This window comes from Kitasatospora sp. NPDC093550 (genome assembly GCF_044764985.1).
Lineage (GTDB): Bacteria > Actinomycetota > Actinomycetes > Streptomycetales > Streptomycetaceae > Kitasatospora.
Genome location: NZ_JBIWJF010000001.1, coordinates 173,015 through 229,282 on the forward strand (window position 1 = coordinate 173,015; position 56,268 = coordinate 229,282).

Genomic DNA, 56,268 nt, shown 5'->3' on the forward strand with positions numbered 1-56,268 from the left:
GGACTCCAGGGCGGTGATCTCCGGGACGGCGCCCAACCGCTGTGTCACGTACCGGTGGAGGTCCGCCGGGTCGGAGCACAGGGCGAGGGCCGCGAGGTTGCTGGGGCCGGTGGTGGCGGCGACGAAGGCGAGTTCGCGGTGGGTGGCGAGGGCGCGGCCGACCCGGTCGAGGTGGGCGGGGGCGACGCTCAGCCAGAGCAGCGCCTGCATGTCCGCGCCCAGCAGCCGGGCGTCGAGTTCGACGTCGAGGAACACCGTTCCGTCCGACCGGAGTTCGGCGAGTCGGCGGCCGATGGTGGCCGGGGTTCGGCCGGTGGCGGCGGCGAGGTCTCCGAGGGGTGTGCGGCCGTCGCGGTGCAGCGCGCCGAGCAGGGTGTGGTCGGCCTCGTCCAGGTCGGCCCGGGGGCGGCTCGTGGCGGGGGCGCTCACGGAGGAGGGGCTCATGGTGGGGAGGTCGGTGGCGGGGAGGTCGGTGGCAGGGAGGTCTGGAGCGGTCGGGCGGAGCCGGGCCTGCTGGTCCTCCGTCAGCGCCTCGGTGCTGACCGGCCAGGCGGACGGGCCGCCCCGGTAGGTGTGCAGCAGGCAGTGGGCGGCGACGTCGGTGACGGCGGCGCTGCGGGGGATGTCGCGCAGCAGCAGGCTGTGACCGTCGGGGCCGGGGCCGGTGTCCACGATGGCGGTGATCTCGGTGCCGCCGGAGGAGAGTTTCACCCAGGCGGTGTCGGAGCGTCGGACCAGGGCCTGGGCGAGGTTCTGGGCGGCCTGCGGTCCGGCGGTCAGCCGCAGCAGCCACTGGGTCCGTCCGACCTGCTGCGGGTCGGCGAGCCCGACCACCCGCAGTCCGGCCTCGGCCCGCAGCCGCCGGTAGCGGCGCGCGACGGTCTGCGGGGAGACGTCGAGGACGGCGGCGATCCGGCTGAACGGGGCGCGCCCGTCGACGCGCAGGGCGTGGACGAGCGCGCGGTCGAGGTCATCGAGCATGCGTGGCTTCCCGGTGGTCGGACACACCGCCTGATTCTGCCGCGTCCGGTTCCGTGCCGGTCGCTTCGCTGCTGTTCGCTTCCGTCGGGTTCGGCTCCGCCGGGCCGCGGTCCGGTCGGTGGGTGGCGGCGGGGGAGGGGTCATGAGCGCCGCTCATGACCCGGCCGGCCACGGCGACGGCCGCCAGCACCCCGGCCGCCGCCCAGCAGGCGTGCTGCGCCCCGGCGGCGCTCGGGGCGGCGAGGTAGATCCGTCCGAGCACGGCGATGCCGAGGGTGGAGCCGAGCTGTTGCACGGCGTTGAGCAGGCCCGCCGCCGAGCCGATCTCCTGGGGTCGCAGCGGCTTCAGGGCGGTGGCGAAGAAGGCGGGCGTGAACAGCCCCTGCCCGAGGCCGACCGCGGCGAGCGCGTACGGCAGCGCCTCCGGCCGCTCGCCCGTCCGGTAGGCGCCGACGGCGGCGACCACCCCGACGGCCATGATGCCTACTCCGGCGGGCATCACCCGCGCCCCGTACCGCCGGACCAGCGAGGATCCCGCCCATAGGGAGCCGGCCGCGAGCCCGGCGGACATCGGCAGCAGGGTCAGGCCGGAGGTCAGGGCGTCGGCGCCGCCGGCGAGTTGGAGCTGCAGCACGACGACCAGGCCGAGCCCCGTGGTCGCCGCGAAGGCGAGGGCCAGTGCGAGCAGCGCGGCGGGGAACCGTACGGAGGTGAACAGGCTCGGCTCGACCAGGGTGTCGGCGCCGCGCCGGGCCCCGCGCCGCTGGTGGACTACGAAGGCCACCGCGACGAGGACTCCGGCGGCCGTCCACACCGGGGGCGTACGTCCGGCGGCCAGCAGCGGCAGCACGACCAGTGCCGTGGCGAGCGCCGCGAGCGCGCTGCCGGCCGGGTCGAGGCCGGGGCGGCGCGGGGCGCGGTCCTCGGGGAGCAGCGGGGCGAGGGCCAGCACGGCGAGCGAGAGCGGGACGTTGACCAGGAAGACCGCGCGCCAGGAGGAGCCGAACAGGTCGGCGTGGGTGAGAACCCCGCCGAGCACCGGCCCGGCGACCGCCGCGAGCCCCATCACCGGTCCGATCGTGCCCAGTGCGCGGGCCGTCTCCGAGCCCCGGAACATGGCCTTGATCAGGCCGATGGTCTGCGGCACGATCACGGCCGCGGCCGTGCCCTGGACGGCCCGGAAGGCCAGCAGGGCGCCGAGCGTGGGCGCGCAGGCGCAGGCGAGCGAGGCCAGCAGGAAGCCGGTGACCCCGATCCGGAACACCCGTCGGCGCCCGGCCCGGTCGCCGAGCCGTCCGCCGGTGAGCAGCAGGACGGCGAACGGCAGGGTGTACGCGCTGGTCAGCCAGGGCACGGCGGCGGCCGGTCCGCCGAGGTCGGCGCGCATGCGCGGCGCGGCGACCTGCACGATCGTCGCGTCCAGCAGGTTTATCGCCTCGGCGGTGAGCAGCGCGGCGAGCGCCCACCAGCGGCGCGGCTGTCCGGGCGGCTGGTGCCCGGGCGCCGGGTGTGCGGTCGGCGGCTGCGCGGACGGCGGTTGCCCGGGCGGTGGGGGCAGCGGCTGTGCGGACATCGGGTCCTCCCTCGGGTGTACGGCGGGAATGCCGTCACCCTCCGGCCGTGCGCCCGCGCCGACCAGCCACTGCCGTCCGGATCGGCGGAAAGTTCCACCGGCCCCGCCCCCGGCACCGAAATGCTCCAGTCAGACCGGTGCCAGAGCCGCCACCGCCTTGCCCTTCGCCGTGCCCGCCACTCCCGCCAGCAGCCCGCTGACCGCCGGGGACCACGGTCGGCCCGCCGGCCCGGTGAGCGTGAGCGTGCGGTGGACGGAGGGCCGGATCGGGATCAGCACGCAGCCGGCCGGGAGCATGGTCACCGCCAGCGCGGGGATCACCGAGACCCCGACGCCGGCGTTCACCATGCCGATCAGGGTGTTGAGGTCCCGGATCCGGTGCCGGGGTGCGAAGCGGGCGCCGGCCCGCCGGTACGCCTCCCGGATGTGGCGCTCGCAGCCGCCTTCGGAGAGCAGGAAGTCGTCGTCCGCCAACTCGGCGACGTGGACGGTCTCCTGCCCGGCGAGCGGGTGGTCGCGGCGCAGCAGCGCGTGCATCGAGTCCGCGCCGAGGATGACCGCCCCGGGCTGCGGCGGCCCGGCGTCGACCAGGACGGCGGCGTCGACCGTCCCGGCCTCCAGCCAGGTGGCCAGCTCGATGTCCTCGCCCTCGAAGACCCGGACGGTGACCTCGGGGTAGGCGGCCTTCCAGTCCCTCAGCAACCCGGGCAGCAGTCCCTGGCAGACGGTGGTCGGCGCGGCCAGCCGGACCGTGCCGGTCAGCCCGCCGGTGTGCCGGGTGGCGACGGTGCGCACGGCGGCGACGGAGGTGACGGCCGTCCGGGCGTGCGGCAGGACCTCCCGGCCGAGCGGGGTCGGCCGGCACGGGGTGCCGCGCATCAGGACGGGAGCGCCCAGGGCCCGCTCCAGCGCGCCGACGGCGTGCGAGACGGCGGACTGGCTGATGCCCAGTTCGTCGGCGGCCGCGCCGAAGCTGCCGGTGTCCGCGACCGCGACCAGGGCCCGGAGCTGTGCCAGGTTGACCTCCGTGGTCATCGGACGGCCTGGGGCGTGTGACCTGGGGTCATGAGACTTCCTCATCCACGTAGGACTGCCACTTGTTGGACTCATGCTCGGGCGGCGGCACATCCTCTGTCCAGCAGGGAACACCGGAGGAATGCGGGGGTGGTTGCGGTGCGACGCTGGCTGCCGGGTTTTGCGGCACTGTCGGCGATCTGGGGTGCGAGCTTCGCCCTGATCAAGGTGGCGGTCGACGCGGGCGTGCCCCCGGTCTGGGTGGCGCTGTGGCGGTGTCTGTTCGGCGCGCTCACGCTGGCCGCCGTCCTGGTGCTGCGCGGTGAGCGGATGCCGCGCGACCGCGCGCTGTGGGGGCACTCGGCGGTGGTCGCGGTGCTGCTCAACACCGTGCCGTTCATCCTGTTCCCGTACGGCGAGACCAGGATCAGCTCGGTGCTCGCCGGGGTGATGAACGCGACCACCCCGCTGTTCACCCTCGTCTTCTCGGTGCTCACCGTCCCCGAGGAGCGCCGCCCGGGCGCCCGCCGGCTCACCGGCCTCGCCCTGGGGTTCCTCGGGGTGCTCACCGTGCTCGGGGTCTGGCGCGGCATCGGCTCGGGCGAAGCGGCCGGGGGCCTCGCCTGTCTGGCCGCCGCCTGCTGCTACGGCGCGGGCTTCGCCTACCTGCGGCGCTTCCTGTCCGGTCGGCCGGAGTCGGTGACCACCCTCTCCACGCTGCAGATCGGCTGCGCCACGGCCGAGTTGGCCGTCATCGCCCCGCTCGCCGCGGGCGCCCCGCAGTGGCCCGGGGCCGGCCCGGCCGTCGCCCTGGTGGCGTTCGGCGTGCTCGGCACCGGCCTGGCGTACCTGCTCAACCTCGGCCTGGTCCGGACCGCGGGCACCACGGTGACCTCGGCCGTCACCTACGTGATGCCGCTGTGGTCCACCGCGATCGGCGCGCTGTTCCTCGCGGAGCCGGTCGGCTGGAACGCCCTCGTGGGCGGGGCCCTGGTGATCGCGGCCGTGGCGCTGGCCCGCCCCCGCCCCCGGCCCGTGACCGGCGCGGCGGACCAGGGCCCGAAGCAGCGCCAGCCCGTCCGATAGGGCGCGCGCCGCCCCGGCGACGGCACGGACGAAGAGTTCACGCATGGGGATCTCCCTCCCGAACGGCCCCTCCGGGACAAGCCGGTGGGAACCGGGCTGATCGGACAGGGGGATTCGTACCCGATCTGACGTTCGGTGTCCACTGAATTACGGAATGTCCGCGGGTCCCGCTAGGGTGGCGGCGTGGTGAGGTCGTGGGATGCGGCGGTGGAGCGGGCGCAGGACCGGCTGGCGGTCGGTCCGCGGCTGCGCGCGGCCGCCGAGGAGGACGAACGGCGGTTCGCGCTGTGGGACTTGGCGTCCCTGGTGGAGGGCGAGCTCGGGGAGCTGGTGGACCCGGACGGCCTGGCGCCGCCGGTCGAGCGCGGCTGGCGCGAGCGGCTGGGCGAGAGCGGGCGGGAGTGGCCGGGCGGGGAGCTGTACCGCCGCCGGTACTGGATCCAGGACGACGACGGCACCGTCGCGGGCACTGTCGCGGTGGACAACTGGACCAAGGGCCCGGGCCAACTCGCCGTCTCCTCCCTCTACCTCGGCCCGGCCGCGCGCGGCCGCGGGCTGGCCGCCGCCGCGCTGGACGAGGTGTACGCGGCGGCCACCGCCGAGGGCCTGCCCGGGTTCCGGCTGGAGGCGCACTGGACGTGGCAGTCGGCCGTCCGCTACCACCTGCGCCGGGGGTTGTGGGTGGTCGGCTGGAAGCGCTCGCTCTCGCTCGCGCGGATGCCCCAACTCCCCTCCTACCGGGTGCGCGAGGAGGACGGGCGCCTGCTCCTGCTGGTCGCCGACCGGCTGCGCGGCTGGGTGCCGATACTGACGGCCGGCCGGGAGGGGCGCTGGCTGCGGCTGGACGAGACGGCGGACTACCGGGGCACCGACGGCTGGGTGCACGAGTACGCCCGCTCGACGCTGGCCCTACACCTGGCGCTCGCGGGCTTCCCGATGGTGCGCGGCCCGCAGTGGTGGGCGGAGGCGTGGCGCTGGGCCGACGCCGGGGAGCCGGAAGGACTGGCCTACCGGATCGAGGAGTTCGAACGGGCCGCCCGTCGGCCGGTGTCCTCCCCCTACCGTCCGGCGCCGGTCCCCGCCCCGCAGGTCCCGGAACGGAGGGCGGAACACGGCCCGGAACACGGCCCGGAGCAAGGTCCTGGGCGGAGTCCGGCGCAGGGGTCGCCGCAGGAGGGGCGGGAGCGGGGTCCGGCGCGGGCCGGGCTACCCGGCCCCGTGCGGGCCGCGGCGCCGTCGCCGCAGCTGGCAGACTCGGGGGATGGCTGAGATCGAGATCGACGGCGCCCCCGCCGACCCGGCGCGGCTGGCCGCGTTGGGGCTGCTCAACTACGGGCACTTCACCACGTTGCGCGCCGAGGCGGGCCGGGTCCGCGGTCTGACGCTGCACCTGGACCGGCTGGTCCGGGACTGCCGCGTGCTGTTCGCCGCCGAGCTGGACCGGGCGGTGGTGCGCGAGCGGATCCGCGCGGTGCTGCCCGTCGACGGCGCCCCGGTGATCGTCCGGGTCACGGTGTACGACCCGGCGCTCGGTCTGGAGCGCCCCGCCGCTCCCGCCGCGCCCACCCTGCTGGTCACCACCCGGCCGGCCGCCGCGGCCGAGCCCGCCCCGCTGCGGGCACGGACCGCCGTGTACCGGCGGGAGCTGCCGGAGGTGAAGCACGTCGGCCTGTTCGGTCTGGTCCACCACCGCAGGCAGGCGCAACTCGCGGGCTACGACGACGTGTTGCTGGTCGACCCGGACGGCCGGGTGACCGAGGGCGCGACCTGGAACGTCGGCTTCCTGGACGACGACAAGCTGGTCTGGCCGCAGGGCCCGAGCCTGCCCGGTGTCACCCAGGCCCTGCTGTCCGGGGCCTACCGGGGCCCGCAGACCCGCGAGCCGCTGCCCGTCGCCGACTTGGGGCGCTTCCGCGCCGCCTTCGCGGTGAACGCGGGGGTCGGGGTCCGTCCGTTGGCCGCCGTCGACGGCACCGTCCTCGACCCCGCCCACCCGGCGCTCGCCGGGCTGCGCGCGGCCTACCTCGGGATCGCCGCCGATCCGGTGTAGGGATAACCCCACCCCCGGTCCGCCGGTGACCTCCATGGCCGGGTCCGTCCGTAGTTCCTAGCGTTGAGCGCGTTGACGACGAGCGACGCAGAACCGAAGGAAGGCCCCTCCATGGCACGCCGCCACCTCCGCCGCAGCACCGACGAGCGCGGGACCGACGAGCGCGGGACCGAGCCGTACGCCGCCGACGCGTACGGAGGCGCCCTACCCGCCGCCGAGCCGAACGGCGGTGCCCCGTACGGTGCGCCGCAGGGGGCCCCGGCGATCGAACTGCGCGGGGTGCGCCGCAGCTACGGGCGCGGCGAGGCGGCGGTGCAGGCGCTGCGCGGGATCGACCTGGCGCTCGCCCGCGGCACCTTCACCGCCGTCATGGGCCCCTCCGGCTCCGGCAAGTCGACCTTCCTGCAGTGCGCGGCGGGCCTGGACCGCCCGGACGCGGGGGAGATCCGGCTCGGCGGCCAGGAGATCACCGCGCTCAGCGAGAACCGGCTCACCGAACTGCGCCGCAGCCGGATCGGCTTCGTCTTCCAGTCCTTCAACCTGCTGCCCTCGCTGAGCGTCGAGCAGAACGTCCTGCTCCCTCAGCGGCTCGCCGGGCAGCGCCAGGACCGCGGCCGCGCCCGGGACCTGCTGGAGCGCGTCGGCCTCGGGCAGCACGCCCGGCGCCGGCCCGGCCAGCTCTCGGGCGGCCAGCAGCAGCGGGTCGCGATCGCCCGCGCACTGATCACCCGCCCGGACGTGGTGTTCGCCGACGAGCCGACCGGCGCCCTGGACACCCGCACCGCGCACGAGGTGCTGGGCCTGCTGCGGCAGTCCGTCGACTCCCTGGGCGCGACCGTCGTGATGGTGACCCACGACCCGGTGGCCGCCTCCTTCGCCGACCGGGTGCTGTTCCTGGCCGGCGGCGCGCTCGTGGACGACCTGCCGCACCCCAGCCCGCAGGCCGTCGCCGACCGCATGGTCACGCTCACCGCCCGCCCGGTGGGAGCCGCGGCATGAGCAACGGACTCGCCCGCGCCTCGGTGCGCTTCCGCCCCGCCTCCTTCGTGGGCACCCTCGTCGCCCTCCTGCTCGGCGCCGCCGTGGTGACGGCCTGCGGTGTGCTGCTGCAGACCGGCCTGACCGCGCGCCTCGAACCCGTCCGGTACGCCTCCGCGCCCGTGGTGGTCGCGGCCGAGCAGACGGTGAAGATCCAGCGGAAGGTCGGCGAGGACACCGAGACCCAGGAGCAGACCACCCCGGAGCGGGCCCGGACCGACGCCGCGCTGGTCGGCCGGCTGGCCGCCCTGCCCGGCGTCGCGGCCGCCCGGCCGGACACCGCCTTCCCGCTCACCGCCGTCCCGCCCGCCGCCGGGAACGGGACGGCGGCCCTGACCGGGCGGGGCTACGCCGCGCTCGGCATCGCCGGCCCGGACGACCGGCTGTCCGAAGGCCGAGCACCGGGTGCGAACGAGGTGGTGCTGGACGTCGACACCGCGCGCGCCGCCCATCTCGCGCCCGGCGCGAACCTCACGCTGACGGCGCCCGGCGGTACCGTGAGCTACCGGGTCTCCGGCCTCGCCGCCGCCCAGGCGGCCGGCCCCACCGCCTGGTTCGCCGACGCCACCGCCGATCGGCTCTCCGGCCACCCCGGACGGATCGACGCCGTCGCCGTCCAGCCCCGCGAGGGCGTGACCGCTGCGGCGCTCGCCACCCAGGTCCGCCAGGCGGTCGGCGGCGAAGCGAAGGTCTTCACCGGAGACGGCCGGGGCGCGGTCGAACACCCCGCCCTCGGCGAGGCCCGGACGATCCTGATGGCCCTCGGCGGCAGCTTCGGCGGCTACGCCACCATGACCGCGGTCTTCGTGGTGATGAGCACCGTCGCCCTCGCCACCGGCCAGCGCGCCCGCGAGTTCGCCCTGCTCCGTGCCATCGGCGCCACCCCGCGCCAGATCCGCCGCACCATCGCCACCGAGGCCGTGCTGGTCGCCCCCGTCGCCGCGGCGCTCGGCATCCTGCCCGGCCTCGCCCTCGCCCGCTGGTGGTTCGGTCAACTGGCCGAACGCGGCGCCGTCCCCGCGGGTGTGCGCCTCGACGTCGGCCCGCTGCCGATGGTCGCCGCCGTTCTCACCTGCACCCTCGCCGCGCTGACCGCCGGCTTCCTGGCCGCCCGGCGGCCGTCCAAGCTGCGCGCCGGACAGGCGCTCGGCGAGGCCGCCGTCGAGGCGCCCCGACCGGGGAAGGTGCGCACCGTCCTCGGGCTGGTCTTCGCCGCCGGCGGCAGCGCGGTCGCCGCCGTCGCCGCCTCCCTGGACGGCGCCAAGGCCGCGCAGACCGCGCTCGGCGTCGTCATGTGCTTCATGCTGGCCGTCGCCCTGCTCGGTCCCTGGGTGGCCCGGGGTGCCGCGGCCGTGCTCGGAGTCCCGCTGCGGGCCGGCGGTGCGCCCGGCTCGCTGGCTGCCGACAACACCCGCGCCAACGCCCGCCGGCTGGCCTCCGCGATCACCCCGATCGTCCTGGTCACCGCCTTCTGCGGCACCCTGCTGATCCTGCAGAGCACCCTGCGCCACACCAGCGGCGAGAACGTCCGGGCCGGCGTCACCGCCGACCACGTGCTCGGGGCCACCGGCCCTGGCCTGCCCGCCGGGACCGCCGAACGGGCGGCGAAGGTGCCCGGCGTGCGGACCGCCGTCGGCGTGCTGCGGACCGGACTGGTCCTGGAGAGCGGCGGACAGCTGAGCACCGCCCCCGCGCTCGGCGTCGACGGCGACCCGGCGCGGCTGCCCGAGGTGCTCGACCTGGGCGTGCGCAGCGGCTCGCTCGCCGACCTCGGCCGGGCCGCCGACACCGTGGCCCTGAGCACCACCCTCGCCGACGCCCTGGACGCCGGGGTCGGCGACCGCGTCCCGCTGCGGCTCGGCGACGGCACCGTCGTCCGACCGCAGGTGGTCGCCGTGTACGAGCGCGGGCTCGGCGTCGGCCAGGCGGTGCTGCCCCGGGCGGCCGTCGCCGCGCACGTCACCAGCGGGTACGACAGCCAGGTGCTGGTCGCCGACGCGCCGGGTGCCGACCGTACGGCGGTGGCCGCCGGGCTGGGCGCCCTGGCCGGGACGAGCGTGGCCGACCGGGCCGGGTTCGTCGCCCAGGCCGACAAGGAGATGGAGCTCAGCGGCTGGGCCAACACGGTGATGGCCGGCGTGCTCGGCGGGTTCGCGGCCGTCAGCGCCGCCAACACCCTGGTGATGACGGTGCTGGACCGGCGTCGCGAGGTCGCCCTGCTGCGGCTGGCGGGCACCACCCGGCGCCAGGTGCGCGGCATGATGCGCTGGGAGGCGCTGCTGGTGGCCGCGACCGGGCTGACGGTCGGCGCGGCGATCGCGTGGATCACGCTGGTGCCGGTCACCCGGGGCGTCGCCAACGCCGCCCCGTACGTGCCGCCGACGCTCGCCCTGCCGCTGGCCGCCGGAGCCGTTCTGCTCTGCCTCGGTGCGACCGGGCTGCCGGTCCGCGCCCTGCTGCGGACCCGGCCGGCGGCCCTGGGGGCGGCTCGACAGTAGGCGGGAGATGGGAGGCGGGACGGTGTGAGGTGAGCGGGGCTCATGGGGGTGGCGACGATGAGGGGAGCTCATGGCGGGGAGCATGAGAGGACCTCATGACCGACGGCCATGAAAGGAGCTCATGGCGCGCCCCATGAGAGGAGCTCATCGCCCCGCCCCATGAGAGAAGCTCATCGCGTCGGCCCCGACGTGCAGCACACGAGGGACCCCCTTGAGGACCGCTCAAGGGGGTCCCTCGTTCGGGTGACAAAGGCGGTCCGAGCAGGCGCAATGGGGTAACCGGGAGATCCAAAAGCCTTTATCGGAACTGATCGTGATGTCGGATCAGCTACGCTCTCGCCCGCCCCGCCCGACCGCCGAAGCAGAGAGAGTAGCCCGACATGAGCAGTCCACCTGTCGCCCCTGCGCCCCGCTGGCCGCTGATCCTGCTGCGCACCACCGCCACCGCGCTGGCCCTGCTGGCCCTGCTCCAGGTCATGCTGGCCGGCAGCTTCCTCAACGGCACCTACGACTCCCTGAAGGACCACGAGGGCAACGCGATGACCCTGGCCACCGTGGTGGTGCTCCAACTGGGGGCGGCCGTCGCCGTGTGGCGGCCCGGCCGGGGGCCGCTCTGGCCGCTGTGGACCACGGCCGTGCTCACCGTCGCGGTCATCGGCCAGATCGCCGCCGGCTACGCCCGGTCGATCGGCGTCCACGTCACCCTCGGCGTGCTGCTGGTCAGCGGCACCCTGTTCGGCTTGGTCGGCGCCTGGCGGCTGCCGCTGCCCGCCCGGGCCGCGCTGCCCGAGGCGGGACCGGACGGCAGCGGCCGGCTGCCGCGCCCCGGCGGGCCGCTGGAGGTGTCCAAGTGAACCGGCGCCGGTTCCTGGGCATCGGCGCCTCCGTCCTCGGCGCGGGCGCCCTGGCCGCCGTCGCCGTCCCCTCCGCCGCCAAGCTGTTCGCCGAGGGCCGCCCCGGGCGGCTGCTGAGCAGCGACCTGGACCTGCCCGAGGCGTTCCGGGTCCCGCTGCCGGTACCGGCCGTGCTGAACCCGGTGCGCACCGAAGGGGCCACCGACTACTACGAGATCACCCAGCAGGTCGCCAAGCTGGAGATCGTCCCCGGCGTGAGGACCGAGGCCTGGACGTACGGCGGCGGCTTCCCCGGCCCGACGCTGGTCACCCGTTCCGGGCGGACCGCGGTGGTCAAGCACCGCAACGAACTGCCGGTGCCCTCCGTCACCCACCTGCACGGCGGGCACACCCCGGCGGACAGCGACGGCTACCCGGTGGACCTGCTGATGCCCGTCGGATCCCCGGCGGACGCCGCCCAGGGCATGCAGGGCATGCCCGGCATGGCGGGGATGCACCACGTGGCGGGCCGCACCGTCGCCGGCGAGCGCAGCTACACCTATCCGGGCAAGCAGCGCGCCGCCACCCTCTGGTACCACGACCACCGGATGGGCTTCACCGGCCCCGGCGTCTGGCGCGGGCTGGCCGGCTTCCACCTCGTCCAGGACGACGAGGAGGGCGCCCTGCCGCTGCCGCGCGGCGAGCGCGACCTCCCGCTGATGATCGCCGACCGCTCCTTCGCCGCCGACGGCTCCTTCAAGTACCCCTCCAGCGACCCCGCGCTCGGCGAGCCCGGCGTCTCCGCCGCCTACGCCAACGGCGTGCTCGGCGACGTCATCCTGGTCAACGGCGCCCCCTGGCCCCGGCTGGACGTCGACCGCCTCCGCTACCGGCTGCGCCTGCTCAACGCCTCCAACGCCCGCCCCTACCGGCTCGAACTCGACCCGCAGCCGCCCGGCGGCGACGCGCTGGTCCAGATCGGCTCCGACGGCGGACTGCTCGCCGCCCCGGTCGCCCACGACCGGATCGAGATGGCCCCGGGCGAACGCTTCGACGTCGTGGTCGACTTCTCCCGCTACCAGCCCGGCACCCAGGTGCGCCTGGTCAACCGTTTCGGCAGCGGCCGCACGGCCGAGGTGATGCGCTTCGACGTCTCCGCGAAGCAGGTGCAGGACGACACGGCGGTACCGGACAGGCTCTCCGCCGTCGAGGCCCTGGACGCCTCCGCCGCCGTCACCACCCGCGAGTTCGCCTTCCGACGAAGCCGCGGCGACGGCTGGACCATCAACGGCGAGCCCTACCAGCCGGGCCAGAACATCGCCACCCCCGCCCTCGGGGCCGTCGAGCGCTGGCGCTTCTCGTCCGATCTGCACCACCCCGTGCACGTCCACCTCGACCACTTCCAGGTGATCGGCCGCGACGGCGGGGATCCGGGCCCGTACGACGCGGGCTGGAAGGACACCGTGGACCTCCGTCCGGCCGAGGCGGTGGAGGTGCTGGTGCGCTTCACCGACTACGCGGGGGCGTACATGCTGCACTGCCACAACCTGGAGCACGAGGACATGGCGATGATGGCGGACTTCACGGTGCAGTGACCCGCCCGAGGGCACTGTCCGAGGGCGCCGCCCGAAGGCGCCGCCCGAAGTGGCCCGTCCGGGTGAGCCGCGCGGAACGGACCCGCGGGGTCTCACTCGGACGGCCGACTGCCGGAGGGCGTGCGCTGCGCCCTCCGGCACTCGTGTCCTAGCGTCGCGGGGAGGGGCACCCGCGGTCTCCCGCGTCGCGCGGAGGCCGGGACCCGCCGACGGACGGAGCCGCCGCATGACCACCCCCGCCGAACGCCGCCGCCGCGGTCGGGCCGCGCGCGACCGCGTGTCCCGCTCCGAGCACGGCCGCTGGATCCCCGCCGCCGACCGGCCCGACCCGCTGACCGTCCTGGAACGCCAGGCGCGGGACCGGGTGGCCGCGCTGCTGCCGATCCGCTACGGGCGGATGGCCGACAGCCCCTTCACCTACCTGCGCGGTGCCGCCGCCGTGATGGCCGCCGACCTCGGCGCCGTCCCGGACACCGGTCTCACCGTCCAACTCTGCGGTGACGCACACCTGTTGAACTTCGGGGTGTACGCCTCACCGGAGCGCGCCCTGCTCTTCGACGTCAATGACTTCGACGAGACCCACCCCGGTCCCTTCGAGTGGGACGTCAAGCGCCTCGCCGCCAGCGTCGCCGTCGCCGCCCGCGACAACGGACAGGACGAGGAACGCGTGCGGCGCGCCGCCCGTACCGCCGTCGAGGGCTACGCGGCGGCGATGCGGCGACTGGCGGGCCTGGGCGAACTCGACGTCTGGTACGCCCGGGTGGACACCGAGCAGGTGCTGCCGCTGCTGCGCAAGCGCCGGCAGCGGGAGCGTGCCGCGGCCGAATTCGCGCACGCCCGGCGTCGCACCAACCTGCAGGCCTTCGGCAAGCTGACCGAGGAGCGGGACGGGCAGCGCCGGATCATCAGCGCGCCGCCGCTGATCGAGCCGCTGAAGCGGTCCGAACTACGCGACGTCGGAAAGGTGTTCAGCGACTACCGGGCCACCCTCGCCGAGGACCGCCGGGTGCTGCTGGACCGCTTCCGGTTCGTGGACGCGGCCAGCAAGGTGGTCGGCGTCGGCAGCGTCGGCACCCGGTGCTTCATCGTCCTGCTGGAGGGCCGGGACGCCGGCGATCCGCTGTTCCTGCAGCTCAAGGAGGCCGGCCGCTCGGTGCTGGAGGACCACCTGCCGCCCACCCGGGTGGGCGCCGAGGTCGCCGCCCACCACGGCGGCCGCCGGGTGGTCACCGGCCAGCACCTGATGCAGGCCGCCAGCGACATCTTCCTCGGCTGGACCACCGGCCCCGCCGGTCGCCACTTCTACGGCCGCCAACTGCGGGACATGAAGGGCTCGTTCGAGGTCGGCGAGATGCGGCCGTCCGGTCTGCGCGCCTACGCCGACCTCTGCGGCCGCACCCTCGCCCGCGCCCACGCCCGCACCGGCGACCGCCTCGCCATCGCCGGCTACCTCGGCGGCTCGGACACCTTCGCGGAGGCCCTGGCCGAGTTCGCGGTGCGCTACGCGGACCGGACGGAGGAGGACCACCGGGAGCTGACGGCGGCGATCGCGGACGGACGGATCACCGCGACCCGGGGCGTGTGAGGGCCGCCAGCTTCTCCAGCTGGTCCGACTGGTCGGACAGGTCCAGCGCTCCGAGGCGGGCCACGACGTGCCGGGCGCCGGCCGCCGCGTACCGGGCGAGGGTGGCGGCGACCTCGTCCGGGGTGCCGAGGGCGAAGGCCTGGATCTGCTCCGTCCCGGTCAGCGGCAGCCCGTAGTTGGCCCGGGTGTAGGCGTCCATGGTCCGGCGGGCGGCCCCCGTGCTGCGGTCGATCCGGACGTTGACGAAGAGGGCGGGGGTGACGGCCTCCGGCTCGCGCCCGGCATTCCGGGCCGCCTGCCGGACGGCTTCGAGCCCGGTCGTGTAGTCGGCCGGGTCCGGCGGGTACGGCAACCAGCCGTCGTACCGCCGTCCGGTGCGCTCCAAGGCCGCCGGGGTGGCGCCGCCGAGCCAGACCGGCGGGCCTTCGGGGCGGAACGGCGCGGTGGCGGGAGGGAGTTCGGCGAAGGAGTGGAACTCGCCGTGGAACTCCTTCGCACCGGCCCAGAGTGCCCGCCACAGGGCGACCGTCTCGTCCAGCCGGGCGAAGCGGCGCTCCCACGGCACCTGCGACAGCTCGTGCAGCGGGCGGCCGAAGTGTCCGGGGAAGGCGGCGCCGACGGCGACGGTCAGCCGGCCGCCGGAGAGCTGGTCCACCGAGGCCAGCGTCTGCGCGGTCTGCACCGGGCGGCGCAGGACCGGCAGCAGCGCGCCGGTGCCCAGCCGGATCCGCTCCGTCACCGGGGCGGCGGCCGCCAGCATGGTGAGCGGCTCGATCCGCGGGCTGAGCAGGGAGTCGTTGACGAACAGCGAGGAGAAGCCGAACTCCTCGCCGCGGCGGGCGAATCCGATCAGATCGCGGGCGTTGTGGGCGGCCCACTGGTCCTGGCCGGTGGGGAGGAAAACTCCGATGTCCATGACCCCGATGCTGGCCGAGGCGCGGCATGGTCTCAATTCCCCCGGGGGAATGGCGCGATGCGCGCCGGGCGGGTTGGCTGGTGCCGTGGACTTCCCCCAAGCGCTCCGCGAGCGCCGAACCAGCCGCCGCATCAGCCAGCTCGACCTCGCCACCCTGGCGGGCACCACCCAGCGGCACCTGAGCTTCATCGAATCCGGCCGCTCCGCGCCGGGCCGGGGCATGGTCGTCCGGCTCGCCGAGTCGCTGGACCTGCCGCTGCGGGAGCGCAACGAACTGCTGCTGGCGGCCGGCTACGCGCCCGTCTACCCGGAGACCCCGCTGGACGGGCCGGCGCTGGCGCCGGTGCGGGAGGCGATCGGCCACATCCTGGCCGGCCACCTCCCGTACCCGGCCCTGGTGGTGGACCGCCGGGGCGACGTGGTGGCCGCCAACGCCGCCCTGGACGTCATCACCGAGGGCGCCGACCCCCGGCTGGTCGGCCCCGGCACCAACGCCTACCGGCTCGCCCTGCACCCCGACGGCCTCGCCCCGCGCATCCTCAACTTCGCCGACTGGGCGCGCCACATCGTCGAGCGCACCCGGCACCTCGGGGATCTGCACCGGGAGTTGAGCTCCTACGTGCCCGAAGCGCCGGTGGAGGAGCAGCACTTGGGGTTCGCCGTCCCGTTGGAGCTGCGCACCTCGATCGGCGAGCTGCGCCTGATGACGACGGTCACCACCTTCGCCACCGCCGTGGACGTCACGCTCGCCGAGCTCAAGCTGGAGGCCTTCCTCCCGGCGGACGCGGCGACCGCCGGGGCCCTGCGCGAGGCGGCCGCTCAGAGCGGGAACTGGTAGTCGGCGGTGATCCGCCCGTCGGCGTCCAGGACGACGAACTCCTCGCCGTGGCCGACCGGTTCGCCGTCGGCCACGGTCACCATCTCCCAGCTGAAGCGGACGACGTCGCGCAGCCGTACGGCGTCCGGGCGGGCGCGGAAGGTGAACTCGCCGGGCGCCACGAACTCCTCGTGGGCGCGGGCGACCCGGAACTCCAACTCCTCGTAGCCGCGCGCTTCGAGGACGGGCTCCGCGAAGCCGACCCGCACGGCCGCCTCCCGGGCCTCGACGGGCGGGTGCAGCAGGTGCACCCCGCCCTCGGCCCACAGCCGCTCGATCGCCTTCCGGCGCGCCCCGGCGTCCGACTCGGTCCACAACGCGGCGTAACGGTCGGCGAGTTGCTGCGCGCTGGTGGGGGTGGTGGTGGCGGTGGTGGTCACGACGGGCTCCCTCGGGTGTTCGGCGGTCTCGGTGCGACCCATCCTCCGAGCGCCCCGGGGCCCGGACAATTCCCGCCGGGGAATGGCCGGGGCCCCTCCCGCGGTGCGCGGAACCACGCCCGGCCGCACGGCTATCCGGCTGTCCGACTGCGTCGGAACGACCGTCCGGCCTAGGGTGACGCGCAGGAGGCGGACGGGACCGGGGGGGCGATGAAGCGTCGTGAGAGGTTCGGCGGGATCCTGGCGGGCAGCGCCCTGCTGCCCCTCGTCCTGTGCGTCGTGGGGCGCCGGGAGTCGCGCAGCGGCGGGCGGTTCGCGGTGGCCGACGCCCTGGACCATCCGGTCCCGCTGCTCGGCGCGGCCGCGGTCCTGCTGCTGGTGGCGGCGCTCGTGCGCGGGCGGCGGGACCTGGTCGGCGGGGCGACGGCGGCGGTCGGGAGCGCCGGGTTGCTGTGCGCGCTGGGCGTCCTGGCGCTCCACTCGTTCTCCCGGGAGCCCTCCCAGCAGACCCGGACGAGCTCGCCGGGGCGGGCCGACCACGTCCTGGTGGTGATCCACCGTGGTCTCCCCGGGGACGAGACGGAGTCACAGAGCCGGCAGGTCCGGCTGGAGACCGGCACCGGCTGGTCGGCCCGCCGCTGGAGCGTCCTCACCATGCCCGAACGGTTCCCGGGAGAGGGGGCCTTCCGGTCGGCCGCGTGGACCGCCCCCGACCGGATCACCGTCACCACCGACACCGGCTCACGGGTCTTCACCGTGGCCCCCGACAGCGGCGAACCCACGCTCACCGAGAGCGCTGGCACCGTCCGGGGCGACTAGCCGAGGACGCCGCGGCGCTCGCCGGCCCCGGGCGGTGCGGGCGCCGCCCGCGATGTCAGTGGGGTGTGCAAGGGTGGACCCATGCTGGCGATCACGGTGATGACGAACGAGGGGGAGCCGCTCTCCCGCCCGAGCGCGGACGAGTTGGCGGGGCTGGTCCGGCGGATCGGCGCGGAGGACGACGGCTTCGTCGTCGTGGAACGGATACCGGACCTGCCGGACGTCTACATCCAGGTGTGCCACACCGACGGCGAGGACTACACGCTGGAGCACCGCGACGGTTCCGCCGACCGGCACTTCGAGGTGCGGCTGGACGGGCCCGAACCGGCGGTCGAGGCGATGACGGCGTGGGCGCGCGGCGAGGCGGGCTGGGGCGACGGCCTGGACTGGCACCCGGTCGACCTGGGCCCCGAACCGGAGCCCGTGCCGGAGCCGGAGCTGGACGCGGAGGAGCGCCAGGAGTTGGAGGAGCGGCTGCGGCTGACGCTGGCCTGCGGCTACACCGATCGCGCCCGCCTGGCGGAGGAGGCCGAGGAGTACCTGGTGTCGGACGACGGCCGTCCGCTCTCGCCCGCCCAGGCCGAGCGGCTCGCGGACCGGCTCTGGCTGGAGCGCGTCGGCGAGCAGACCGGCTGGCTCGGCGAGACCGACCCGGAGCGCCTCACCCGGGCCTTCGCCGCGCTGGAGGCGGACGGCATCACCGCCCGGGAGGACTTCACCTGCTGCCGCTCCTGCGGCCAGGCCGAGATCGGCGGGGCCGGCGCCCCCGGGGCCCGCGGTTTCGTCTACTTCCACTCCCAGTGCACCGAGTCCGCCGCCACCGGCCACGGCCTGACCCTCCTCTACGGCGGTTTCGACGGCTCGACGGCGACCACCACCGCCGTCGGCCACGAGGTGGTCGCCGCCCTCACGGCCGTCGGCCTGCCCACCGTCTGGAACGGCGACCCGTCGCACGCGATCGAAGTCCGCCCGCTGCTCTGGCGCCGCCGCCTGGGTAGCTGACCGGCCGGACTGCCGTACGCTGCCGGGTCGGTGGCGCCGCTCGACGGCGTCCGACGGCGTTCGACCGCGGTGCGTCCTCCGGGGCGTCCCGGTACGGCGGGGCGGAACGGGAGAACGTCATGCTGCAGCGGGGGTCGGTGCCGCGGAGCGACGCGCGGGAGCTGTGGCGGGCGGTGCCGAGGGTGGTGCGGCGGCGGGTGATCGCGGCCGCCCGACGGGGGCGGGCCTGGGCGTCCTCGACGGCTCCCCGGAGCACGACGCCGATCCGCTGGTCCGCCACTGGGCCCGCCGGGTGGAGGCGGCCGACCCGGTACGCGGCGGCTGAGGGAGCGGGCCCGCGGTGAGCGACGCCGTTCGCCGGGGTCGTGCGGTCCGGGGCCGCGTCGTCCGTGATCGCGTGGTCCGGGCTCGTGTTCGCCGCGGTCCGGGCGGCCGGGTGGGCAGCCGCTCGGACCGCGGCGTCGGCCTCGGCGCCGGTGTCGGCGGTTCAGGGCACCAGCAGGTGCAGGGCGTTGCGTTGCACCTCGACCTCCACCGGGAGTGGCGCGATGAACTCGCCGTCGGCGTAGGCGGTGATACCCGGGGACTCGATGCGCAGGGAGGCGGTGCGCAGGGTGGTGACCTCGGGGCGAGTGGTGTGGGTGCCCTTGAAGAGGGTGGGGAAGAAGCGGGCGATGCGCAGGCGGGGCATGGCGTCGACGAGGGTGACGTCGAGCAGGCCGTCGTCGGGCAGGGCGTCCGGGCACATGAGCATGCCGCCGCCGTAGCTGCGGGTGTTGCCGACGGCGGCCAGGGTGAGGTCGCGTTCGATGACGGTGCCGTCGGCGAGGGTGATCCGGAACGGCAGCGGGCGCAGGTTGGCGAACTCGATGAGGATGGCGAGGTTGTAGCGCATCCGTCCGCGCGGCCAGCGCAGCCGGTTGGTGCGGTCGCTGACCAGGGAGTCGAAGCCGGTGGCGAGGATGGAGCCGAACCAGCGGGCGGCGCCGTCGGGGCCGGTGACCCGGCCGAGGTCGACGGTGCGGACCCGGCCGGCGGCGATGACCTCGGCGGCGGCCTCCGGGTCCCCGAGCGGCAGGCCGTACGCACGGGCGTGGTCGTTGCCGGTGCCGGCCGGTATGACGCCGAGCGGGACGCTGCCGCCGGCGAGGGTCTGCAGGGCGAGGTTGATCATCCCGTCGCCGCCGACCACGGCGACCGCGTCCACGCCGTCCGCCGCCGCCTCGCGGGCGAGGCGGACGGCGTCCTCGGCGGAGCGTCCGGCGTGCGGTTCGACGTCGACGCCGAGGGCCCGCAGCCGGGTGACGGCCCGCTCGGCGGCGGGGCCGGAGTGGCCGGCGCCCGCCGCCGGGTTGGTGAGGACGGCGACCCTGCGGACGGTTCTCGGACCGGCCTCCCCATGAGGCGCGCTCATGGGATCAGCTTGCCGGGGTTGAGGATGCCCGCCGGGTCGAGCTCGGCCTTGACGGCGCGCAGGATGCGCACGCCGAGGTCGCCGACCTCCTCGGTCATCCAGGGGCGGTGGTCGGAGCCGACGGCGTGGTGGTGGGTGATGGTGCCGCCCGCGCCGAGGATGGCGTCCCCGGCGGCGCGCTTGGCGGCGCTCCAGCGGGTGAGCGGGTCCTCGCCGAGCGCGGCCACGACGGTGAAGTAGAGCGAGGCGCCGGTCGGGTAGACGTGCGAGATGTGGCAGAGCACGAGCGCGCCGGGCAGGGCGGCGGTCAGCGCCTCGGTGACGGCGGTGCGCAGGGCCGGCAGCCCGCTCCAGTTGGCGGCCGTCTCCAGGGTCTCGCACAGCGCGCCGGCGCCGAGCAGCGAGTCGCGCAGGTAGGGCGCGTTGAACCGGCCGTGCTCCCAGGCCCGGGCGGGGGCCTCGCCGAGCGAGGTGGCGCCGGCGGCGAGCAGCACCTCGCGGGTGGCGCGGTGCCGGGCGGCGACCTGTTCGGCGCTGCCCTCGAAGACGGTGACGGCGAGGCAGCCGGTGACCGCCGGGGCGCCGCCGATCTGCTCGGTCATGGCCAGGTTGACCATGGTCTCGGCTTCGTCGGAGAGCCGGATCACGGTCGGGCCGGTGCCCTGCTGCTCGACGGCGCGCAGCGCCGCCGTCCCGGTGGCGAAGTCGGGGAAGCTCCACGCCTCGTACGCCTTGACTGCGGGCAGCGGGTGGACGCGCAGCCGGACGGCGGTGATCACGCCGAGGGTGCCCTCGGAGCCGAGGAAGAGCTGGCGCAGGTCGGGGCCCGCGGCGGAGGCCGGGGCGCGGCCGAGGTCGAGCACGCCGGCCGGGGTGACGACCCGCAGGCCGCGCACCATCTCGTCGAAGCGCCCGTACCCGGCGGAGTCCTGGCCGGAGGAGCGGGTGGCCGCGAAGCCGCCGATGGTGGCGTAGCGGAAGCTCTGCGGGTAGTGGCCGAGCTCCCAGCCGCGCTCGGCGAGCAGCGCCTCGGCGGCCGGGCCGGTGAGGCCGGCGCCGAGGACGGCCTCGCCGGAGGTCTCGTCCAGGTCGAGCAGTGCGTCGAAGCGGCGCAGGTCGAGTGAGACGACGGCCTCGAACTCGCCGCGCTCGGGGTCGAGGCCGCCGACGACGCTGGTGCCGCCGCCGAACGGGACGACGGCGATGCGGCGTTCGGCGCAGACCGCGAGGACGGCGGCGATCTCCTGCTCGCTGCCGGGCAGCACCACGGCGTCGGGCGCGTCCTGGGCCTCGCGGCTGCGGCGGCGCAGCAGGTCCGGGGTGGACTTGCCGCCGGCGCGCGGCAGGCGGTCGGCGTCGGCGGCGCTGACGTGGGCCTCGCCGACGGCGTCGGCGAGCGCCTTGAGGCCGTCGGCCGTGATCCGGGAGGGACGCAGCACGACGTCCTCGGCGCTCGGCCCGGGGGCGGCGTCGCCGGTGACGCCGAGGGCGGCGGCGAGCAGTCCCTTGATGTCCGCGGACAGCTCCTTGGCCAGGGCCGGGTCGCCCCAGGCGTCCCACTTCATCGGGGGGAGCGGAAGAGCGGCGCCCGCCGGTCCCGCTTGCGTCTCAGGTGCCATGCGTTACAGTTTCACACATCATGTCAAGTAGTAACGCCGCCGAGTCGGCGACCCCAGCCGAGCGGCCCGGCAGCACCGGAGCCGAGCAGCCGCGCAGCACCGACGACGCGATCCTGGACGCCGCCGCCGACCTGGTCGTCCACCTCGGCGTGCGCCGCACCCAACTGGCCGAGATCGCGCGCCGCGCCGGGGTCAGCCGGCCGACCGTCTACCGCCGCTGGCCGGACGTGCGGGCGGTGATCGGCGCCCTGCTCACCCGGGAGATCCTGGCCACCCTGGAGGGCGCCTCGCTCGACGTCCAGGACCGGGAGACCTTCGTGGAGCGGGTCGTCGAGGTCTCCGTACTCCTGCGGGACCACCCGGTGCTCGGCGCACTGCTCCGCTCCGATGACTCCGACCTGCTGCTGGAGTACGTGGTCGAGCGGCTCGGCGCCAGCCAGCGCGGCCTGCTGGAAGCCCTGCGCGCCGGCATCGAGCGCGGCCAGGCCCAGGGCTCGATCCGGGCCGGGGAGCCGCTCGAACTGGCCGCCATGGTCCTGCTGATCGCCCAGTCCACCGTCCAGTCGCACCGCATGGTCGCCTCCCTGCTGCCCGAGGCGGCCTGGCGGCGCGAGCTGGCCAGAGCACTGAACGGATACCTGGCGCCATGACGACGCCCGCCGTCGGCCCCTTCGCGGGGACGAGCCGACTCAACGCCGCCCGCCGCACGCTGGAGTTCGAGGCGCTCGGCGACGACCCGCACATCGACCTGCTGGTGATCGGCGGCGGCGTCACCGGCGCCGGGGTGGCCCTGGACGCCGCCTCGCGCGGCCTGCGCACGGTGCTGGTCGAGTCCCGCGACCTGGCCTTCGGCACCAGCCGCTGGAGCTCCAAGCTGGTGCACGGCGGGCTGCGCTACCTGGCCTCCGGCCGGATCAAGGTGGCTCGGGAGAGCGCCGTCGAGCGCGGTGTGCTGATGACCCGCACCGCCCCGCACCTGATTCGCGCGCTGCCCCAACTGGTGCCGCTGCTGCCGGACTTGCTGCGCCCGGGGCAGGGGGCGCTGATCCGTGCGGGCTTCCACGCCGGGGACGCGCTGCGGATCAGCGCCGGGACGCCGGGCGAACTGCTGCCCCGGATGCGCCGGATCGACGCCGCTCGCACCCGGCGGCTGGTGCCGGCCGTGAGGACCGCCGGCCTGCGCGGCGCGCTGGTCGCGCACGACGGCCAACTCGTGGACGACGCAAGGCTGGTGGTCGCCCTGGCCCGGACCGCCGCGCAGTACGGCGCGAGCGTGCTGACCAGGGTGCGGGCCGAGGCCGTGACCGGCACCTCCGCCCGGCTGGTGGACACGCTGACCGGTCAGGGGCTGACCGTCCGGGCCGCCGCGGTGGTCAACGCCACCGGCGTCTGGGCGGGCGAGGTGGACACCTCGATCACGCTGCGGCCGAGCCGCGGCACCCATGTCCTGGTGGACGCCGGGGCGTTGGGGAATCCGAGCGCCGCCCTCACGGTGCCGGTGCCCGGCTCGACCAGCCGCTTCGTCTTCGCCCTGCCGCAGCAGCTCGGCCGGGTCGCGATCGGGCTGACCGACGAGGACGCCCCGGGCCCGATCCCGGACCAGCCGCAGCCCACCGAAGCCGAGCTGACCTTCCTCCTCGACACCGTCAACGCGGCCCTCGCCACCCCGCTGACCAGGGCGGACGTCCGTGGGGCCTACGCCGGCCTGCGCCCGCTGATCGACACCGGGGGCGGCAGCACCGCCGACATCTCGCGGGAGCACGCGGTGCTGGAGTCCCCGTCCGGGGTGGTCACCGTGGTCGGCGGCAAGCTGACCACCTACCGCCGGATGGCCGAGGACGCGGTGGACACCGCCGTCCGGCTGCGTGGGCTGCCGGCCCGGACCTGCTGGACGGCCCGGCTGCCGCTGGTCGGCGCGCCGGGGCACCGGGACAGCCGCCCCCTGCCCGCGCGGCGCGTGCCCGCCTCGCTGCTCGCCCGGCACGGCGGCGCGGCCCACGAGGTGCTGGCCGCGGGCGAGTTGACGCCGGTGGCGGAGGGCCTGGACGTGACCCGCGCCGAGATCGGGTACGCCGTCACGCACGAGGGCGCGCTGGACGCGGCCGACGTGCTCGACCGCCGCACCCGGATCGGGCTGGTCGCGCAGGACGCGGAGCGGGCGCGGAAGGCGGTCGAGGAGATCCTGGCGGAGCGTCGGGGCGCCTGAGCGCGGGCCGACCAGGGGGAGGGGGCGAGGCCCGGTTCGGCCCAGCCGGTCCGGGCCCGCTCGTCCGCGAGCGGGCCGGGACGGTGCTGGCGGGCGAGCAGCTCCTCGCCGAGCGGCTCGGGGTGCCGGGCCGCGAACGCCTCGACGTCATCGGGCTGGTCGGAGTTCCGGGGCTCCTCGGAGCTTCCGGGCTCGCCGGACATCGGAGAGCTGCGGACGGGAAATCGTGAGGTTCCCTGGCATTCCCGGGCAAACCACCGCGGGGCGGTGTCAGCGGGCCGTCTTCTCCGGCATGGGGAGCTCGGCGCCGGCGAGCTCCAGGACGCAGGAGAGCGGGTGCTCGGCCGTGCCGGTGCGGTCCAGGGTGACGGCGACCGGCCGGGGCGGTTCCTCGGCGAGCTGGGCGGCGAGGGTCAGCGGGTAGCTGCCGTGCCCGTGGACGCGGTGGAAGGCGCACTCCTTGCCGTCCACCAGCAGTTCGGTCTCGGTGATCCAGCCGGAGCGGACGTTGACGGTCACGGAGTGCCCGTCCTGGTCGACGTGGAAGCTGTACCGCTGGCGCATGGGAACCTCCCACGGGGGCGCCGAGGCCGGGGGCCGGGAAGAGGCGGCCGGGAAACCGGGAAGCCCGGAAGCCCGGAAGCCGGGAGTCGGGGAGAGGGGGCGGGGGAAAGGGGAACCGGGGAACGGGGATCCACCGTCAGTCTAGGTCGGCGGCCCCGGGTCGGCGCCCGGTCGGACCCGGGCCCGGCCGGTTCCCGTCGCAGTCCCTGAGAAGGCCCGGATGAATTCCGGGGTGGAGCCCGCCCGTGGACGGATTCTCGTGATCTCTACAGTGTTGTAGATTCGTCCTAGGGAGAGATCAGAGGAGGGCATTGTGGGAGTTTCGCTGGCCAAGGGCGGCAACGTCTCGCTGAGCAAGGAGGCGCCCGGTCTGAGCGCCGTGATCGTGGGTCTCGGTTGGGACGTGCGGACCACCACCGGGGCCGACTACGACCTGGACGCCAGCGCGCTGCTGTGCAACGCGCTCGGCAAGGTGATCTCGGACCAGCACTTCGTGTTCTTCAACAACCTTCGCAGCCCCGAGGGTTCGGTCGAGCACAGCGGTGACAACCTGACCGGTGGCGGCGACGGCGACGACGAGCAGATCAAGGTCGACCTGGACCGGGTGCCGGCCGACGTGGCCAAGGTGGTCTTCCCGGTGTCGATCTACGACGCCGACGCCCGGCTGCAGAACTTCGGCCAGGTCCGCAACGCGTTCATCCGGATCGTCAACCAGGCCAACGGCCAGGAGGTCGCGCGCTACGACCTGACCGAGGACGCCTCGACCGAGACCGCGATGGTCTTCGGCGAGCTGTACCGCAACGGGGCGGAGTGGAAGTTCCGTGCCATCGGCCAGGGTTATGCCTCCGGCCTGCGCGGCATCGCGACCGACTACGGCGTCAACGTCTGACATCCGGCGTCCGAGCCCTGGCGTCTGGCATCGGCGTCTCAGCTCTGGCGTCCGGTGTCCGACGCCTGACGTCCGACCCCGGCGCCCGGGCCGGGGGTTCGCCTGTCCGGGCGCCGCGGGATCCGGCGGTCACGCGCTCACGAGGACGGTTCCGGCCGTCCGAGCGCGTGGCCGCCGAAGCCCCCGCTGCCGGTGAGCTGGTGCTGCCACCAGGCCGCCATCGTCGGCTCGTCCATGCGGGACCAGTCCGGCGCCTCGGTGACCTGCGCCCGTCCGAGCGTGCGGCCCAGATCCACCAACTCCCGCCCCGCCGCGCTCCGTTCGCGGTCGTACGCGGCGAGCAGGGACGACCAGGAGCCGCCGTCCGCCCCCGCCTGCTCGAAGGCGTGGGCGTCCTGCAGGGCCTTCACGGCGCCGCTGGTGTTGTGCGGGCGCACGACGGTGGCCGCGTCCCCGCCGATGAGCAGCCGGCCGGCGGTGCGGCGTGGGGCCGCCAGGTCGTAGACGGGCTGCAGGAAGGTCCGCTCGCGCGGGGTGAGGGTGACCACCCCGGCCCAGTAGGGCGGCAGTTGCCGTTCCGCGAGCTGCCGCAGCTCGTCCAGCCGTCCGTCGGTGAGGGTGCCCGCCGGGATGCTGGTCGGGCCGTCCAGGCGCAGCCAGGCGGGGGTGGGGGCGTAGAAGACCCAGTTCACCTGGGTGTGGCCGGGGTGGAGCCCGGGGATGCGGTAGATCACGACCTGTCCGCCGGGGTAGCAGGCGGTGATGCACTCCTCCTCCGGCCAGGCCGCGGCCCCGCCGGGCAGGTCCTCCAGGAGTGCGGCGTCGTAGCTGCCGCGCCAGCACACGTACCCGGCGAACTCGGGTGCGGCCTGCGGGCAGACGGCGGCGCGGACCACGGAGCGGTAGCCGTCCGCGCCGATCACCAGGTCGTAGGGGTGGCGGACGCCGTCGGCCTGCGCGGCCCAGGCGCCCCCGTCGTCCCCGCCGACCGCGGTGACGGTGGTGCCCAGCCGGTACTCGACGCGTTCGGGGGTCCGCTCGCGCAGCGCCTGCCAGAGGACGGCCCAGTGGTGGGAGTGGAACGGGAACGGCTGGTCCCAGAGGAGGCGCCCGCGCCCGTGCGGGCCGTCGCCCTCGCCGGCCGGCCCGCGGGTGACCCAGCGGCGGACGGTGAGGCGGTGGCGGCGGGTGTCCGCGGCGAGGTGCCCGGCGCGGACGAGTTCGTCGAAGCGGTCGTTGTGGGTGCACAGGCCCACTCCGCGGTCCTCCAGCCGGCCGGGGCTGCGTTCCAGCACCACGACCCGGTCCGCGCCCAGGCGGGCGGCGGCCCCGGCGAACGCGCTCCCGGCGATGCTGCCCCCGACCACGGCCACCGAGCCACCCCGCACGGCCGCCCCCTCTCCCGACTATCCCGACTCTCCCGAGCCTCGCGATGTCCGGGACACGACGATACGCGGGCGGTCCGCCGCCCGCCCGGTGTTCGGAGGCTTCCGGTGGCGGGCGGTGGCGGGCGGTGGCGGTCCGGGGGTTTATGCAACTCGTTGCACAAAGCTTGGACCGTCCCCTACCCTGCGGTAACCACCGCAGCCAGCCCGCGCCCCAGGAGACGTCGATGAGCGCCACCCCCGGCAGCAGCCGCTACCCGCACCTGCTCAGCCCGCTCGACCTCGGCTTCACCACCCTGCCCAACCGCGTGATCATGGGCTCGATGCACGTCGGTCTGGAGGAGGCACCGGGCGGGTACGCGCGGATGGCCGCCTTCTACGCCGAGCGCGCCCGCGGCGGCGTGGGCCTGATCGTCACCGGCGGCATCGCCCCCAACGAGGCCGGACGCCCCTGGGAGGGCGGTGCGATGCTGACCACCGAGGCGGAGGCCGACGAGCACCGCGTGATCACCGACGCCGTGCACGCCGCCGGCGGGAAGATCGCCCTGCAGATCCTGCACTTCGGCCGGTACGCCTACCACCGCGACCTGGTCGCCCCCAGCGCCCTCCAGGCCCCGATCAGCCCCTTCGTGCCCAACGAGCTCACCGCCGAACAGGTCGAGCAGACCGTCGAGGACTTCGCCCGCTGCGCGGAGCTCGCCCGCCGCGCCGGGTACGACGGCGTCGAGATCATGGGTTCCGAGGGCTACCTGATCAACGAGTTCGTCGTCGCCGCGACCAACCACCGCGAGGACGAGTGGGGCGGGACGTACGAGCGGCGGATGCGCTTCCCGGTGGAGATCGTCCGCCGGGTCCGCGAGCGGGTCGGCGAGGACTTCATCATCGTCTACCGCCTCTCCATGCTGGACCTGGTGCCCGGCGGCTCCACCCTCGACGAGGTGGTGGAGCTCGCCCAGGCCGTCGAGGCCGCCGGGGCCACCATCATCAACAGCGGCATCGGCTGGCACGAGGCCCGCATCCCGACCATCGCGACCTCGGTGCCGCGCGGCGCCTTCGCCTGGGTGACGAAGAAGGTCATGGGCAAGGTCGGCATCCCGCTGGTCACCACCAACCGCATCAACACCCCCGAGATCGCCGAGCGGCTGCTCGCGGAGGGCAGCGCCGACCTGGTCTCGATGGCCCGCCCGCTGCTCGCCGACGCCGACTTCGTCGCCAAGGCCCGCGAGGACCGCGCCGACGCCATCAACACCTGCATCGGCTGCAACCAGGCCTGCCTCGACCACACCTTCAACCTCCAGATCACCTCCTGCCTGGTCAACCCGCGGGCCTGCCACGAGACCGAACTCGTCCTCGCGCCCACCAGGCTGCGCAAGCGGGTCGGCGTCGTCGGAGCCGGCCCGGCCGGCCTCGCCTTCGCCGTCTCCGCCGCCGAGCGCGGCCACGAGGTCACCCTGCACGACGCCGCCGAGGCGATCGGCGGACAGCTCAACGTGGCCCGGCGTATCCCGGGCAAGGAGGAGTTCGACGAGACGCTGCGCTACTACCGCACCCGGCTCGCCGAGTTGGGTGTCACGCAGCGCCTCGGGGCCACCGTCACCGCCGACGAGCTGTCCGGGGCGGGGTACGACGAGATCGTCCTCGCCACCGGCGTCAGCCCGCGGATCCCGGCCGACATCCCGGGGATCGACCACCCCAGCGTGGTCGGCTACCTCGACGTGCTGCGCGACGGCGCGCCCGTCGGCGAGCGGGTCGCCATCCTCGGCGCGGGCGGCATCGGCTTCGACGTGGCCGAGTTCCTCACCGACCAGGGCGACCAGGCGAGCCTCAACCCGCCGGTGTTCCAGGCGAAGTGGGGCATCGACCCGGAGTACCGCGAGCGCGGCGGCCTGCGCGCCCCGGAGCGCCCGAAGCCCCCGCGCAGCGTCCACCTGCTGCAGCGCAAGACCGGCAAGGTCGGCGCCGGGCTCGGCAAGACCACCGGCTGGATCCACCGCACCGAGCTCAAGCACCGGGGCGTGGTGATGGTCCCCGGCGTGACCTACGACCTGATCGACGACGCCGGCCTGCACATCACCGTGGACGGCGAGCGCCAGCTGCTGCCCGTCGACACCGTGGTGCTCTGCACCGGCCAGGAGCCGCGCCGCGACCTGTACGACGCGCTGCGCGAGCGCGGACTGGCCGTGCACCTGATCGGTGGCGCGGACGTGGCCGCCGAGCTGGACGCCAAGCGGGCCATCAAGCAGGGGACGGAGCTGGCCGCGGCCATCTGAGTCGCTCATGTGAGTCGCTCATGTGAGGTGCGGTCGGGGTGCGCGGCGGGGTACTCGCCGGGTGCTCATGGGCGTGGGTGGGTGCGTGCCGCTGGCGCATGAGACCTGCTCATGGGCGGGGCGTCATGAGACCTGCTCATGCTCCGGTGGCCATGAGACCTCCTCATGGCCACGCTCCGGCCCGTCCATGAGACCCGCTCATACGCCCCTAGGATCGTCCGCATGTCGCTGCCGCACGCCATCCTCACCGCCCTGCTGGAGAAGCCGTCCTCGGGGCTGGAGCTGACCAGGCGGTTCGACAAGTCGATCGGCTTCTTCTGGCCCGCCACCCACCAGCAGATCTACCGCGAGCTCGGCCGGCTGGAGGCGTCCGGACACATCCGGGCCCTCCAGCCGGACGGGCCGGTGCGCGGGCAGAAGAAGGAGTACGAGGTCCTCCCGGAGGGCCGCGCCGAACTGGCCCGCTGGACGGCCGAGGGCGCGGGACCGCGCGCCGTCCGGGAGCCGCTGCTGCTGCGGTTGCGGGCGGCGGCGGTGGTCGGCACGGACGGTCTGGCGGCCGAACTGGAGCGCCACCTGGAGATTCACCGCACCCAGCTGGCCGACTACCTCGAGATCGAGCGGCGGGACTTCCCGGCCGAGAAGGCCGACGGTGAGAACCGGCTCCAGCACGCCGTGCTGCGGGCCGGGATCGGGCTGGAGACCTTCTGGGTGGAGTGGCTCGCCGAAACCCTGGAAACGCTGCCGTCCGAGGGATGAGCCCCGCTCATCGGGGTGCCCATGAGAGGTGCTCATCAACGCGGTGCATGAGCCGGGCTCATGGCGCCCCAACCATGGGACCCGCTCATCACGCGGCGTCATGAGAGCTCCTCATGGTGATCCCCATGAGACCTGCTCATGCGCTGCCTCGTGCCCCCTGACCTGCGGTGATGACCGCCCCGCGCGCCCGGATCGGCGCCTGGTGGGAGACTGGAATCCTGTCCCTGCCCGAACTCTCGACCGGGGGCCCGCATGTCTCTTCCGAGGCCTCTCCACGCCGTCACCGCCGCAGCCGTCGTCCTGGCGGTGGCCCTCGGCCCGGCGCAGTCGGCATCGGCCGCGCCCGCCCAGGACCTCCCCTCCGCCGACCAGCTGAAGTCGGCGCTGCTCACCGTGGCCGACGTCGGCCCCGGCTTCACCGAGGTGCCCGCCACCCAGAGCCCGGGGCCGGAGGAGAACCCGACCCCGGTCAGCGGCTGCGACGCGCTCAGCGCCCTGATCAACATGCACGCCACCCAGCCGAGCCCGGCGAACCCGCGGGCCGAGACCGAGTTCGACGGTCCGGACGGCAACCCGATGGTGACCGAGGCCCTCGCCGCCGAGGCCCCCGACCAGCTCGCCGCCGACTTCAACACCGCCGCGGACGCCTTCCGGACCTGTCACACCATCACCTTCAACGCCGGCATCGAGGACACGGTGACCTTCACCGTCACCCCGGTCACCCTCGGCGACCGCCAGGACGCACCCGCCGTCCGGCTGGACGGCACCCTGGACGGGGTCCCGCTCAACGCCTTCCTCGGCGTCGAGCGCTTCGGTACCGTCGCCATGGCCTTCGGTTACTTCCAGCGCGAGGGTTCCGACCCGCAGGCCGCCTCGATGCAGTACCGCACCGCCGTCGCCAAGGTCGAACGCACCCTCGGCACCACGGCCGGCAGCACCACTCCGCCCACCGCCGTCGCCACCCCGGGCACGCGGGTCTGACGCGTCGCCGGTGCCGAGGAGGCGCTCGACGCCGCGTACCGGCCTGTCCGTTCCGGCCCCGCCGTGCAGCCCGACCGTCTCCGACCCGCTCAAGGCCGCGCGGTGCCGAAGGGGTTGTCGATCACGTAGTGCCAGTGGCCGGTCGGGTCGCGTCGGGCGACGTCGGTGGCGGTGCCGGTGAGGTGCACGTCGGTGCCGTCCGCGGTGGTGCCGCTGATCTCCCAGTCGACGATCAGCAGGGCGATGTCGTCGGCGACGTAGGTGTGCCGGGGCCGGACCGAGATGGGCAGCCCGAGGGCGAGGAACTCGGCGTTGGCGCGGTGGAGTTCGGCGCCGGTGGCGGTGGTGCCGGGGGAGGGGACGAAGACGGCGCCGGGTTCGTAGACCCCGGCGAGCAGGGTGGCGTCACCGGAGTTGAAGGCGGCGGCGAAGGCGGCCGGGTGTTGTGCGGGGTCGGTGCTCGCGGGGAGGCTGGTGGGGTGAGTCATGCGAGCAGTGAAGACGGCCGCGTCGTAGGTCACCAAACGGGAAGCGACGTGCGCGCCGAGGAGCGGCGCGGGGGCGGTGGGGGCGGGAACGGACGCCGGTGGGACGCCGAGCTGGTGCCGGACGACCGGGGCCGAACGGCGCGTCCGGAGGCGGATTGCCCGGTGGAAGTGGCGCTGGCGGCGGTGGCCGGCCGGTGGACGACGCTGGTCCTGCGGGAGCTGATGCACGGCCCCGCCTCGTACGGGGAACTGCGCGAACGGTTGCCCGCGATCAGCTCGAAGGTGCTCGCTGAGCGCCTGCAGGCCCTGGGGGAGCGGGAGTTGGTGGTGCGCGAGCGGCTCACCGGTTTCCCGGTACGGACGCTGTACCGGCTGTCGCCGGCCGGTGAGGCGTTGCGCCCGCTGCTGGTGGAGCTGTACCGGACGGGAGTGGCGCTGTCCTCGCTGTCGTGACCCGGGGTCAGAGACCGGCGCCGACGCGCTGCCCGTCGCGTACGGTCCCGGCGACACCGGCGGCCATCGTAGTACCGGCACCCGCAGCACCGGCCTCCGCGGCCCCCGCGCCCTCGGGGCGTCGCCCGGCGAGGCGGCAGCCGAGGCAGTCGGGGTGGCCCCGGCGTCCGGCGGGGTCGGGGGTGCGCCAGTGGCGGAGGTGGGGCGGGCGCGGGCCGGTGGGTTTGCCCAGGCCGGCGAGGTGGAGCAGCCAGGCGGCGACGGCGCCGAGGGCGGTGAGGGCCGCGCCGGCCGAGATCCCGGCGGCCGAGCCGAGGACCAGGCCGGCGCCCGCGACGGCGAAGCCGAGGACGGCGATGGTGGAGCCGGTCCAGCCGGCGACGGTGTGCCCCATGTCGTGATCACCGTGTGTGCGCATGTCTCCTCCGGTGGTGTGAGATGGGTGGGTGTGCTCGTGGGCGACCCAGGTCTTTTATCTCACGAGGTAAGTAACTTAGATGCTAAGGAGAATCTGGGTGAAGGGCAAGCCGCGCCCCCAGGCGACGCCCGAGCAGGCGCAGTACTCGATGGACCGGATGATCGCGTTGGCCCAGTTCGGCCAGCAGGACATCGCCGCCCGGCTCGGGCTCAACGTCACCGACCTGACCTGCCTCGGCTTCGTCATCGAGGCCGCGATGGCCGGCGAGTCGCTGGCCGCCGGCGACCTCGCCGAGCGGGCCCAGCTGACCACCGGGGCCGTGACCGGGGTGCTCAATCGCCTGGAGAAGGCCGGGTACGCCCGCCGGGAGGCCGATCCGGGCGACCGGCGGCGGGTGCGGGTGGTCATGTCGGAGGACGCCCAGGAGCGCATCCTCCAGGTCTACGGCCCCTTCTACCAGCGGATCGGTGCGCTGTTCGCCGACTACACGCCGGACGAGATCGCGGTGATCACCGACTGGTTCACCCGGGCCAGGGTGGTCCTGGCGGAGTCGCTGGACGAGATCCGGGCCGAGACGCCGTAACGGCTCCGAGCGCCGGGGAACGACGTCCGGGCGCCCGGCGGACCCGAGAAGGAGTCCGCCGGGCGCCCACGGACGCACGGCCGGCGCGGTGACGGGCAGGGTGGCGCCGCACCCGCACGGCGACACGCACGCCCGGCGCCGCACCCGCACGGCGACACGCACGCCCGGCGCCGCACGGGCACCGCTACGGGTGGAAGACGACCTCCGGGAAGGATCGGGTCGGCCCGTCGAGCAGGCGGCGGCCGCTGCCGCGGTGCCGCAGGTGGAGGTCGAAGAAGGCGAGCGGGTAGGCCTGCTGGATCCGGATGCCGCGGTCGGGGTCCAGGGTGCCGACCTGGGAGCGGATCTGCTGCTCCGTCATGCCGAGCAGCTTCCCCGCCTGGGGGATCAGCGTCATGTTGTCGCCGTACGAGGCGTGGACGGCGCCGGTGGCCTGGATGTCGAGCCGCCAGCCGCGCAGGTGGCTCCAGAAGGTCTCGGCGGCGGGATTCGTGGCCCGGGCCCAGGCGGCGGTCATCATCATGAACGGCCGGTCGAGGTCGGTGCCGGGCGCGGGGTTGGCGATCATCGGTCCGTCGAGCGCGAGCCCGGCGCGGAGGCGCGGGTCGGCGCCCATGGCGAGGGCGGTGGCGGTGCCGCCCTTGGACCAGCCGAACGCCCCGACGGCGTCCGGGTCGAGGCCGCCGAGCAGCCCGACCGGGAGGGCGCGCCCGTCGACGTCGGGGTTGCGGCCGGCGGCGAGGTCGTCGACCCGGTCGAGCAGGAAGCGCAGGTCGGCGGCGTAGTCCCTCGGGTACATGGGGACGCTGTCGCTCGGCGTCCGGACGGTGCCGTCGGGGAACTCGGTGAAGCAGTCGTCGGTGTGGTCGACGGTGACGACCGCGTAGCCGTGGCTGGCGAGTTCCTGGCAGATGACGGTGTGGTCGGCGCGGTGGCTGCCCGAGCCGTGGGAGAAGACGACGACGGGGAGCCGGTGGCCGGTCCGGTGGACGGGTGCGCCCCGGTGGCCGGAGGTGAGCGGGGCGAGCGAGGGGTCGAGCGGGTAGCCGACGTCGGCGAGGAAGGCGCGCAGGGCGCCGTCGCTCATCCAGGGCGCGAGGGGGTACGCCCCCGCGTCGGCGCTCCGGGCCGGGTACCAGACGGCGGCCATCAGCTCGCGGAAGCGGCCCGGTCCGGCGGCCGGGTCCGGCCGGGAGGTGTCGCGCAGGTGGAGCGGGACCGTGCCGACGGGGCACGGGCCGGTCGGCACGGGAAGGGTGAGCCGGGCGGGGGCGCCGCCGCCGGACGGGGTCGGGGCACTCCAGGCGGTGTCGGCGAGGCCGAGCGGCGCGACGGCGCCCATCGCCACCGCGGCGCCCAGGAGGCGGCGGCGCGTCAGACCGGTGCGGCCCGTGGTGGGGCCCGCGGTGCGGCCCGTGGTGCGGCCTCCGGTGCGGCCCGTGGTGGGGCCCCCGGTGAGGCTTGCGAACGGCGTGGTGTCCATGGGGGGAACGCTGCCACGCGCGGCGGAGCGCGGACATCGGCCCACCGATTGATCCACCCGCCACCGCTGTGGCCCACGGACTTACGTCCCCGGGCTGACATCGCGCGGACCCGGGGACGGTGGGTGGCCGGGGGTGGCCGGAGGGCCTAGACGACGTTCTTGTCGATCAGCATCTGCAGCACGTTGACGTGGAAGTCCGGGAAGTCCATCGGGACGATGCCGAAGCGGGCGCGCTGCTGGGTGCGGGCGTTCAGGTACGGGTAGACGGTGCGGTCCATGAGGCTCTGGGAGCTGGTCTTGGGCCAGTAACCGCCCGCGTAGCTGAGGAAGTTGACGAACATCGTCGGGCTGTTCGGGGTGCGGAAGGCCTTGTCGAACTGGGCGACGATGTACTGGCCCTTCGTGCCCAGGGGGTCGAGGCCGCCGAGCTGCCACACGTCCTGGGTGTCGAAGTACGCGTTCTGGCCGCTGGACCAGTCGATCAGGCCCCACGGGTTGGTGAAGTCGGCGAGCAGGACGACCTTGCCGCGGGCGGTGCCCAGGGTCGGCCAGCCGTGGAAGTGGAACAGGCCGCGGTAGCCCAGCGCGTCGAGGTAGTGGTCGACCCGCCGCAGGAACTCCTCGTCGCCGAGGGCCTGGCCGCCGGCGCGCTCGTTGCGCAGGCGCATCACGACGGTCTCGCCGGGGTGCGCCTGCAGGAAGGAGCGGCACTGGTCGAGCACGTCCTGCAGTCGGATGTGCTGGTAGGCGTCGGAGTGGTAGATCCCGAGCTCGTCGGGCGCGCCCTGCAGGCCGTTGCAGCGGATGTCGAGGAAGCGGACGCCCTCCCGCAGTTGTTGCGGGATGCCCCAGTTCTGGGTGTGCGACCACTCGGTGCCGTAGGCCGGGTTCTCGCAGCACGAGTCGTGGGTGCCGGGGATGGTGAGGTCGAGCAGGGAGACGCCGCCGTCGAGCCGGCTCATCCAGTCGTCGGTGGGCAGTCCGCGCGGGGTGGTGCGTACGGTGGCCGAGGCGGTGGACGGCAGGGCGAGGCCCCCGAGGGCGGCCGCCCCGCCGACTCCCGCGCCCCACTTGAGAAGATCACGACGTGCGATGCCCATGGCGTGGCTCCTTAGGCCTTCCGGTCGGCTCGGAGGTGCGCTGTCACTGCGCCGAACGCGGCCCGCCCGGTGGGGGGTTCACCGCCCGGGGAGCGGTTGCGTTTCGGTCTCCATCCCGTCCTACCCGACTCCGCGGCTGACGAACTGCTGTCACATTGGACAGCAAGTCGGTTGTCATCAGAGGGGGTTGAGGATGGGTTCGGGGGAGGGTGCCGACCTGGTCGGGGCGGTCGTCGCGGCGCTGGTGCAGGCCGCGTCCGGTGTCGCGGGGGCGGCGGGGACGGCGCTGGGCGCCGAGGCCGTCGGCTGGGTGCGGGAGGGGCTGGGGCAGTTGCCGCGCTGGGCGCAGGCGGCCGAGCGGGTCGATTCGGCGCCGCAGGACGACGGAGCGCGGCGCGGACTGGCGGACGCGGTGGGCGAGTTGCTCCGTGTGCACCCGGCGTTGGCGGAGTCGCTGGCGGAGCGCTTGGCGCAGGCCGTGGCACCGGTCGGGCTGCCGCCGGCGCCGCCCGCGCCGCCGCCGTCGATCACCGTCGGCGAGGGTGCCTTCGTCGGCGGCGCGGGACAGACGGCGGTGGGATCGGGGAACACGGTCGTCGGTGGGGACGTGCACCACAACACCGTTCACAAGCGTGGCAGCGGCGGGCTCGTGGTCGCGATCCTGGTCGTGGTGGCGGCATTGGTGGCCCTCGGCATCCACTTCCTCGGCGGGAACAAGGACCTGGGCTCGACCCCGCTCCTGCCCGCGTCGGTGGAGGGGGACGCGCTCAGGCCGGGCTCCGACCGCGACTGGGAGGGGGAGCGGGCGTCGCTGACCCGGGACGGCATGGAGAATCCGCAGCTGGGGGGCTACGGCAAGGTCCCGAACGCCTTCTCGGACCGGAAGTTGGGAGGTGATGAGCACGAGGTGCGCTGGACCGTGTACATCGCCGACGCGACGATGACGTTCCAACGGAGGTTCGCCGAGCTCCGGGCCACCTCCTCCACCTCGCGTACGCCCTTCGGTCGAGAGGTGCCCACCTCACTGCCCGGGAAGATGTACTGCGACGCGTCCGAGGCGAAGAACGGTGCGCTGAGCGACGACGACGAGCGGAGCTGCCTGTGGTTCGACGACAAGCACGTGATCGTCGTCAGGGCGTACGGGAGGGACCCGATCCTCCTGGCCGCCGTCGTCGAGCGGATCTACCACAACAGCGAGCGCTGATCCGGCGGTGCCGGTGCGGGGAGTCGGCGGGGCCGACTCCCCGCACCGCGTGGGGGCGTGCCGGTCAGCGGGACTCGATGACCACCGACTCGATGACGACGTCCTTCACCGGGCGGTCGGTGCGGGGGTTGGTCTCCACCGCGACGATGGTGTCGACGACCTTCCGGCCGACTTCGTCGGCGACCTCGCCGAAGATGGTGTGCTTGCCGGTGAGCCAGGTGGTCGGCGCGACGGTGATGAAGAACTGCGAGCCGTTGGTGCCCGGACCGGAGTTGGCCATGGCGAGCAGGTAGGGCTTGGTGAAGGCGAGGTCGGGGTGGAACTCGTCCGCGAACTTGTAGCCGGGCCCGCCGGTCCCGTTGCCCAGGGGGTCGCCGCCCTGGATCATGAAGCCCTCGATGACCCGGTGGAAGATCGTGCCGTCGTACAGCCTGGCCGTGGTCTTCTGCCCGGTCTCCGGGTCGATCCACTCCCGTTCGCCGGTGGCGAGTTCCACGAAGTTCTTGACGGTCTTCGGGGCGTGGTCCGGCAGCAGCCGGATCTCGATGTCGCCCTGGTCGGTCTTCAGGGTCGCGTACAGCTGCTCGGCCATGGGTTCGTCCTTCGCGGTCGGTCTTCGGTCGGTCTTCGATCCGTCCTGCTGGCGCGGACAGTCTTCCGACCGGCGTGGGCCGACCCGGGGCGACAACACGGCATCTCACCCGCATGAGTGATGCGGTGGCGGTCCGCCCGCGCCCCGGGCGGACCGCCTCGGTGTCCGCCCCGGGGCGGACTGCCACGGTGTCATCGCGGCGAGGCCGTCCTCACCGTCCTCACCCGCCTCACCCACGTCACCCGCCTCACCCGCCTCACAGGCCGACCTCCGACGAGCAGCGCCGGAACGGGACCGGGGGGAACCAGCCGACGCTGTCGTTCCCGCAGACGTGGATGCTGGTGATCCGCTCGCCGAACTTGACCGCGCCGGCCTGGTTCTTCCCCAGTTCCAGCTGCCGCACCTGGCCGGAGGCGGTCTTGGCGTACGCGGTGGCGCCGTTGAAGCGGGTGCCGGTGGACATCCAGACCCAGCCGTCCGAGCAGTTGTCCACCTGCACCTGGACGTCGTAGAAGCGCAGGGGGCGGGTGCAGCCCGCGGCGGCGGCGGTGCTCGCGGAGGCCGGGACGGCCGACACGGCGGTCAGCGCGGCCACGGCGAGGCCGAGGGTCGCGACCGTCGTCGGCAGCGGGTTCGACAGGAACTTCATGGACGACTCCAAGGTTTCATCACGGCATGTCTGCTGGCGCAGCGGTTCAACTGTTGCCGTCACGGCGCACGTGTGGCATCAGTCATCTGACTGCGACCGTGCGGACGGACGTCCGTTCCGAGGAACGGTGGTGGCGGCAGCGGATACCACGCCAAGGACAGTGACGGGCGGGATCGTTCGTAATCCATCAGATCGGGCGAAGGTGGTTGATCGTCAGTTTCGTCGGTGCACGCACGGTGGAGACCAGCTTCGGTATCCGTTCACGAGAGGGTGATTCCGCATGACCGATCCGATCTCCTCGATCACCGAGGCGACACTGACCGACATCGCCACCAACGGCATCTGGGGCGAGGGCTTCACCGTCAATCCGTCCGTCGTCGCCGTCGGCCAGGCCCTGCTGGCGGCCGTCCGGGGCGACGGCGGCGTCGAACTGCCGCCCGAGCTGGAGGAGTTGGTCGCCGGCGTCCGGGAGGCCGCCGACGTCGAGCTGCCCCGCATCGCCGCCGCCGACGGCATCGAGCTCTCGGCGCTCAGCATCAAGCTGAACGACGGGGTGCCGCACCCCGTGGTGATCGTGCCCGCCGGGTGGAACCCGTACGGCTGGCTGCCGTTCCTGTACCTGTACCTCACGCTGGCGCGGCGCGGCTACCACGTGCTGGCCTACTCGCCGCGCGGCATCGGCATCGAGGGGTGGGTGTCCACCTCCCAGGGCTTCATCGACGTCGGCGGCCAGGCGGACTGGCGCGACGGCTCGGCGGTGATCGACTACGCCGAGGGCCACTTCGCGCCCAGCAAGGTCGGCTTCCTCGGCGAGTCGTACGGCTCCGGCATCAGCCAGCTGGTGGCGGCCCACGATCCGCAGGAGCGGGTCGGCGTCGTCGTCGCGCTGAGCACCTGGGGCAACCTCGCCACCAGCCTCTACGACAACGGCACCCGCCACCTGGCGGCGGTCCAGGCGCTGATCGGGTTCACCGGCGGCCCGATGGAGGAGAAGTTCGACGAGGAGACGCAGGAGATCCTCAAGGACTTCCTCAGCGGCCGGAACCTCGACCGGGTCGTGGAGTGGGGCACCGAGCGCTCCCCGCAGGAGTACACGGACGAGACCAACCGGCGGGGGATCCCGACCTTCATCTCGAACACCTGGCACGAGACGCTCTTCCCGGTCGGCCCGGTGGTGGAGACCTTCGACGCGCTCACCGTGCCGAAGCACCTGAACCTGTGGATCGGCGACCACGGTGCGCCCGAGGGCCCCGGTCTGGCGGGCCTGGTGCCCGGGCTGCCGTTCCCCGGACTGGCCGTGCCGATCCGGGAGGCCTTCGACTGGCTGGACCACCACCTGCTCGGCGTCGACAACGACGTGCCGGTCTGGCCGGAGGTGGTCAACCAGTCGATGTTCACCTACCGGACCATCGCCATCCCGGGCGGCACCAACCTGATCACCGTCCCGGCGCGGCGCGAGTCCTACGCGTCCTGGGGTGAGGTCACCACCGGCCGCGAGACCTGGCACCTGACGGGCACCGGCGGCGCCGGCGACGGTGCGCTGGTCGAGAAGCCGACCGCCGGCTGGTCGCGGGACTTCACCGCCGGCAACCTGACCGAGGCCACCGCGGGCGAGCTGCTCAAGACCGGGCAGCAGGAGTGGTTCGGCAACCCCCGGCGCTACGAGCTCGCGAAGTTCGACCGCGCGCAGCTGCTGGTCTGGTCCACCGACCCGCTGGCCGGCCAGGACGGCGTCGCCCGGCGGATCCGCGGCGCCGCGTCGCTGCGGCTCACGGTGCGCAGCACGGCCGAGGCGACCACGCTGGTGGCCTACCTGTTCGACGTCGCCCCGGACGGCACGGCCCGGATCATCACCCACGAGCCGTACACCGCGTCCGACCTGACGCCGAACGTCAACACCGAGGTCGGCTGGGACCTGCAGGCGGCCTCCTACGACCTGCCGTCCGGGCACCGGCTGGTCCTGGTCGTGAACAGCCGCGACGAGCTGTACTCGTTCGAGAGCGTGGACGGGAGCACCACGACCATCAGCTCGCACAGCGGCAGCGAGGCGAGCCTGGGGCTGCCGCTCGGCTGATCGGTCGGCTTGACCGATCGGGTTGGTCGGCCGGGCTGATCGGCCGGGCTGATCGGCCGTGCTGGTCCGCCGGGCTCCCGGTGGCCCGACGGCCCGCCGCCCGATGGTTCGTCCCCTGACGGCCCGTCGCCACACCTGGCGGCGGGTCGTCGGCCGTGTCCGGGCGTGGCTCGCCGGCCTGGGAGATCCGGCTACACGACGCACACGGACTTTTAACACGGTTGTTCGTTTTCACGTGGCCTACGCCACAGTAGCTTCGATGCGAACAGAGGTACGATCACGCTCACACCTCCGATCGGAGGGGTACCTACATGCAGGAGCCCAGAGGGGGAAGCTCAGTCATGTCCGCCATCCTCGACCGTACTCTGACGTACTCGAACACCGTCCCGCGCGCCACCGTCCACCGGGCCGCCATCTGTGAGGTCTTCCTCACCGACTCCGCCCGGGTCGCCGAGGACCAGTACCTCATCGCCGCCCAGCTGCCGCGGGTGCACAGCTACTACAGCGACAACGTCACCGCGCCGGCCGCCTACGACCCGCTGCTGCTGGTCGAGGTCTTCCGCCAGGCGTCGATCTACGCCGCGCACACGTTCCTCGACGCGCCGCTGGACAACAAGTTCATCTTCGTCAGCGGGGAACTCAACATCACCGACCCGGAGGCGCTGCGGATCGGGGCCCGCCCCGGGCAGGCCGAGATCCGGGCCCACCAGGTCGGCCTCAAGCACCGGGACGACGTCGTCACCGGCAGCACCCTCGACCTGGTCCTCTTGGTGGACGGCGACGAGGCCGCCACCATGCGCACCGTCTGCCAGTGGATGCCGGGGGCCGCCTGGGACCGGATGCGCGAGAAGGGGCGTGCCGCCCTCGCCCTGACCCCGGCCCGTCCGCACCACACCGGCCGGCGGGTGCCCGCGATCTCCGTCGGCCGCGCCTCGGGGCAGAACGTCGTGCTCGCCGGGGTCGAGGCGCGCGGCCACGAGCTGCGCACCCAGGTCGTCGTCGACCAGGGCAACCCGGCGCTGTTCGACCACCCACTGGACCACATCCCGGGCGCGCTGATCTTCGAGGGCTTCCGGCAGTCCGCGATGTACGCGGCGCAGGAGCTGTTCGGGCTCTCGCCGCGCAGGCTGCTGCTCGCCCGGGTGGAGACGGAGTTCACCCGCTTCGGCGAGTTCGAGCTGCCGACCGACTGCGTCGTGCGGGTGGTGGAGTCGCCGGCGGCGGACACCGTCGCGTTCGAGATCACCATGGTGCAGGAGGAGGAGCAGATCGCGCGGGCCAGGGTGCACCTGGAGCGGACCAGCCCGATCACCGCGGCTCTGCAGGATCGTTTCGCCTATGCCGCGGCAAGTGCCTGAGCTGCGCGATCGGTGAGATCCGCCTGATCCGCCTGATCCGCATGATCCGCCCGATCCGCGTGATCGGCCCGATCCGTCAGACCAAGGCCCGAGCAGCCCGAACTGTCCGAGCAGCACGAACAGTCCGGGCCGTGGCACCGCGAACCGGCACCGCAAGGAGACACCGCCATGTCCAAGCCCATGATCTGGTTCGACTTCGGCGGGGTGCTCTCGCCGCCGCTGGACGACCTCTTCGACTCGTACCACGCCCGCACCGGCATCACCCCGCGCCAGCTGAAGACCGCCCTCGGCACCGTCGCCGGCGAACTCGGCGTCGAGCCGCTCGCCCCCATCGAACTCGCCATGCTCACCGAGGCCGAGTGGGGCCAGGCCATGGTCCGCGTCCTGGAGGACAAAAACCCCGGCATCGACCTCTCCCGCGCCCGCTTCGAGCGCTTCGGCGAGCAGTGGTTCGAGGGCGTGCGCGCCAACCCGGTGATGACCGCGACCGTGCGGCACGCCAAGGAGCACGGCTTCCGGGTCGGCATCCTCAGCAACAACGTCAAGGAGTGGGAGCCGTACTGGCAGGCCATCGTGGCACCCGCCGGTGACGTCGACTGCGTCGTCGACTCCTGCAAGGTCGGCTACCGCAAGCCCGACCCGGAGATCTTCCGGCTCGCCGAGCAGCAGGCGGGGGTGACGGCCGAGGAATGCGTGCTGATCGACGACCTCCCGGAGAACTGCGTCGCCGCCCGACGCTGCGGCTGGCGCGCGGTGCACTTCCGCAACAGCGCCCAGGCCGTACGGGAGTTGACCGGCCTGATCGGGCTGCCCGCGCTCACCTGACGGGCAGCGCGACCCCAGCCGACTCCAGCCGACCCCAGCCACCCGCCCCCACCCGTCCAACCGGAGAACGCATGACCACCGTTGTCCCGTCCGCGACCGCCAGCGTCACGGACATCCCGCACCTGGACCCCGTCCCGGCCTTCCTCCCGCTGGCCGAGCCGGGCCCGAACGGGGTGCCGCTGATCGAGCTGCCCAGCGGACACTCCGCCGTCCACCTCACCCGCTACGCCGACGTCCACAAGCTGCTCACCGACCCGGCCTCCGGCCGCACCGAGACCAACGTCGAGGGCGGGCCCAGCTTCCTGCCGACGGTGATGCCCAAGGAGCTGCTGCTCAACCTGGACGCCCCGCACCACGCCAGAGTGCGCGGCTTCGTCGCCGCCGACTACAGCGCGAACGGCGTCGAGCGGCTGCGCCCGGTGCTCGACCGGGTGATCGAGGAGGGGATCGCCCGGCTGCGCGCCGCCGAGTCCCCGGACCTGTTCAGCGACCTGATCGACCGCGTGCCGATCACCGTCAACTGCCACTTCCTCGGCGTCCCGCTGGACGACGTCGACTACTTCCGGCCCTCGTCACGGGTGGTGCAGATCGCCTCGCACGAGAACGTGCCGGATCTCGTCCAGCACTTCTACCGGGTCTACGGCTACGTCCAGGACCTGGTCACCGGCGCGCGGCCGGTGCTGCCCGGCGGGCTGATCGAGCAGTTCCGGGCCAACCGCGACCGCGCCGAACCCGCCCTGGACGACGCCGAGCTGACCGGCATCTTCTTCGGCTCGCTGCTCGGCGCGGACCAGAACATCGTCTCCGTGCTCACCAAGTCCCTCTACGCGCTGCTGTCCGCCCCGCAGCTGTGGCGCCGGCTCGCCGAGGAACCGGAGATCGCGCCCCGGCTGGCCGAGGAACTGATCCGGCTCATCCCGCTCGGCACCATCTCCGCCTTCCCGCGGATCGCCGGCCGGGACCTGGAGACCAGCGTCGGCCTGGTGCCCGAGGGCAGCGTCGTCTACCCGGACGCCTTCGCCGCCAACCGCGACCCGGAGGTCTTCCCGGACCCGCTGGTGATCGACCCCGACCGCCAACCGGCCAAGCGGCACCTGCAGTTCGGGTACGGCATGCACCACTGCATGGGCGCGGCGCTGGCCCGGATGGAGATCGTGTCCGTGCTGACCCGCCTCGCGCAGGAGTTCCCGACGCTCGCGCTGGCCGTCGAGCCGGCGGACGTGCCGTGGGACGTCGGGACGGTGCTGCGTCGGCCGACCTCACTGCCGGTGCGGTGGTAGTGGCAGAGGAGGCGGCCGAGGACGTGGCCGGGTAGCTGCTCGGCAGCAGCCGAGCAGCCCGGCCGGGCTTGCGGGAAGGGCGGGTACGGGAGGCCGTACCCGCCCTTCGGCGTGCCGTTGCGCCGGGGTCACCGGCTCACGGCTCGCCGAACCACTCGCGCAGGGTGCCGGCCAGCGGGCCGCCGTCGGAGGCCCAGGCGATGTAGCCGTCCGGGCGGATCAGGACGGCGTCCCAGGGGAGCTTGCGGTCACCCTCGGCGCGGACCACGCGCAGCAGGTGCGACCAGCCCTCGGCCTGCTTGCGGTGCGCCTGCTCGTCGGCGCCGAGCAGGAGCAGCACCGGGCGGCCGTCCAGCAGCAGGCGGATGACGTCGGTGGGCCCGTCCGGGGTGGTGAGGGGGAGGTTGGGCAGGAAGTGGCCCTCCCAGGGGGAGCCGTCCGAGGTGCGCGCCGGGTAGACGGTGTCCTGGGCGCTGATCATGTTGCCCAGGTGGGTGTTGGCGCCCTCCACGCCGAGCAGGTCGGAGACCAGGTCGCGCAGCGGGTCCAGGCCCGGATCGGGCCGCATCAGGGCGAGTTGGGCGCGGGTGTTGTCGACCACCCGGCGGGCGACCGGGCGGCGCTCGGCGCTGTAGGTGTCCAGCAGGTCCTTGCCCGCCGTGCCGGCCAGGGTGCGGGCGAGCTTCCAGGTGAGGTTGAGCGCGTCCTGCAGACCCAGGTTGAGGCCCTGGCCGCCGACCGGGAAGTGCACGTGGGCGGCGTCGCCGGCCAGGAAGACCCGGCCCTTGCGGTAGTCGCAGACCACCCGGGAGAAGTCGTTGAACTTGGAGAAGAACACCGGGTCGGTCATCGGCACCGGGTGGCCGAGGATGCGTTCGGCCTCGGCGCGCAGCTCGCCCAGCGTGAGCGGGGCGTGCCGGTCCCGGTGCGGGCCGCGGAAGTCGATGGTGAAGAAGCGGCTGTGCCCGTACGGGTTGACGCCCGCGATGGTCCAGCCGTGCGGGGTGCGGTTCCAGCCGGAGGGCACCCGGTAGGGGTCGGTGAGGCGGACCAGACCGAGCAGGGCGGAGACGGTCGCCGGGTGGGTCTCGGACGCGAAGCCGAGCAGCTCGCGCACGGTGCTGCGGGCGCCGTCCGCGCCGACCACGTACTCGGCGGAGAAGTGCCGGACGCCGTCCGGGCCCTCGGCGGTCACCTCGACGGCGTCCGGGCCCTGGACCACGTCGGTGACGCCGTGGCCGCGCAGGACGGTGACGCCGCGGGTGCGGGCCCGGGCCTCGAAGTCCCGTTCCAAGTCCGCCTGGGAACGGCCGTAGACGGGCGCGGGCTCGGTGCCGGGGGCGGTGATCACCAGGCCGGGCATGCCCGCGAAGTGGAAGGCGTCGGCGTTCGGCCGGGCGAGGCCGTTCTCGGTGGCCTGCTGGGAGCGCAGGTGACCGCGGCGGGCCAGGCCCTGGACGGTACGGGCGTGCAGGGTGCCGGCCTTGGGCTGGTCGACGGTCTGCGGGTTCGTCTCCAGGACGACGGTGGTGATGCCGTGGTGGCCCAGTTCGGCGGCGACGAGCATGCCCACGGGGCCGCCCCCGACGACGACGACTTGGGCTCGGGTGGTGGTGGCGGGGTCCATTGGTACGGGGTCCTTTCGGGGCGGGTGGGAAGCGCTGGGTCATGCGGGGGGCTCATGGGCGGGGCTCATGGGCGGGGCCACATGCGTGGGGATCATGTGTGGGGCTCATCGGCGGCGGCCTCATGAGCCGGGCTCATGGGCGGCGACATGAACGGGGCTCATGGGCCGGGACGGGCATGAGTGACGCTCACGGGAGGCTCATGAGCAACTCTCATGGGGCAGGCGCGTGAGAGTCGTTCATCGGCTGCCACCCCCATGAGCCGCGCTCATGAGCCGGCCCCATGACTCGCGCTCATGAGCCGGCCCATGAGCAGGGCTCATGCCCGGCCCTCATGAGTCCCGCTCATGGCGGGCGGCGGCACATGGGTGAGGGCCCGGTGCCGCTCGGGGGGTCGCGGCGCCGGGCCCGGTCTCGGGGTGGTGCGGGGTGGTGGGGGGGGGGGGCCCGGGGGTTGCCCCCCCCCCGCGTCTCGGAACGGCCTCGCGGCCGTGGTCGAGGGGGCCGGTCAGGCCTGGGCCTTCTGCCCGCCGCCGCGCAGCAGGGCCGCGATCACGACGAACAGCACCACGCCGACGGCCGCCAGGCCCCACAGGACGGAGTGGAAGGCGGAGTCGTAGGCGTTGGCCAGGAAGTCCACGAAGCCCTTGTGGTCGGTGGCGCCGGAGAGGTCGGCCGCACCGGAGAGGTCGCCGCCGGCCGCCTGGTCGGCGACCTTGTCGGCCTGCGAGGCGCCCTCGTGGGCGCCGATGCCGTCGGTGATGCGGGTGCCGAGCACGGTCGCCAGCGCGGAGCCGTACACCGCGACGGCGACGGCCTCGCTGCCCAGGCGCAGCGTGTTGAGGAAGCCGGCCGCCATGCCCGCCTTGGCGGGGTCGACCAGTTCCAGCGCCTGGCCGTCGACCAGGCCGGCCGACAGGCCCATGCCGGCGCCGGTGATCAGCATCGGCGCGGCGAGCACCAGGACGGTGACGGAGGGGGAGAGCAGGGTGAGGGCGACGTCGCCGAGGACGAGGCAGACCAGGCTGACGTAGATCAGGGTGAGCGCCGGGACACCGCGGGTGACCAGCTTGGCGGCGAGCATCGGGAAGACCAGCACCGGGGCGGTGAGCAGCAGCATCAGCAGGCCCGCGGCGCCGGTGTCGCGGCCGGTGACGGCGGTCAGGTAGCTCGGCAGGTAGGTGAGCATGGTGACGAAGCCGAAGGAGGCGGCGACCGGGACGAGGCACAGGCCGACGAAGCGGCGGTTGCGCAGCACGCTCAGGTCGAGCATGGGGTGCGCGCTGCGGTTCTCGACGGCGGCGAACACGGCCAGCACGACGACCGCGCCGACGAACAGGCCGATCACCCCGACGCTGCCCCAACCCCACTGCGAGCCCTGCACGATGGCGGTGGTGAGCAGCACCATGGCGACCACGAACAGCGCGCTGCCGGGGACGTCGATCCGTCCGCCGCTGCCGCTGTCGGAGGGCATGGCGCGGGAGATCGCGGGCACCGCGAGGAGCACGAGGGCGAGGGCGACGGCGTGCACCGCGAACACCCAGCGCCAGCCGAGGCCCTGCACCAGCACGCCGGCCAGCGACGGGCCGATGGCGACGCCGATGCCGGCGATGGTGCCGAACAGCGCGAAGGCCTTGGCGCGGGCCGGGCCGTCGAAGACGGTGGAGACGATCGCCGCGCCGCAGGAGAAGATCGCGGCGCCGCCGATGCCGGTGAGGGCGCGGGCGGCGTCCAGCCAGATGACGTCGGTGGCGACGGCGCTGGCGAGGGAGGCGACGGCGTAGACGGCGACACCGGCGGCGAAGGCCTTGACCCGGCCGATGACGTCGGCGATCGAGCCCCAGACGAGGGTGAAGCAGGCGAACGCCACGTTGAAGGCGTTCACCACCCACTGGAGCGGGGCGAGGTCGGCGTGGGTGCTGGTGCCGATGTCGGGGAGGGCGACCGCCGTGCCGGAGATGGACATGGGCACGACGAACACCGCGAGGAGAACCGCGGCCAGGGTCAGCGAGCGGCCGGGCTGCTGCCCGTCCGTCACCACCGGAGGCGTGGCAGACGACGTGGTCTGCGTACTCATGGGGCACAACTCCAGGCTCGGCCCGGCCGCGGAACGGCCAGGTAAGGAATTTTTCGAACCTTACGGTGCCATGCGGGCGAGGTACGATGCAACCCATACCTGAGGATGCCTGTGGATGGAGGATCCGATGCCCGACCCTGAAGGCCACCCCCTGGTCGAGGAGATGGACCTGCGGACGGTCTTGAACGCGCTCGCCGATCCGCTCCGCTACGGCGTGATCTCAGCCCTACTGCGGGAGGCCGAGGGTGCGGCGCGCACCTGCGCCTCCTTCAACCTGCCCGTCTCCAAGTCCACGATCACGCACCACTTCCGCGTCCTGCGCGAGGCCGGTCTGGTCCAGCAGGTGGACCGCGGCAACAGTCGCGCGGCCACCCTCCGTCGCGAGGACCTCGACAAGCGCTTCCCCGGCCTGCTCGACCTGATCCGCGCGAACCCCTGAGCGTGCGCGGGCGGTACCGGCTGCGACCCGCCGGGGAGCCAAGTCGGGGAACCAAGTCGGGGAACCAAGCCGGGGAACCGGGACGGGAGCCGGGTCGGGGAACCAAGCCGGTGAACCAAGGGGCGGTCAAGGAATCTTGACCGCCCCTTGGTCTCCCCGGTGGTGACGGCGTGTCAAACTGTGCGCCCCCACAGGACGATGAGGAGACCCCGGTGGACCACGCGCGCCCCCTGATCGAGGACTTCCCCGCCCACCCGGACGGCGACCCGGCGGAGACCCTGGCCCGCGCCGTCCGCGACCGCCGCGCCGCCCTCGGCCTCACCGTGGCCGAGCTCGCCACCCGCTCGGGCCTCCCCGAGACCCACCTCCGCACCATCGAGGCCGGCCACGCGATGCCGACGTTGGCGCTGTTGGCGGTGCTGTCGAGGGCGCTGCGTGCGGGGGCGGACGGGTAGGAGCACGCGTAGCGGCCCTCAGGCCGGTTCGTACGTCGTGTTGCGGACCAGGGTCCGGGCGTGGGGGGAGTCCATGGGGTGGGCGAAGAGGTAGCCCTGGCCGAGGGGGCAGCCCATGGCGGCGAGGAGGTCGCGCTGCTCGGGGTGTTCGATGCCCTCGGCGATGACCTGGACACCGAGGGTGTCGGCGATCCGGGCGATGCCCTCGACGAGGGCGTACTGCTGGGGGGAGTGGCCGAGGCCGTCGATGAAGGACTTGTCGATCTTCAGCAGGGAGATCGGGAACTCCCGCAGGTAGGAGAGCGACGAGTACCCGGTGCCGAAGTCGTCGATGGCGATGCCGACGCCGAGGCCGGAGAGGGTGGCCATGTCGGCGTGGATGCGGTCGTCGTGGCGCATCAGGACGGATTCGGTGAGTTCCAGGACGAGGGTGCGCGGGTCGATGCCGGAGGTGGCGATGGCGTGCCGGACGACGTCGACGAACCCGGCGTCGCGGAACTGGCGGGCGGAGACGTTGACGTTGACCCGTAGCGGGGGCCGTCCGGAGCCGGCGCGGGCGGTGGAGCTGGCGGCGTGCCAGGCGGCGGCTTCCTTGGCGGCGCGTTCGAGGACCCACGCGCCGAGCGGGACGATCTGGCCGCTCTCCTCGGCGAGGGCGATGAACTCGTCGGGCAGGACCATGCCGCGCCGGTCGTGCGGCCAGCGGACCAGGGCTTCGAAGGCGACCAGGTCGCCCGTCTGCAGGTCGACGATCGGCTGGTAGTACAGCTGGAACGCGGATTCCGCGATCGCCGAGTCGAGGTGCTCGTTCATCTCGTGCCGTTCCACCAGCCCGGCCTGCAGGGCCGGCCGGTAGTGGCACCACTGGCGGCGGCCGGCCGCCTTGGCGGAGTAGAGCGCGAGGTCGGCGTGGGTGAGGAGTTCGGCGGCGTCGACGCTGTCCTCGGTGGTGGCCACGCCGATGCTGGCGCTCACCCGGACCGCGCCCGCCTTGAGCTTGAACGGTTCGGTGAACACCTCCAGCACCCCGGCCGCGATGGTGTCCACGTCGGAGGGCAGGGTCGCGTCCTCCACCAGGACCGCGAACTCGTCCCCGCCGAGCCGGGCGGCGGTGTCGGAGGAGCGCAGCGCGGTGGAGATCCGCAGCGAGACGGCGACCAGCAGTTCGTCGCCGACGGTGTGCCCCTGGGTGTCGTTGACCACCTTGAAGTCGTCCAGGTCGATGAAGAGCACCCCGGTGACGGACCCGCTGCGTTCGCCGCGGGTGAGCGCGTGCCCGACGCGGTCCTGGAACAGCACCCGGTTGGCGAGGCCGGTGAGCGAGTCGTGGAAGGCCCGGTGGGTCAGTTCGCGCTCCATCTGCCGCTGCTCGGTGACGTCGCGCAGGGTGAGCACCAGGGCACCCACGGTCGGGTCGGCGCGCAGGTCGTTGAAGCGGACCTCGGCCTCGATCGGGTTCCGGTCGGGCCGCAGCAGCCGCCAGTGCTCGCGCGGCTGCTCCCTGGGCTGTTCGCGCGGCTGTTCGCGGGATTGGCCGCCGGGGGGCGGGGCCGCCGGTCCGCGCATCCTGGCCAGGGCCCGGCCGACCTCGCGGCTGTCCTCGGGCGGGACGAGGTCGGTGAGGTGGGTGCCCGCGAGGGCGGGGTGGCCGAGCACGGACTCGGCGGAGGGGGAGGCGTAGCGGACGCGGTCGTCGGCGTCGAGGATCAGGATGACGTCGCTGGCGTTCTGGACGAGCGTGCGGAAGTACAGCTCGCTGTTGCGGCGGGTGACCTCCTGGCTCAGTACGACCCGTTCGACGGCCAGGGCGGCCTGCGCGGCGAGGATCTCCAGGGAGCTCCAGAGGCTGGCCAGTTCCTGTTCGGTGCCGGTGACGATGAGCGCGCCGATCAGCGGGTCGCCGGAGGGGCGTTCGGCGAGGGTGAGCGGACAGATCAGGGCGTACGGCATGCCGTCGAGGTGCCCGGTGAGCTCGTGGGCGGGCAGGTCGACGGAGGAGACGGGCAGCAGCCGGCTCTCCCGGTACCCGGCGAGGGCCAGGACCTGGTCGGAGGCCGCGCCGAGCCGGTGCTCGGCCGAGCCGTGTTCGGCGTGCCGGACGTGCAGCACGCCGGCCTCGGCGACGGCGAGCAGGGCGACGTGCCCGGGTTCGGCGGGCATCAGCGTGGAGGCGGCGGACTGGACGGCGTCCGCGACCTCCTCGACGGTGACGGCGGCGGTGAGCCGGGCGCCGGCCTCGCGCAGCGCCCGTTCGCGGGCGATGGCCTGTCTGCGGGCGGAGACCACCACGGCGAGGCGGGCGAGCACCAGCAGGTAGAGGAGGGCGGAGAAGGCGCCGATCACGCCGGCGTTGTTCGTGTTCCCGTCCAGCGACTCGATGATCAGGATCGCCGGGGCGATCAGCGAGGCGAGGGTGAGCAGGACGAGCCGGGCGGTGCTGAGGTCCGGCTGCTGGGTGGGGACGGGTTTGGTCAGCTCGACCATGGACGGGTGCAGCGCGGCCGCGCCCCAGGCGGTGTAGAAGGCGGCCCAGCCGAGTTCGACGGGCGTGCCGATGCGCCAGGTGCCGTGCAGCTGGATCAGCCCGTACAGCACGTCGGAGACGAGCAGGCCGACGGTGCCGACGGTGAGCAGTTGCAGGGAGCGGGAGTTGCCGCCGCGCGGGGTCAGCAGGCGCAGCAGCAGGGCGAGGACGACCACGTCGCCGAGCGGGTAGGCGATCGAGACGGCCCGCTGGAACCAGGTGAGGTCGGGGCTGCGGGTGTACGGGAGGATCAGGTAGATCCAGGAGAGCAGGGCGAGGCCGATGGTGAGGATCAGCGCGTCGAGCAGCCCGGCGCGGTCCTGACGGGCCGTGCGCCAGCGGATGAAGCCGAGCACGCCGGCCGCGTACAGCACGAACTCGGCGAGGTAGAACACGTCCGCGATGGAGGGGAAGGGGTTGTTCAGGTGCAGGATGTCCAGCTGGATCGCCTGCACCACCTCGCCCGCGGTGAAGCTCAGGTTGGCGAGCGCCAGCAGGTACCAGAAGCGCGCGTGCGCGGGGTGGTTGAGGCGGACGCCGAGCACGATGGCGGCGACGCCACCGAGGCCGATGCCCGTCCACCAGATGATCCGCTGGCCCGGGTTGGTGTAGTAGATGCCGATGAACAGCACCATCCAGAGCAGGTAACAGACCATCAGGCGTTGTCGCCGGCGTGTCAACGAGGCTACCTCCTCCGCGACATCACCCCGCCGGTCGGGCGGGGGAGTTCGGGCGAGGGTGTGGGCCCGGGTGCGTCCTGTGCCACCGGGCGGCGGGACCGTGCTTCCTGGCGCGCTTCCAGGCGGGTGTGCCAGCCTGGATGTGCGGCGTCCGGTCGAGGGGCGACCGGACGTTCTCCATGTGTCGTGAGTGCGTATAGTCGGAAATGTCGCACTCCCAAGCATTCTGCCGCCACAGCACGAGGTCAAGCCGGTGGACGACGCAGCAGACAGCGCACAGGGCGTACGGGCGGATGCGAGTTCCGGGCGTCACGCCGTGGTCCGCAACGACAACGGTCAGTATGCGGTCTGGCCGGGGGACTTGACCGTACCGGGCGGGTGGCACCAGGTGTACGGGCCGGACGGACGGGCCGAGTGCCGGGCCTGGGTGGAGCGGGAATGGCGGCCGCCCGGGCTGGGATTCCCCGGCTCCGAGGGCGTCCGACGGGCGGCGGCGGGGTTCGCCGACACGGTGCACGGGCTGTTCCGCACGCGGGCGGCGCACGACCCGGACGCGGTGGCCGTCCTCGCCGAGGGGACCACGCTGAGTTACCGCGAACTCGACCTGCGCAGCGACCGGTTGGCCGCCACGCTGCGGGCCCGCGGGACGGGACCGGAGCACGTGGTGCCGGTCTGCCTGGAGCGCGGGGCCAACCTGGTCACGGCCTGGCTGGGGGTGCTCAAAGCGGGCGGGGCCTTCCTGCCGCTGGACCCGGCCCACCCGGAACGGCGGTTGGCGCGGCTGGTGGAGGACTGCGGGGCACGGGTCGCGGTCACCGACGGTCACGAGTTCCCGGGGGTCGAGGTGGTGCGGGTGGACGGCGTCCGGTCCCGGGAGCTCCGCTCCGACGACGGCGCCACGCCCGGCACCGCGCCCGGCACCGCACCGAGCACGTCCCCGGGCACGTCCCCGGGCACTCCCGCGTCCGCACCCGGTACCCCGCCCGCCGCCGCGCCCGGCGAGTTCCGGATCGACGACGGCGCCCTCCCGGACGACCTGGCGTACCTGATCTACACCTCCGGCACGACCGGCCGCCCCAAGGGTGTCCCGGTCACCCACCGTGCACTGGTGTTCACCCTCGACCGGGTCGTCCGCGCCTACGGACTGTCGCCCGGCGACCGCGTGCTGCAGCTGGCCGCGCTGGGCTCCGACACCGCCCTGGAGCAGGTGTTCGGCGTGCTGCTCGCGGGCGGGACGGTGGTGCTGGGCGGGGGGCGCGCGAGCGGGGGCGGCACCTGGGCGCCCACCGAGCTGGTCGGCCGGCTGCCCGGGCTGGGCCTGACCGTCGCCGACTTCACCCCCGCCTACTGGCACCACGTGCTCGGCCTGCTCCCGCCCGACGGGCCCGGCCCGGCCGGGCTGCGGCTGGTGGTGGTCGGCGGGGACGTGGTGCACGCCGACGACTGCCGCGGCTGCCTGGCCCGGCTGCCGGGCGCGCGGCTGCTGAACGCGTACGGCGTCACCGAGGCGGCCATCACCTCCACGCTCTGCGAGGTCACCGGCGAGCTGCTGGACGGCGGCGAGGCCGGCACCAGTGGCTCAGGCGGCGCGGGCTCAGCCGCCCTGGTGCCGATCGGGCGGCCGCTGCCCGGGGTGCGGGTGCACGTGCTGGACGCGCGGCTGCGGCCGGTGCGGCCCGGCGAGAAGGGGCAGATCCACCTCGGGGGGCCCGGCCTCGCCCGCGGCTACTGGCGGCAGGCCGGGCTCACCGCCGAATCCTTCCTGCCCGACCCGTACGCGCCGCTGCCCGGCGAGCGGATGTACCGCACCGGCGACGCCGGGCGCTGGCGGGCGGACGGGCAGCTGGAGATCCTCGGGCGCTTCGACGACCAGGTGAAGGTCCGCGGGCACCGGGTGGACCCGGCCGAGATCGAGGCGGTGCTGGCGGCGCACCCGGACGTCCGGCAGGCCCGGGTCGCGGCCGACGGGGCCGCGGCGGACGGCAGCCGGCTGCTCACCGCCTACTACACGCTCGCCGCGGGCGCGGTCAGCGACGGCTCCGAGGGCATCCGGGCCTTCCTGGCCGAGCGGCTGCCGGAGTTCCTCGTCCCGGCCGAGTTCGTGCCGCTGGAGGCGATGCCGCTCACCCCGGCCGGCAAGATCGACCGGCGCCGGCTGCCGCACGCCCCGGTGCGGGCGCTGCCCAGGGCGGCAGGAGCGGACCCGGGCGCGGGCCCGGGCGCGGAGGCGGGCTCAGGCACGGAAGCGGGCGGCGGCGACGGCGATCCGGTCGAGGAGGCGGTCGGGCAGCTGTGGGCGGAACTGCTCGGGATCGAGACCGTGAACCCGGCGGACGACTTCTTCGCGCTCGGCGGCACTTCGCTGCTGGCGATGGAGATGCTGGCCCGGGCCCGGATCGCGTTCGGCATCGACGTCGGCCAGGTGCGGTCGCTGACCCGCGCGCTGCTGCGCGAACCGGTGCTGCGGGCCTTCGCCGTGGCGCTGCAGGGGGCCCGGACCGGCGGCGGTGCCCGGGCGGGCGGCGGTGCCGGTCCGGAACCGGGCCGCGCCGGCGCGAGCACCGGAACGACGGTCGTGAACGACGGAACCGGAACGGCGGCCGTCGTGACCACCGGTACCGCAACGGCGGCCGCGGTGAACAACGGCGAGGCGCCGGTCGACTGGGAGGAGGAGGCCCGGCTCACCGATCCCATCGGCCAGTCCTGGAGCCCCGCGCCCTCCCGCGCGGAGCCCGCCGAGATCCTGCTCACCGGCGCCACCGGCTTCTGCGGCGCGCACCTGCTGAACGCGCTGCTCGCCACCACCCGGGCCCGGATCCACTGCCTGGTCCGCGCGCCCGACGAGGAGCACGCGCTGGAGCGGCTGCGCGCCACCCAGCAGCGCTTCCTGCGGCACGACCTCGCCGACCGCCGGGTGGTGCCGCTGGTCGGCGACCTCACCCAACCCAGGCTCGGACTGACGGAACGTCAGTTCCGCTGGATGGCGGGCAATCTGGACGCCGTCCACCACCTCGGCGGGCAGGTCAACTTCCTCTACCCCTACCACCAGCTGCGCGAGGCCAACGTCGGCGGCACCCGGGAGATCGTCCGCCTCGCCGGGTACAGCCGGGGCATCCCCGTGCACTACCTCTCCACCCTCGCCGTGCTGGCCGGCTTCGGGGCGGCGGGCGTCGACAAGGTCACCGAACGGACCCCGCTCGCCCACCCCGAGCGGATCGGCGTCGGCTACGTCGAGAGCAAGTGGGTGGCGGAGCAACTGCTGCACAACGCCGCCTCGGACGGGCTGCCGGTGACCGTGCTGCGCGCCAACGACGTCACCGGGGACCTGGCGAGCGGCGTGATGAACACCGGCACCGAGCTGTGTGCGCTGATCAAGTACCTGGCGGACAGCGGCACCTGTCCGGACGTCGAGCTGCTGCTCGACTTCGTCCCGGCGGACCGCTTCACCCGCGCCATCGTCCACATCGCCGCGCACGCGCCCGCCGACGGCGAGGTCTACCACCTCACCTCGCCGCAGCCGGGCATCCTCGCCGACCTGGCCGACCGGCTGCGGGCGCGCGGCCACCGGATCGACCAACAGCCCTACGGGGACTGGGTGCAGGGCCTGGTCCGGTTCGCGGCCGGGAGTCCGACACATCCGATCGCGCCGTTCGTCCCGCTGTTCGTGGACCGCGCGCCGGGGTCGGAGCTGTCGATCAGCGAGATGTACTTCCGTCCGACGTTCCCGCTGTTCGACCGGGCCAACGTGGACGCGGCGCTGGTCGGGAGCGGGATCGAACTGCCGGCGGTGGACGCCGGGTTGATCGACCACTACCTGACCGGCCTGGAGGCGGAGGGCTTCCTGGGAGTGGCGGGAGCGGCGGGAGCGGCGGGGATGGCCGGGGCGGAGCGGTGAGCGGGGCGGGAGGCGGAGGCGGAAGCGGCCCGGAGGGCGGCACGGCCGCCGCCTTCGACTCCCTCGACCTCCACAACGCCCCCGGCGACGGCCCGGTGGCCTTCGGCGGCCCGCTCGGCCCCGGGGAACTGCTGGCGGCGTACCGGCGCGGGCTGTTCCCGCTGCCGGCCGCGGACGAGTTCGCGAGCGCGTACAACGAGGCGTTGTACGGGGACGCCGTCGACGCCGGGGAGCTGCCGCTGCTGCCGGGCGGGGCCGGGGACCCGTACGCGCTGGCGTGGTGGTCGCCCGACCCCCGGCCGGTGATCGCGGCCGAGGGCGTACGGATCGGCAGCCGGCTGGCGCGGCGGCTGCGGAACCGCTCGGCGTGGTGGACGAGCGCGGACCGGGCCTTCGGACGGGTGCTGGCCGAGTGCGCCGAGGGGCGGCAACCGGCCTGGCTGAGCGAGGAGTTGGCGTGGGCGCTGACGCGGCTGCACGCGCTCGGAGCGGCGCACAGCGGGGAGGTGTGGGAGGGGGAGGAGCTGATCGGCGGGGTGTTCGGGGTCGCGGTCGGGCCGGTCCTGAGCCTGGACTCGATGTTCCACCGCCGCCCGGACGCCGCCCGGGTCGCCGTCGCCGACCTCGGCGCGCGCTTCGGCGCGGCGGGCGGCCGACTGCTCGACGCGCAGTGGGACGGTCCGCACGTCCGCAGCCTGGGGGCCGAGCCGATGGCGCGCTCCCGCTACCTGGCGGAGCTGTCCACCGGGGGTGGGAACCGGGGCGGGACCGGGTCGTTGGAGGGCGATCCACTGCCGGTGTCCCGACTGGGGTGACCGGCCGTTCAACCCGCGTTGGGGGCCCGTTTGGCCTGTCTTCGACAAACTTATTCCTCGTCAGTAACATGACGCCGCGTGTTCAAGAGTTCGATAGGCAGGGCCGCGGGCCCCGCCGTCCTCACCCTCATCCTCGCCGGGGCCGCCGCGTGCGGGCCGACCAGCCCCGGCACCACCCAGACCGGCGCGGCCCCGGCCGCCGCCACCATCGCCACCGACGCGGGCGCGACCGCCGCCGGGGGCAGCCCGGCCGCCGCCGCGCCCGCCGCCGGCACCCCGCGCGCCAAGGCGGCCACGCCCGCCGCGGGCCGCCCCACCGCGGGCACCGCCCCCGTCACCGCCGCACCGGCCGGGGACAAGCAGGCCGCGATCGGCAGCCCCGGCAAGGACGGCGCCCCGGTCACGGCGGCGACCAAGGCCCTGCAGCTGACCGCGTACGACCCGGCGGGCGGCACCGCCGTACTGTCGGCCACCGGCCCGGCGCCCGCGGCCACCACGGCTCCGGCGGCCACCGCCGCCCCGGGCGCCGCGTCCCCGAGCGCCGCGCCGTCGGCGGCCGGCCCGGCTTCCCCGGCCGCCTCGGCCCCGGCCGCCGCTGCCGCAGCCGTCCAGCCCGGCCAGCTGATCGCCAGCCCGCCGACCCCCGCCGCGCCGCAGGGCGCGCTGGTGGCCGTCACCGGCGTCCACCCCGGCGCGGGCAACACCCTCAACCTGACCACCCGCCCCGCCACCATCGCCGAACTCCTCGGCGGCACCGAGGCCGACGGCAGCGTGCCCGTCGACCCGCACGGCATCACCGTGACCCCGCTGGTCAAGGACCTCAAGGCGAGCGTCGGCGCGGACCTCGGCGGGGTGAAGGCCGACGCCTCCGGCACCCTGGAGGTCAACGTCAAGGCGCCCGTGCCGCTGCCCGAGGG

The 56,268-nt window shown here is 74.3% G+C and carries 48 protein-coding genes (2 of these 48 only partly in view); 30 read left to right on the top strand and 18 right to left on the bottom strand.

What is annotated here, in order from left to right; all coding sequences use genetic code 11:
- From ACIRD3_RS00710 to ACIRD3_RS00720, 3 genes are all read right to left on the bottom strand, one after another.
- Positions 1-981, bottom strand: partial view of an Lrp/AsnC family transcriptional regulator gene (locus ACIRD3_RS00710; protein WP_402209451.1) — the 5' portion only. It extends 69 nt beyond the left edge of the window; 981 of the gene's 1,050 nt are visible here — the first part of the coding sequence; its start codon is at positions 979-981; its stop codon lies off the left edge, out of view.
- Positions 971-2,554 (bottom strand): MFS transporter, encoded by a 1,584-nt coding sequence (locus tag ACIRD3_RS00715; RefSeq protein WP_402209454.1) that lies wholly within the window; start codon positions 2,552-2,554, stop codon positions 971-973. Before ACIRD3_RS00715 ends, ACIRD3_RS00710 begins: the two co-directional genes overlap by 11 nt.
- A 129-nt stretch (positions 2,555-2,683) precedes the next feature.
- Entirely contained in the window at positions 2,684-3,589 is a 906-nt protein-coding gene (locus ACIRD3_RS00720) for a LysR family transcriptional regulator (protein ID WP_402209456.1), read from the bottom strand.
- 129 nt (positions 3,590-3,718) lie between these two features.
- Between ACIRD3_RS00720 and ACIRD3_RS00725 the strand changes: the two genes are divergently transcribed.
- The 8 genes from ACIRD3_RS00725 to ACIRD3_RS00760 all read left to right on the top strand — a co-directional run bounded on the left by ACIRD3_RS00725 (position 3,719) and on the right by ACIRD3_RS00760 (position 14,253).
- Positions 3,719-4,654 carry a DMT family transporter gene (locus tag ACIRD3_RS00725; protein WP_402209458.1) on the top strand — a complete coding sequence of 312 codons (936 nt, stop codon included), beginning with the start codon at positions 3,719-3,721 and terminating at the stop codon, positions 4,652-4,654.
- Positions 4,655-4,837: 183 nt separating this feature from the next.
- Positions 4,838-5,923, top strand: coding sequence for a GNAT family N-acetyltransferase (locus tag ACIRD3_RS00730; protein WP_402209460.1), 1,086 nt, complete (start codon positions 4,838-4,840; stop codon positions 5,921-5,923).
- On the top strand, positions 5,916-6,704 hold the full coding sequence (locus tag ACIRD3_RS00735) for an aminotransferase class IV (RefSeq protein WP_402209463.1): 789 nt from the start codon (positions 5,916-5,918) through the stop codon (positions 6,702-6,704). Before ACIRD3_RS00730 ends, ACIRD3_RS00735 begins: the two co-directional genes overlap by 8 nt.
- 111 nt (positions 6,705-6,815) lie before the next feature.
- On the top strand, positions 6,816-7,703 hold the full coding sequence (locus tag ACIRD3_RS00740; protein WP_402209466.1) for an ABC transporter ATP-binding protein: 888 nt from the start codon (positions 6,816-6,818) through the stop codon (positions 7,701-7,703).
- Entirely contained in the window at positions 7,700-10,240 is a 2,541-nt protein-coding gene (locus ACIRD3_RS00745; RefSeq protein WP_402209468.1) for an FtsX-like permease family protein, read from the top strand. Before ACIRD3_RS00740 ends, ACIRD3_RS00745 begins: the two co-directional genes overlap by 4 nt.
- 380 nt (positions 10,241-10,620) lie before the next feature.
- Positions 10,621-11,094 carry a hypothetical protein gene (locus tag ACIRD3_RS00750; protein ID WP_402209471.1) on the top strand — a complete coding sequence of 158 codons (474 nt, stop codon included), beginning with the start codon at positions 10,621-10,623 and terminating at the stop codon, positions 11,092-11,094.
- Positions 11,091-12,668: a multicopper oxidase family protein gene (locus ACIRD3_RS00755; protein WP_402209474.1), complete on the top strand. Its 1,578-nt coding sequence runs from the start codon at positions 11,091-11,093 to the stop codon at positions 12,666-12,668. The genes ACIRD3_RS00750 and ACIRD3_RS00755 overlap by 4 nt, the downstream gene beginning before the upstream one ends.
- A gap of 226 nt (positions 12,669-12,894) precedes the next feature.
- Entirely contained in the window at positions 12,895-14,253 is a 1,359-nt protein-coding gene (locus tag ACIRD3_RS00760) for a DUF2252 domain-containing protein (RefSeq protein ID WP_402209477.1), read from the top strand.
- On the opposite strand, the gene ACIRD3_RS00765 is transcribed toward ACIRD3_RS00760, so the two are convergent.
- On the bottom strand, positions 14,231-15,169 hold the full coding sequence (locus ACIRD3_RS00765; protein WP_402209480.1) for an LLM class flavin-dependent oxidoreductase: 939 nt from the start codon (positions 15,167-15,169) through the stop codon (positions 14,231-14,233). The genes ACIRD3_RS00760 and ACIRD3_RS00765 overlap by 23 nt on opposite strands.
- Positions 15,170-15,254: 85 nt before the next feature.
- Between ACIRD3_RS00765 and ACIRD3_RS00770 the strand changes: the two genes are divergently transcribed.
- On the top strand, positions 15,255-16,007 hold the full coding sequence (locus ACIRD3_RS00770) for a helix-turn-helix domain-containing protein (RefSeq protein ID WP_402209482.1): 753 nt from the start codon (positions 15,255-15,257) through the stop codon (positions 16,005-16,007).
- On the opposite strand, the gene ACIRD3_RS00775 is transcribed toward ACIRD3_RS00770, so the two are convergent.
- Positions 15,989-16,426 (bottom strand): hypothetical protein, encoded by a 438-nt coding sequence (locus tag ACIRD3_RS00775; RefSeq protein ID WP_402209485.1) that lies wholly within the window; start codon positions 16,424-16,426, stop codon positions 15,989-15,991. The genes ACIRD3_RS00770 and ACIRD3_RS00775 overlap by 19 nt on opposite strands.
- A gap of 210 nt (positions 16,427-16,636) precedes the next feature.
- Here ACIRD3_RS00775 and ACIRD3_RS00780 point away from each other — a divergent pair, with 210 nt between their 5' ends.
- The 3 genes from ACIRD3_RS00780 (at position 16,637) to ACIRD3_RS00790 (ending at position 18,572) form a co-directional block, all read left to right on the top strand.
- Positions 16,637-17,245, top strand: coding sequence for a hypothetical protein (locus tag ACIRD3_RS00780; protein ID WP_402209488.1), 609 nt, complete (start codon positions 16,637-16,639; stop codon positions 17,243-17,245).
- Positions 17,246-17,326: 81 nt separating this feature from the next.
- Positions 17,327-18,247, top strand: coding sequence for a DUF6891 domain-containing protein (locus ACIRD3_RS00785; protein ID WP_402209490.1), 921 nt, complete (start codon positions 17,327-17,329; stop codon positions 18,245-18,247).
- Positions 18,248-18,410: 163 nt separating this feature from the next.
- On the top strand, positions 18,411-18,572 hold the full coding sequence (locus ACIRD3_RS00790) for a hypothetical protein (RefSeq protein ID WP_402209493.1): 162 nt from the start codon (positions 18,411-18,413) through the stop codon (positions 18,570-18,572).
- A gap of 162 nt (positions 18,573-18,734) precedes the next feature.
- Here ACIRD3_RS00790 and ACIRD3_RS00795 read toward each other — a convergent pair whose 3' ends face one another.
- Together ACIRD3_RS00795 and ACIRD3_RS00800 are read right to left on the bottom strand one after the other, a co-directional pair.
- A complete protein-coding gene (locus ACIRD3_RS00795; protein ID WP_402209495.1) occupies positions 18,735-19,661 on the bottom strand; it encodes a diacylglycerol kinase in 927 nt (308 codons plus the stop codon).
- Positions 19,658-21,226 carry an FAD-binding oxidoreductase gene (locus tag ACIRD3_RS00800; protein ID WP_402209498.1) on the bottom strand — a complete coding sequence of 523 codons (1,569 nt, stop codon included), beginning with the start codon at positions 21,224-21,226 and terminating at the stop codon, positions 19,658-19,660. Before ACIRD3_RS00800 ends, ACIRD3_RS00795 begins: the two co-directional genes overlap by 4 nt.
- Positions 21,227-21,300: 74 nt before the next feature.
- Between ACIRD3_RS00800 and ACIRD3_RS00805 the strand changes: the two genes are divergently transcribed.
- Positions 21,301-21,930 carry a TetR/AcrR family transcriptional regulator gene (locus tag ACIRD3_RS00805; protein ID WP_402209501.1) on the top strand — a complete coding sequence of 210 codons (630 nt, stop codon included), beginning with the start codon at positions 21,301-21,303 and terminating at the stop codon, positions 21,928-21,930.
- Positions 21,927-23,486: a glycerol-3-phosphate dehydrogenase/oxidase gene (locus ACIRD3_RS00810; RefSeq protein WP_402209504.1), complete on the top strand. Its 1,560-nt coding sequence runs from the start codon at positions 21,927-21,929 to the stop codon at positions 23,484-23,486. The genes ACIRD3_RS00805 and ACIRD3_RS00810 overlap by 4 nt, the downstream gene beginning before the upstream one ends.
- A gap of 270 nt (positions 23,487-23,756) precedes the next feature.
- Here ACIRD3_RS00810 and ACIRD3_RS00815 read toward each other — a convergent pair whose 3' ends face one another.
- Entirely contained in the window at positions 23,757-24,050 is a 294-nt protein-coding gene (locus ACIRD3_RS00815) for a hypothetical protein (protein WP_402209506.1), read from the bottom strand.
- Positions 24,051-24,363: 313 nt separating this feature from the next.
- Between ACIRD3_RS00815 and ACIRD3_RS00820 the strand changes: the two genes are divergently transcribed.
- A complete protein-coding gene (locus tag ACIRD3_RS00820) occupies positions 24,364-24,939 on the top strand; it encodes a TerD family protein (RefSeq protein ID WP_350519172.1) in 576 nt (191 codons plus the stop codon).
- 137 nt (positions 24,940-25,076) lie between these two features.
- On the opposite strand, the gene ACIRD3_RS00825 is transcribed toward ACIRD3_RS00820, so the two are convergent.
- Positions 25,077-26,312, bottom strand: a complete 1,236-nt coding sequence (locus ACIRD3_RS00825) for an FAD-dependent monooxygenase (RefSeq protein WP_402209510.1) — start codon at positions 26,310-26,312, stop codon at positions 25,077-25,079.
- Between the two features lie 239 nt (positions 26,313-26,551).
- Here ACIRD3_RS00825 and ACIRD3_RS00830 point away from each other — a divergent pair, with 239 nt between their 5' ends.
- The 3 genes from ACIRD3_RS00830 to ACIRD3_RS00840 all read left to right on the top strand — a co-directional run bounded on the left by ACIRD3_RS00830 (position 26,552) and on the right by ACIRD3_RS00840 (position 30,334).
- Positions 26,552-28,594 (top strand): FAD-dependent oxidoreductase, encoded by a 2,043-nt coding sequence (locus tag ACIRD3_RS00830; RefSeq protein ID WP_402209513.1) that lies wholly within the window; start codon positions 26,552-26,554, stop codon positions 28,592-28,594.
- A 222-nt stretch (positions 28,595-28,816) separates the two neighbouring features.
- Positions 28,817-29,353, top strand: coding sequence for a PadR family transcriptional regulator (locus ACIRD3_RS00835; protein WP_402209516.1), 537 nt, complete (start codon positions 28,817-28,819; stop codon positions 29,351-29,353).
- A 252-nt stretch (positions 29,354-29,605) separates the two neighbouring features.
- Entirely contained in the window at positions 29,606-30,334 is a 729-nt protein-coding gene (locus tag ACIRD3_RS00840) for a hypothetical protein (RefSeq protein ID WP_402209519.1), read from the top strand.
- A gap of 89 nt (positions 30,335-30,423) precedes the next feature.
- On the opposite strand, the gene ACIRD3_RS00845 is transcribed toward ACIRD3_RS00840, so the two are convergent.
- Positions 30,424-30,822 carry a YybH family protein gene (locus ACIRD3_RS00845; protein ID WP_402209521.1) on the bottom strand — a complete coding sequence of 133 codons (399 nt, stop codon included), beginning with the start codon at positions 30,820-30,822 and terminating at the stop codon, positions 30,424-30,426.
- Between the two features lie 162 nt (positions 30,823-30,984).
- Here ACIRD3_RS00845 and ACIRD3_RS00850 point away from each other — a divergent pair, with 162 nt between their 5' ends.
- Positions 30,985-31,275, top strand: coding sequence for a winged helix-turn-helix transcriptional regulator (locus ACIRD3_RS00850; RefSeq protein ID WP_402209523.1), 291 nt, complete (start codon positions 30,985-30,987; stop codon positions 31,273-31,275).
- A 7-nt stretch (positions 31,276-31,282) separates the two neighbouring features.
- On the opposite strand, the gene ACIRD3_RS00855 is transcribed toward ACIRD3_RS00850, so the two are convergent.
- Positions 31,283-31,693 carry an HGxxPAAW family protein gene (locus tag ACIRD3_RS00855; protein ID WP_402209525.1) on the bottom strand — a complete coding sequence of 137 codons (411 nt, stop codon included), beginning with the start codon at positions 31,691-31,693 and terminating at the stop codon, positions 31,283-31,285.
- A 97-nt stretch (positions 31,694-31,790) separates the two neighbouring features.
- On the opposite strand from ACIRD3_RS00855, the gene ACIRD3_RS00860 reads away from it, so the two are divergent.
- On the top strand, positions 31,791-32,276 hold the full coding sequence (locus ACIRD3_RS00860; protein WP_402209528.1) for a MarR family transcriptional regulator: 486 nt from the start codon (positions 31,791-31,793) through the stop codon (positions 32,274-32,276).
- A gap of 184 nt (positions 32,277-32,460) precedes the next feature.
- Here the strand turns inward: ACIRD3_RS00860 and ACIRD3_RS00865 are convergent, their stop codons facing one another.
- A complete protein-coding gene (locus ACIRD3_RS00865) occupies positions 32,461-33,759 on the bottom strand; it encodes an alpha/beta hydrolase family protein (protein WP_402209531.1) in 1,299 nt (432 codons plus the stop codon).
- Positions 33,760-33,905: 146 nt separating this feature from the next.
- Entirely contained in the window at positions 33,906-34,859 is a 954-nt protein-coding gene (locus ACIRD3_RS00870; protein WP_402209534.1) for a phosphatidylinositol-specific phospholipase C, read from the bottom strand.
- 193 nt (positions 34,860-35,052) lie between these two features.
- Here ACIRD3_RS00870 and ACIRD3_RS00875 point away from each other — a divergent pair, with 193 nt between their 5' ends.
- Positions 35,053-36,063 (top strand): hypothetical protein, encoded by a 1,011-nt coding sequence (locus tag ACIRD3_RS00875; RefSeq protein WP_402209537.1) that lies wholly within the window; start codon positions 35,053-35,055, stop codon positions 36,061-36,063.
- Positions 36,064-36,127: 64 nt separating this feature from the next.
- Here ACIRD3_RS00875 and ACIRD3_RS00880 read toward each other — a convergent pair whose 3' ends face one another.
- Both ACIRD3_RS00880 and ACIRD3_RS00885 read right to left on the bottom strand, forming a co-directional pair.
- Positions 36,128-36,655: a peptidylprolyl isomerase gene (locus ACIRD3_RS00880; protein ID WP_402209539.1), complete on the bottom strand. Its 528-nt coding sequence runs from the start codon at positions 36,653-36,655 to the stop codon at positions 36,128-36,130.
- A gap of 256 nt (positions 36,656-36,911) precedes the next feature.
- Positions 36,912-37,304: a hypothetical protein gene (locus ACIRD3_RS00885; protein WP_402209542.1), complete on the bottom strand. Its 393-nt coding sequence runs from the start codon at positions 37,302-37,304 to the stop codon at positions 36,912-36,914.
- A gap of 280 nt (positions 37,305-37,584) precedes the next feature.
- On the opposite strand from ACIRD3_RS00885, the gene ACIRD3_RS00890 reads away from it, so the two are divergent.
- The 4 genes from ACIRD3_RS00890 to ACIRD3_RS00905 all read left to right on the top strand — a co-directional run bounded on the left by ACIRD3_RS00890 (position 37,585) and on the right by ACIRD3_RS00905 (position 42,841).
- Positions 37,585-39,378, top strand: coding sequence for a CocE/NonD family hydrolase (locus tag ACIRD3_RS00890; protein ID WP_402209545.1), 1,794 nt, complete (start codon positions 37,585-37,587; stop codon positions 39,376-39,378).
- Between the two features lie 341 nt (positions 39,379-39,719).
- The gene (locus ACIRD3_RS00895; protein WP_402209547.1) at positions 39,720-40,736 is read left to right on the top strand and encodes a ScbA/BarX family gamma-butyrolactone biosynthesis protein; all 1,017 of its coding nucleotides are present in this window, start codon (positions 39,720-39,722) and stop codon (positions 40,734-40,736) included.
- A 168-nt stretch (positions 40,737-40,904) separates the two neighbouring features.
- Positions 40,905-41,561 (top strand): HAD family hydrolase, encoded by a 657-nt coding sequence (locus ACIRD3_RS00900; protein ID WP_402209550.1) that lies wholly within the window; start codon positions 40,905-40,907, stop codon positions 41,559-41,561.
- 71 nt (positions 41,562-41,632) lie between these two features.
- Positions 41,633-42,841, top strand: a complete 1,209-nt coding sequence (locus ACIRD3_RS00905) for a cytochrome P450 (RefSeq protein WP_402209553.1) — start codon at positions 41,633-41,635, stop codon at positions 42,839-42,841.
- 136 nt (positions 42,842-42,977) lie between these two features.
- Here the strand turns inward: ACIRD3_RS00905 and ACIRD3_RS00910 are convergent, their stop codons facing one another.
- Positions 42,978-44,468 (bottom strand): FAD-dependent monooxygenase, encoded by a 1,491-nt coding sequence (locus tag ACIRD3_RS00910; RefSeq protein WP_402209556.1) that lies wholly within the window; start codon positions 44,466-44,468, stop codon positions 42,978-42,980.
- A 506-nt stretch (positions 44,469-44,974) separates the two neighbouring features.
- Positions 44,975-46,543, bottom strand: coding sequence for an MFS transporter (locus tag ACIRD3_RS00915; protein WP_402209559.1), 1,569 nt, complete (start codon positions 46,541-46,543; stop codon positions 44,975-44,977).
- Positions 46,544-46,670: 127 nt separating this feature from the next.
- Between ACIRD3_RS00915 and ACIRD3_RS00920 the strand changes: the two genes are divergently transcribed.
- Together ACIRD3_RS00920 and ACIRD3_RS00925 are read left to right on the top strand one after the other, a co-directional pair.
- On the top strand, positions 46,671-46,982 hold the full coding sequence (locus tag ACIRD3_RS00920; protein WP_402209561.1) for an ArsR/SmtB family transcription factor: 312 nt from the start codon (positions 46,671-46,673) through the stop codon (positions 46,980-46,982).
- 212 nt (positions 46,983-47,194) lie between these two features.
- Entirely contained in the window at positions 47,195-47,437 is a 243-nt protein-coding gene (locus ACIRD3_RS00925; RefSeq protein WP_402209563.1) for a multiprotein-bridging factor 1 family protein, read from the top strand.
- An 18-nt stretch (positions 47,438-47,455) separates the two neighbouring features.
- On the opposite strand, the gene ACIRD3_RS00930 is transcribed toward ACIRD3_RS00925, so the two are convergent.
- Entirely contained in the window at positions 47,456-50,641 is a 3,186-nt protein-coding gene (locus tag ACIRD3_RS00930; protein WP_402209566.1) for a putative bifunctional diguanylate cyclase/phosphodiesterase, read from the bottom strand.
- 253 nt (positions 50,642-50,894) lie between these two features.
- On the opposite strand from ACIRD3_RS00930, the gene ACIRD3_RS00935 reads away from it, so the two are divergent.
- From ACIRD3_RS00935 to ACIRD3_RS00945, 3 genes are all read left to right on the top strand, one after another.
- Positions 50,895-54,536: an amino acid adenylation domain-containing protein gene (locus ACIRD3_RS00935; protein WP_402209569.1), complete on the top strand. Its 3,642-nt coding sequence runs from the start codon at positions 50,895-50,897 to the stop codon at positions 54,534-54,536.
- Positions 54,533-55,351, top strand: coding sequence for a leucyl/phenylalanyl-tRNA--protein transferase (locus ACIRD3_RS00940; RefSeq protein ID WP_402209572.1), 819 nt, complete (start codon positions 54,533-54,535; stop codon positions 55,349-55,351). The genes ACIRD3_RS00935 and ACIRD3_RS00940 overlap by 4 nt, the downstream gene beginning before the upstream one ends.
- Positions 55,352-55,429: 78 nt before the next feature.
- Positions 55,430-56,268: the 5' portion of a hypothetical protein gene (locus ACIRD3_RS00945; protein ID WP_402209574.1), read on the top strand. It continues 739 nt past the right edge of the window; the window shows 839 of its 1,578 coding nt (coding positions 1-839); it begins with the start codon at positions 55,430-55,432; its stop codon lies beyond the right edge, outside the window.

What these genes read in the sequence shown, in the direction of transcription:
- ACIRD3_RS00910 (WP_402209556.1), bottom strand. Translation starts at nt 44,468, where the DNA reads ATGGACCCCGCCACCACCACCCGAGCCCAAGTCGTCGTCGTCGGGGGC.
- ACIRD3_RS00920 (WP_402209561.1), top strand. Translation starts at nt 46,671, where the DNA reads ATGCCCGACCCTGAAGGCCACCCCCTGGTCGAGGAGATGGACCTGCGG.
- ACIRD3_RS00785 (WP_402209490.1), top strand. Translation starts at nt 17,327, where the DNA reads ATGCTGGCGATCACGGTGATGACGAACGAGGGGGAGCCGCTCTCCCGC.
- ACIRD3_RS00735 (WP_402209463.1), top strand. Translation starts at nt 5,916, where the DNA reads ATGGCTGAGATCGAGATCGACGGCGCCCCCGCCGACCCGGCGCGGCTG.
- ACIRD3_RS00815 (WP_402209506.1), bottom strand. Translation starts at nt 24,050, where the DNA reads ATGCGCCAGCGGTACAGCTTCCACGTCGACCAGGACGGGCACTCCGTG.
- ACIRD3_RS00835 (WP_402209516.1), top strand. Translation starts at nt 28,817, where the DNA reads ATGTCGCTGCCGCACGCCATCCTCACCGCCCTGCTGGAGAAGCCGTCC.
- ACIRD3_RS00915 (WP_402209559.1), bottom strand. Translation starts at nt 46,543, where the DNA reads ATGAGTACGCAGACCACGTCGTCTGCCACGCCTCCGGTGGTGACGGAC.
- ACIRD3_RS00750 (WP_402209471.1), top strand. Translation starts at nt 10,621, where the DNA reads ATGAGCAGTCCACCTGTCGCCCCTGCGCCCCGCTGGCCGCTGATCCTG.
- ACIRD3_RS00760 (WP_402209477.1), top strand. Translation starts at nt 12,895, where the DNA reads ATGACCACCCCCGCCGAACGCCGCCGCCGCGGTCGGGCCGCGCGCGAC.
- ACIRD3_RS00855 (WP_402209525.1), bottom strand. Translation starts at nt 31,693, where the DNA reads ATGCGCACACACGGTGATCACGACATGGGGCACACCGTCGCCGGCTGG.
- ACIRD3_RS00870 (WP_402209534.1), bottom strand. Translation starts at nt 34,859, where the DNA reads ATGGGCATCGCACGTCGTGATCTTCTCAAGTGGGGCGCGGGAGTCGGC.
- ACIRD3_RS00765 (WP_402209480.1), bottom strand. Translation starts at nt 15,169, where the DNA reads ATGGACATCGGAGTTTTCCTCCCCACCGGCCAGGACCAGTGGGCCGCC.
- ACIRD3_RS00900 (WP_402209550.1), top strand. Translation starts at nt 40,905, where the DNA reads ATGTCCAAGCCCATGATCTGGTTCGACTTCGGCGGGGTGCTCTCGCCG.
- ACIRD3_RS00715 (WP_402209454.1), bottom strand. Translation starts at nt 2,554, where the DNA reads ATGTCCGCACAGCCGCTGCCCCCACCGCCCGGGCAACCGCCGTCCGCG.
- ACIRD3_RS00745 (WP_402209468.1), top strand. Translation starts at nt 7,700, where the DNA reads ATGAGCAACGGACTCGCCCGCGCCTCGGTGCGCTTCCGCCCCGCCTCC.
- ACIRD3_RS00810 (WP_402209504.1), top strand. Translation starts at nt 21,927, where the DNA reads ATGACGACGCCCGCCGTCGGCCCCTTCGCGGGGACGAGCCGACTCAAC.
- ACIRD3_RS00890 (WP_402209545.1), top strand. Translation starts at nt 37,585, where the DNA reads ATGACCGATCCGATCTCCTCGATCACCGAGGCGACACTGACCGACATC.
- ACIRD3_RS00720 (WP_402209456.1), bottom strand. Translation starts at nt 3,589, where the DNA reads ATGACCACGGAGGTCAACCTGGCACAGCTCCGGGCCCTGGTCGCGGTC.
- ACIRD3_RS00905 (WP_402209553.1), top strand. Translation starts at nt 41,633, where the DNA reads ATGACCACCGTTGTCCCGTCCGCGACCGCCAGCGTCACGGACATCCCG.
- ACIRD3_RS00795 (WP_402209495.1), bottom strand. Translation starts at nt 19,661, where the DNA reads ATGAGCGCGCCTCATGGGGAGGCCGGTCCGAGAACCGTCCGCAGGGTC.
- ACIRD3_RS00865 (WP_402209531.1), bottom strand. Translation starts at nt 33,759, where the DNA reads ATGGACACCACGCCGTTCGCAAGCCTCACCGGGGGCCCCACCACGGGC.
- ACIRD3_RS00895 (WP_402209547.1), top strand. Translation starts at nt 39,720, where the DNA reads ATGTCCGCCATCCTCGACCGTACTCTGACGTACTCGAACACCGTCCCG.
- ACIRD3_RS00840 (WP_402209519.1), top strand. Translation starts at nt 29,606, where the DNA reads ATGTCTCTTCCGAGGCCTCTCCACGCCGTCACCGCCGCAGCCGTCGTC.
- ACIRD3_RS00805 (WP_402209501.1), top strand. Translation starts at nt 21,301, where the DNA reads ATGTCAAGTAGTAACGCCGCCGAGTCGGCGACCCCAGCCGAGCGGCCC.
- ACIRD3_RS00875 (WP_402209537.1), top strand. Translation starts at nt 35,053, where the DNA reads ATGGGTTCGGGGGAGGGTGCCGACCTGGTCGGGGCGGTCGTCGCGGCG.
- ACIRD3_RS00830 (WP_402209513.1), top strand. Translation starts at nt 26,552, where the DNA reads ATGAGCGCCACCCCCGGCAGCAGCCGCTACCCGCACCTGCTCAGCCCG.
- ACIRD3_RS00800 (WP_402209498.1), bottom strand. Translation starts at nt 21,226, where the DNA reads ATGAAGTGGGACGCCTGGGGCGACCCGGCCCTGGCCAAGGAGCTGTCC.
- ACIRD3_RS00780 (WP_402209488.1), top strand. Translation starts at nt 16,637, where the DNA reads ATGAAGCGTCGTGAGAGGTTCGGCGGGATCCTGGCGGGCAGCGCCCTG.
- ACIRD3_RS00740 (WP_402209466.1), top strand. Translation starts at nt 6,816, where the DNA reads ATGGCACGCCGCCACCTCCGCCGCAGCACCGACGAGCGCGGGACCGAC.
- ACIRD3_RS00880 (WP_402209539.1), bottom strand. Translation starts at nt 36,655, where the DNA reads ATGGCCGAGCAGCTGTACGCGACCCTGAAGACCGACCAGGGCGACATC.
- ACIRD3_RS00845 (WP_402209521.1), bottom strand. Translation starts at nt 30,822, where the DNA reads ATGACTCACCCCACCAGCCTCCCCGCGAGCACCGACCCCGCACAACAC.
- ACIRD3_RS00885 (WP_402209542.1), bottom strand. Translation starts at nt 37,304, where the DNA reads ATGAAGTTCCTGTCGAACCCGCTGCCGACGACGGTCGCGACCCTCGGC.